The 57,671-nt window shown below is 37.6% G+C and carries 46 protein-coding genes and 1 pseudogene (1 of these 47 running past the window's edge); 37 read left to right on the top strand and 10 right to left on the bottom strand.

What is annotated here, in order from left to right; genetic code table 11:
- Positions 1 to 226: 226 nt before the first annotated feature.
- From H4J46_RS06355 to H4J46_RS06345, 3 genes are all read left to right on the top strand, one after another.
- Entirely contained in the window at positions 227 to 643 is a 417-nt protein-coding gene (locus H4J46_RS06355; RefSeq protein ID WP_182232693.1) for a BLUF domain-containing protein, read from the top strand.
- A 1,466-nt stretch (positions 644 to 2,109) separates the two neighbouring features.
- Complete coding sequence (locus tag H4J46_RS06350) at positions 2,110 to 2,955, top strand: hypothetical protein (RefSeq protein WP_182232692.1); 846 nt, start codon at positions 2,110 to 2,112, stop codon at positions 2,953 to 2,955.
- Positions 2,956 to 3,060: 105 nt separating this feature from the next.
- Positions 3,061 to 4,653 carry an oleate hydratase gene (locus H4J46_RS06345; RefSeq protein ID WP_182232691.1) on the top strand — a complete coding sequence of 531 codons (1,593 nt, stop codon included), beginning with the start codon at positions 3,061 to 3,063 and terminating at the stop codon, positions 4,651 to 4,653.
- 319 nt (positions 4,654 to 4,972) lie between these two features.
- Here H4J46_RS06345 and H4J46_RS06340 read toward each other — a convergent pair whose 3' ends face one another.
- From H4J46_RS06340 to msrA, 5 genes are all read right to left on the bottom strand, one after another.
- A complete protein-coding gene (locus H4J46_RS06340) occupies positions 4,973 to 5,200 on the bottom strand; it encodes a hypothetical protein (protein ID WP_182232690.1) in 228 nt (75 codons plus the stop codon).
- Between the two features lie 6 nt (positions 5,201 to 5,206).
- On the bottom strand, positions 5,207 to 7,435 hold the full coding sequence (locus tag H4J46_RS06335) for a tetratricopeptide repeat protein (RefSeq protein WP_182232689.1): 2,229 nt from the start codon (positions 7,433 to 7,435) through the stop codon (positions 5,207 to 5,209).
- A 32-nt stretch (positions 7,436 to 7,467) separates the two neighbouring features.
- Positions 7,468 to 8,361, bottom strand: a complete 894-nt coding sequence (locus H4J46_RS06330) for a DUF4097 family beta strand repeat-containing protein (RefSeq protein WP_182232688.1) — start codon at positions 8,359 to 8,361, stop codon at positions 7,468 to 7,470.
- A 452-nt stretch (positions 8,362 to 8,813) separates the two neighbouring features.
- Positions 8,814 to 10,772 carry a methyl-accepting chemotaxis protein gene (locus H4J46_RS06325; RefSeq protein ID WP_182232687.1) on the bottom strand — a complete coding sequence of 653 codons (1,959 nt, stop codon included), beginning with the start codon at positions 10,770 to 10,772 and terminating at the stop codon, positions 8,814 to 8,816.
- A gap of 586 nt (positions 10,773 to 11,358) precedes the next feature.
- A complete protein-coding gene (msrA, locus tag H4J46_RS06320) occupies positions 11,359 to 11,952 on the bottom strand; it encodes a peptide-methionine (S)-S-oxide reductase MsrA (RefSeq protein ID WP_182232686.1) in 594 nt (197 codons plus the stop codon).
- A gap of 445 nt (positions 11,953 to 12,397) precedes the next feature.
- Between msrA and H4J46_RS06315 the strand changes: the two genes are divergently transcribed.
- From H4J46_RS06315 to H4J46_RS06300, 4 genes are all read left to right on the top strand, one after another.
- Positions 12,398 to 12,688 carry a YkgJ family cysteine cluster protein gene (locus tag H4J46_RS06315; RefSeq protein WP_182232685.1) on the top strand — a complete coding sequence of 97 codons (291 nt, stop codon included), beginning with the start codon at positions 12,398 to 12,400 and terminating at the stop codon, positions 12,686 to 12,688.
- Between the two features lie 379 nt (positions 12,689 to 13,067).
- A complete protein-coding gene (locus H4J46_RS06310; RefSeq protein WP_182232684.1) occupies positions 13,068 to 13,607 on the top strand; it encodes an isochorismatase family protein in 540 nt (179 codons plus the stop codon).
- Positions 13,608 to 14,024: 417 nt separating this feature from the next.
- Positions 14,025 to 15,296, top strand: a complete 1,272-nt coding sequence (locus H4J46_RS06305; RefSeq protein ID WP_182232683.1) for an O-acetylhomoserine aminocarboxypropyltransferase/cysteine synthase family protein — start codon at positions 14,025 to 14,027, stop codon at positions 15,294 to 15,296.
- Positions 15,297 to 16,096: 800 nt separating this feature from the next.
- The gene (locus tag H4J46_RS06300) at positions 16,097 to 16,471 is read left to right on the top strand and encodes a hypothetical protein (RefSeq protein ID WP_182232682.1); all 375 of its coding nucleotides are present in this window, start codon (positions 16,097 to 16,099) and stop codon (positions 16,469 to 16,471) included.
- A gap of 179 nt (positions 16,472 to 16,650) precedes the next feature.
- Here H4J46_RS06300 and H4J46_RS17660 read toward each other — a convergent pair.
- Together H4J46_RS17660 and H4J46_RS06295 are read right to left on the bottom strand one after the other, a co-directional pair.
- Positions 16,651 to 16,842: pseudogene (locus tag H4J46_RS17660) on the bottom strand (IS3 family transposase); the annotation flags it as partial.
- A 74-nt stretch (positions 16,843 to 16,916) separates the two neighbouring features.
- Complete coding sequence (locus H4J46_RS06295) at positions 16,917 to 17,126, bottom strand: FGGY family carbohydrate kinase (protein ID WP_182232681.1); 210 nt, start codon at positions 17,124 to 17,126, stop codon at positions 16,917 to 16,919.
- Positions 17,127 to 17,379: 253 nt separating this feature from the next.
- Between H4J46_RS06295 and H4J46_RS06290 the strand changes: the two genes are divergently transcribed.
- The 3 genes from H4J46_RS06290 to H4J46_RS06280 all read left to right on the top strand — a co-directional run bounded on the left by H4J46_RS06290 (position 17,380) and on the right by H4J46_RS06280 (position 21,209).
- Positions 17,380 to 18,138, top strand: a complete 759-nt coding sequence (locus H4J46_RS06290) for a DeoR/GlpR family transcriptional regulator (protein WP_182232680.1) — start codon at positions 17,380 to 17,382, stop codon at positions 18,136 to 18,138.
- Between the two features lie 638 nt (positions 18,139 to 18,776).
- A complete protein-coding gene (gene glpD / locus H4J46_RS06285) occupies positions 18,777 to 20,315 on the top strand; it encodes a glycerol-3-phosphate dehydrogenase (protein WP_182232679.1) in 1,539 nt (512 codons plus the stop codon).
- A 423-nt stretch (positions 20,316 to 20,738) separates the two neighbouring features.
- Positions 20,739 to 21,209, top strand: a complete 471-nt coding sequence (locus H4J46_RS06280; protein WP_182232678.1) for a low molecular weight protein-tyrosine-phosphatase — start codon at positions 20,739 to 20,741, stop codon at positions 21,207 to 21,209.
- 513 nt (positions 21,210 to 21,722) lie between these two features.
- Here the strand turns inward: H4J46_RS06280 and rne are convergent.
- The gene (gene rne, locus H4J46_RS06275) at positions 21,723 to 24,995 is read right to left on the bottom strand and encodes a ribonuclease E (protein ID WP_182232677.1); all 3,273 of its coding nucleotides are present in this window, start codon (positions 24,993 to 24,995) and stop codon (positions 21,723 to 21,725) included.
- A 677-nt stretch (positions 24,996 to 25,672) separates the two neighbouring features.
- Here rne and rluC point away from each other — a divergent pair.
- Positions 25,673 to 26,632, top strand: a complete 960-nt coding sequence (rluC, locus tag H4J46_RS06270; protein WP_404851708.1) for a 23S rRNA pseudouridine(955/2504/2580) synthase RluC — start codon at positions 25,673 to 25,675, stop codon at positions 26,630 to 26,632.
- Positions 26,633 to 27,427: 795 nt separating this feature from the next.
- Here the strand turns inward: rluC and H4J46_RS06265 are convergent.
- Both H4J46_RS06265 and H4J46_RS06260 read right to left on the bottom strand, forming a co-directional pair.
- Positions 27,428 to 27,646 carry a hypothetical protein gene (locus H4J46_RS06265; RefSeq protein ID WP_182232675.1) on the bottom strand — a complete coding sequence of 73 codons (219 nt, stop codon included), beginning with the start codon at positions 27,644 to 27,646 and terminating at the stop codon, positions 27,428 to 27,430.
- Between the two features lie 1,399 nt (positions 27,647 to 29,045).
- Complete coding sequence (locus tag H4J46_RS06260; protein WP_182232674.1) at positions 29,046 to 29,642, bottom strand: nucleoside triphosphate pyrophosphatase; 597 nt, start codon at positions 29,640 to 29,642, stop codon at positions 29,046 to 29,048.
- Positions 29,643 to 29,761: 119 nt separating this feature from the next.
- On the opposite strand from H4J46_RS06260, the gene yceD reads away from it, so the two are divergent.
- The 26 genes from yceD to H4J46_RS06130 form a co-directional block, all read left to right on the top strand.
- Positions 29,762 to 30,274 carry a 23S rRNA accumulation protein YceD gene (gene yceD, locus H4J46_RS06255; RefSeq protein ID WP_182232673.1) on the top strand — a complete coding sequence of 171 codons (513 nt, stop codon included), beginning with the start codon at positions 29,762 to 29,764 and terminating at the stop codon, positions 30,272 to 30,274.
- A gap of 39 nt (positions 30,275 to 30,313) precedes the next feature.
- Positions 30,314 to 30,484, top strand: a complete 171-nt coding sequence (gene rpmF, locus H4J46_RS06250) for a 50S ribosomal protein L32 (protein WP_077286058.1) — start codon at positions 30,314 to 30,316, stop codon at positions 30,482 to 30,484.
- Positions 30,485 to 30,499: 15 nt separating this feature from the next.
- Positions 30,500 to 31,525, top strand: coding sequence for a phosphate acyltransferase PlsX (plsX, locus tag H4J46_RS06245; RefSeq protein WP_220462958.1), 1,026 nt, complete (start codon positions 30,500 to 30,502; stop codon positions 31,523 to 31,525).
- Positions 31,526 to 31,642: 117 nt separating this feature from the next.
- On the top strand, positions 31,643 to 32,578 hold the full coding sequence (gene fabD / locus H4J46_RS06240) for an ACP S-malonyltransferase (protein ID WP_182232672.1): 936 nt from the start codon (positions 31,643 to 31,645) through the stop codon (positions 32,576 to 32,578).
- Between the two features lie 6 nt (positions 32,579 to 32,584).
- The gene (gene fabG, locus H4J46_RS06235) at positions 32,585 to 33,319 is read left to right on the top strand and encodes a 3-oxoacyl-ACP reductase FabG (protein ID WP_182232671.1); all 735 of its coding nucleotides are present in this window, start codon (positions 32,585 to 32,587) and stop codon (positions 33,317 to 33,319) included.
- Between the two features lie 164 nt (positions 33,320 to 33,483).
- A complete protein-coding gene (acpP, locus tag H4J46_RS06230) occupies positions 33,484 to 33,717 on the top strand; it encodes an acyl carrier protein (protein WP_077286054.1) in 234 nt (77 codons plus the stop codon).
- A 165-nt stretch (positions 33,718 to 33,882) separates the two neighbouring features.
- Positions 33,883 to 35,115, top strand: coding sequence for a beta-ketoacyl-ACP synthase II (fabF, locus tag H4J46_RS06225; RefSeq protein WP_182232670.1), 1,233 nt, complete (start codon positions 33,883 to 33,885; stop codon positions 35,113 to 35,115).
- 109 nt (positions 35,116 to 35,224) lie between these two features.
- The gene (gene pabC / locus H4J46_RS06220; protein WP_182232669.1) at positions 35,225 to 36,037 is read left to right on the top strand and encodes an aminodeoxychorismate lyase; all 813 of its coding nucleotides are present in this window, start codon (positions 35,225 to 35,227) and stop codon (positions 36,035 to 36,037) included.
- Positions 36,038 to 36,046: 9 nt separating this feature from the next.
- The gene (mltG, locus tag H4J46_RS06215) at positions 36,047 to 37,084 is read left to right on the top strand and encodes an endolytic transglycosylase MltG (RefSeq protein ID WP_259365703.1); all 1,038 of its coding nucleotides are present in this window, start codon (positions 36,047 to 36,049) and stop codon (positions 37,082 to 37,084) included.
- Between the two features lie 39 nt (positions 37,085 to 37,123).
- Entirely contained in the window at positions 37,124 to 37,759 is a 636-nt protein-coding gene (tmk, locus tag H4J46_RS06210; protein WP_182232668.1) for a dTMP kinase, read from the top strand.
- Between the two features lie 3 nt (positions 37,760 to 37,762).
- Entirely contained in the window at positions 37,763 to 38,755 is a 993-nt protein-coding gene (locus H4J46_RS06205; protein ID WP_182232667.1) for a DNA polymerase III subunit delta', read from the top strand.
- A 27-nt stretch (positions 38,756 to 38,782) separates the two neighbouring features.
- A complete protein-coding gene (locus tag H4J46_RS06200; RefSeq protein WP_259365702.1) occupies positions 38,783 to 39,109 on the top strand; it encodes a PilZ domain-containing protein in 327 nt (108 codons plus the stop codon).
- Between the two features lie 143 nt (positions 39,110 to 39,252).
- Positions 39,253 to 40,035 (top strand): TatD family hydrolase, encoded by a 783-nt coding sequence (locus tag H4J46_RS06195; protein ID WP_182232665.1) that lies wholly within the window; start codon positions 39,253 to 39,255, stop codon positions 40,033 to 40,035.
- A 432-nt stretch (positions 40,036 to 40,467) separates the two neighbouring features.
- Entirely contained in the window at positions 40,468 to 41,697 is a 1,230-nt protein-coding gene (locus H4J46_RS06190; RefSeq protein ID WP_182232664.1) for a nucleoside recognition domain-containing protein, read from the top strand.
- A 276-nt stretch (positions 41,698 to 41,973) separates the two neighbouring features.
- On the top strand, positions 41,974 to 42,654 hold the full coding sequence (locus H4J46_RS06185; RefSeq protein WP_182232663.1) for a GntR family transcriptional regulator: 681 nt from the start codon (positions 41,974 to 41,976) through the stop codon (positions 42,652 to 42,654).
- 67 nt (positions 42,655 to 42,721) lie between these two features.
- Positions 42,722 to 43,612 (top strand): methylisocitrate lyase, encoded by an 891-nt coding sequence (prpB, locus tag H4J46_RS06180; protein ID WP_182232662.1) that lies wholly within the window; start codon positions 42,722 to 42,724, stop codon positions 43,610 to 43,612.
- Positions 43,613 to 43,738: 126 nt separating this feature from the next.
- The gene (gene prpC, locus H4J46_RS06175) at positions 43,739 to 44,863 is read left to right on the top strand and encodes a 2-methylcitrate synthase (protein ID WP_182232661.1); all 1,125 of its coding nucleotides are present in this window, start codon (positions 43,739 to 43,741) and stop codon (positions 44,861 to 44,863) included.
- Between the two features lie 151 nt (positions 44,864 to 45,014).
- A complete protein-coding gene (gene acnD / locus H4J46_RS06170; protein WP_182232660.1) occupies positions 45,015 to 47,657 on the top strand; it encodes a Fe/S-dependent 2-methylisocitrate dehydratase AcnD in 2,643 nt (880 codons plus the stop codon).
- A gap of 275 nt (positions 47,658 to 47,932) precedes the next feature.
- Positions 47,933 to 49,126, top strand: coding sequence for a 2-methylaconitate cis-trans isomerase PrpF (gene prpF, locus H4J46_RS06165; RefSeq protein ID WP_182232659.1), 1,194 nt, complete (start codon positions 47,933 to 47,935; stop codon positions 49,124 to 49,126).
- A gap of 399 nt (positions 49,127 to 49,525) precedes the next feature.
- A complete protein-coding gene (locus tag H4J46_RS06160; RefSeq protein WP_182232658.1) occupies positions 49,526 to 50,002 on the top strand; it encodes a GAF domain-containing protein in 477 nt (158 codons plus the stop codon).
- A complete protein-coding gene (locus H4J46_RS06155; RefSeq protein WP_182137793.1) occupies positions 50,002 to 50,289 on the top strand; it encodes a hypothetical protein in 288 nt (95 codons plus the stop codon). The genes H4J46_RS06160 and H4J46_RS06155 overlap by 1 nt, the downstream gene beginning before the upstream one ends.
- Positions 50,290 to 50,309: 20 nt before the next feature.
- On the top strand, positions 50,310 to 51,098 hold the full coding sequence (gene proQ, locus H4J46_RS06150; protein ID WP_182232657.1) for an RNA chaperone ProQ: 789 nt from the start codon (positions 50,310 to 50,312) through the stop codon (positions 51,096 to 51,098).
- Positions 51,099 to 51,113: 15 nt separating this feature from the next.
- Positions 51,114 to 53,150 (top strand): carboxy terminal-processing peptidase, encoded by a 2,037-nt coding sequence (gene prc, locus H4J46_RS06145; RefSeq protein WP_182232656.1) that lies wholly within the window; start codon positions 51,114 to 51,116, stop codon positions 53,148 to 53,150.
- Positions 53,151 to 53,387: 237 nt separating this feature from the next.
- A complete protein-coding gene (gene nhaC, locus H4J46_RS06140; protein WP_182232655.1) occupies positions 53,388 to 54,845 on the top strand; it encodes a Na+/H+ antiporter NhaC in 1,458 nt (485 codons plus the stop codon).
- Between the two features lie 107 nt (positions 54,846 to 54,952).
- Positions 54,953 to 57,514: an aminopeptidase N gene (pepN, locus tag H4J46_RS06135; protein WP_404851690.1), complete on the top strand. Its 2,562-nt coding sequence runs from the start codon at positions 54,953 to 54,955 to the stop codon at positions 57,512 to 57,514.
- A 9-nt stretch (positions 57,515 to 57,523) separates the two neighbouring features.
- On the top strand, positions 57,524 to 57,671 hold the 5' portion of the coding sequence (locus H4J46_RS06130; protein WP_182232653.1) for a DUF2835 family protein. Its footprint extends 68 nt past the window's final position; 148 of the gene's 216 nt are visible here — the first part of the coding sequence; its start codon is at positions 57,524 to 57,526; the stop codon falls past the right edge of the window.

The following is a 57,671-nucleotide window of genomic DNA, read 5'->3' as shown; positions in this document are numbered from 1 at the left end:
TTTTTGATCACCTTTTCGTATAACTACCTAATAGTTATGCTTTAAAACGTTTTATCAAAGGTGAATTTTTCTGAAAAAAACATTTTCGTTACTAGCTCTATTGCTAAATAGGGGCTAGTATCTATAAGTCAGTACAGTATTAATTGCAGAGAACACGATATAACAGCCATAAAAATAGTGTGAAAATCTTATTTTCACACTTAGCTATTAAAAGGTAGAATAAACCATGCTTTCACATATTGTTTATTTAAGTGACTCGACCAATTTTATCAACTGGAGTCTTATTAAGGATATTCTATTATGTTCAGATGAAAACAATAAAAATAAAAATGTTACAGGCATACTATTCGGCCATGGCATAAACTTCCTTCAAGTTTTGGAGGGAGATAAGATCATAATAAAAAATTTATATGAGCATATTGCTAAAGATGAAAGGCATGAAAATATAATCCTCCTTGATTTTTGCCCTATCACTGAACGTAAATTTAGTGGCTGGAGTATGAAAGGTTTTAACTTCAATAATTTACCCAAAGAACAACAACAGCATATTTTGAATAAGTACTGTCCAGCTAGTGAATATTTTTATTTACCTACTGAGAAGAAAAGCTGTTTAGCGTTTATAGATGAATTAACACAATTGTAATAAGGGGTGAAAAAACCCAATAAAAGCAAGTTGTTCTTGATTCAACCTTGCCGTAAACCCCAAGGGAAGATAGAGGATTATTTTTGAACAAACAAAAATATAAGCCCAATTAATCATATTTCATTCTGGTAAACTTTCTTATTACACGTTATTACATAAGGTGAGCCCCATGATATTTTTATAATTAAAATAATAGATTGACCACATATTTCTACTTTGATCTTATATAGATTTTGAATTTTTCATAATTTAGTCTGTCTATTGACGTTTCTGCACATTATTTTTCTTGTATCAACGATAATCACCAAAAAGCAAAAGTCAGCTATTTATTATTTGATATACCGTTCTAAAGCTTGCCTTAACCCCCTTATAACCCCCTTAATCGCAGAAAACCTGGCGTGCTGCCTTCACATTAGCTTGAATATACTCAAAACAGAAAAAAGACAGTATCCCGGTAAATAAAGGTTTGTGGTCATGCAAACTGTTTACATTGATATCAGATTACGCAGGGGCAGCGGTACCGTGGTCAAAAAACAAGCATTAACCCTCTTACCTTGCCATTGTCCCACTTGAAAGAGCAGAAGGATTGAAGCTGCTCATTAAATGATATGACTCAATATTAAAAAGATAGACCACTTTACGAGGGATCAATTCGACGGTGCGATGTTAGTGCCAGATCTTAGTTGAACGATGACGATTGTTACGTGTATACATTACATTATGGATGTTGGAATTACTTTCATTAGTGATGAGTGATCTGATAATGTTTTCTCGTACATAAGCATAGTCTTCTCAAAATTTTAGCTAATCGAGGTATCCCAACATGTTTATCTTTTTTCTTGTCAATGCAAGGTATACCTCGTCAGTTTGCTCCCATAGCTTAAAAGTCGATATTCGTCACGATGAAAACCAAAAATGGGGAACTTAAGCAAAGGATATGCAATGTTGCCGTTGATCAACTGGAACAAGATGTATCATATTAACCTGTGTTAGTAAGTGTTAATAAGTGATCCCAAATTCTCTTGTTGGGTATACATGGCAAGAATATCGAAAGCCACGTAAGCCATTTAAAAAGATTAAAGGTATAAAGGGTCCCTTGATAAATTATGGGATCCAGGTCTTGGTTAGGTTATTTGACTTCCCATATCTCACTAGACAGCCTTTTATGGCTTCCCGATGAAACAGGCTTTCTTACTCTCTGTTTGACCGTTTTATCGTCAATTGCTAATGTGTAGACTCGGTGGGGCTAACCGTTTGTTTCGTTTGATAGTTTTACAAAATTTGCATTTCTCATTTTTGTCTGTGTCATGAATACTCAAAAATAACTTGGCTAAATCGATTACAACGACTTTAATTAAGGACATCTAGACTCACCTTTATTGAATATTTTTAACACCTTTCAATATGGCACATATGTGCCGATTAATTGGGGGAGTCCATAGCATTCGTTAGTATTAGATCTAGCCATGAAAAGTGAATATCTCACTAAAACTATAGGACTTAAAATGAAAGTTGGAGATTTTATTAGCAAGGTGGGCATCCCACTTATTTCTGTGTTAACTGCATCCATGGTGGCTTGGCTAAACTACAGTGTTAATGAGAGAGACCAGAAGATTCAGGCGGAGTTGAATGCAATCAACGCGCAGGTGACCTTGAATAAGGAGGAACGTGATGAGCGCGAAAGTAATCAGGATTTTAACCTTAAGATCTACGAGATTGTTACCCAATCATTAGAAGAACAAAATGCTAAAAAACAGGAGGCAGCCCAGGCCTTTGTGGTGGTAATGGTGGACGAGCCTTTAAGGTCTTCGTTGTTGAATGTGCTCAAGCAGGGCGGGGCGCCCGAGGTTAAAAAAAATATTAGTGAAATTTTACAAGCTGAAGAAAAGTTTAAATACGAAACAACTTTGAAAAACAATTCCGTGACGACACCTGGCCTTGACAAGACAGTCAAGCCGTCTTTTCAGTGGAATGATTGGGATTTCGATATTTTTTGGTGCACAGAGTCTGGTAGTTCTGCGATGAAACAGGCAAATCTGGTAGGTGAGCAACTGTTGGCTGAAGGTTCGAAAGGGCGTATCCGGATTAGAGAATTACCCAAATCAATCAACGCCAAATCGGGTTATCAAATCAGCGGATATGGCATTCGTCGGAATAATAATAAGGCCGAAAGCGACGTAGCAAACGCACTTAAAAATCTGGCAGAAAGGGTACTTGACAGTAATGACATAAAAACAACTTTTAGTGTCAGTGTCTCTAACCAGAATACGCCATGGTATGTAAGTTCGTTTGTGTGTCCGGTTACAGGTTAACTGAGCTGTTAGGGTGTATTCGTAGTAGTACTAACAGGTCAGTCAAGCACCTGCTGTTAACGTTATGTGTAAACTTACATGTAGAAATGATTTAAGGATAATTTCATGAAAACAGAAAGAAAAAAAAACCTGAAAGATTCAAAAGTGTACCTTATTGGTAGCGGAATTGCTGGACTTGCAAGTGCTGTTTATTTAGTAAAAGATGCTGGTGTTTCTGGTGAAAATATTTATATTTTAGAAAAAGATTTAATTCCTGGTGGAGCCACAGACGGTGCTGGTGATAAAAAGAATGGATTTGTTATACGTGGTGGAAGAATGCACGAAATGCACTTCGAATGTTATTGGGAGCTGCTTTCTCACATTCCTTCACTGGAAGATCCAAATGTTTCGGTAAGAGACGAATCTTATGATTTTAATGAACGGTTTGTTTCAAACGGACAGGCCCGTTTGTTGAAAAACGGGAAAAAATTGGATGTTTCTTCTTATGGTTTATCGTTTAAACAAAAAACAGATTTTCTTAAATTAACCTATGCTTCAGAGAGTTCACTTGGTAATCAACGAATAGAAGATTGGTTTGATCAAGCTTTTTTTGACACAATTTTTTGGTATATATGGACATCCATGTTTGCATTCCAAAAATGGAGTAGTCTTGCTGAAATGAGAAGATATATGAAAAGATTTATCCATCTTATTGATGGTTTGCCTAGATTGGGAGGCGTAATGCGTACTAAATACAATCAATACGACTCTGTAGTAAGACCTATGAAAAAATACCTTGAAAAAAGGGGGGTGAAATTTCAAATGGGTAAAGAAGTTGTTGATATTGATTTCAATCTATCCGCTGACAAAAAGAGTGCTACAGTGCTCCACCTTAAAGACAAAACTGAAATAGTGCTTGGCAAAAATGATTTTGTGTTTATCACCAATGGATCCATAACAGAGAGCACTGATAATGGAACCTGGGATACTCCTGCAAAATTGAAAGGCCTAAAAGAATCAGGCTCTTGGAAGTTGTGGAAAAAAATAGCAAAAAAAGATAAGGCTTTTGGCAATCCGAATCCATTTTGTGACAATATTGATTTACAAAAGTGGTACTCATTTACGGCAACAATGAAAGACAGTACATTTCTCGATTATATGGAAAACTTCTCGGGCAATGTGAATGGAACAGGTGGACTTGTTACTTTGACTGATTCCAACTGGCTCATGTCATTTGTAATAGCACGACAACCTCACTTCCCAAACCAGCCTGATGACGTTAAGATTTTTTGGGGTTATGGACTCTATCCTGATAGAAAAGGAAACTACATCGGCAAAACAATGGCAGAGTGCACTGGTGCCGAAATACTAGAAGAGCTTTACTATCATTTGAAAATTCAAGATATAATGAAACCTATTACAGAAGCCGGGAAGGTTAATTGTATTCCTGTTGCTATGCCATTTATTGATAGTCTTTTTATGCCAAGAAAAATGGGTGACAGGCCAAATGTTATTCCACAAGGTGCAACGAATTTTGCCTTTTTAGGCCAATTTTCCGAAGCACCAAAAGATTGTGTATTTACGGTTGAATATTCTGTTAGGACAGCTCAAATGGCAGTTTATGGTTTATTTGATACGGGTAAGAAGGTACATCCAATGTACGATTCGGCACACAATCCAAAATACTTACTTGGTGCACTTAAAGCTATTAGTAGATAATAAAATATGAGTGAATCACGTCACAAAGCACTTCACCGGACAGTAATTTGGCTGCATTCTATTGTGCTAGTGAACTTGATGTTAGGTTACTAGGAGAATTCAGCGGGTGCATTAAAAGTCGCATTTTAAGTAATAAATCTATATCAAACGCAATATACTCAAGTTGATAAGCTTTGGGGATACTTTAGTGTAGTTACCTTCGCTATGATTGGCTTCGTTCTAGGTAGTGAAAGAGCGACGTAGTCTTTTTTGAACCAATAGCAATTGTAGTCGCTTATTTATTTTTTTGTGTTGGAAGTCATCAAGCACTTATTGCTGCTCAATAGCAATTGGAGCAGTTTGCTTCTATTACCAAGTCATACGCCAGTAAAGCTAAGTTAGATGTTATTTCAATAAATCTAGTACCAAACTTTTGGTTAATAAAGTTTATTTCGCCTTCAACAAGATCTCTAACTTCAGCTATATGTTGATATTCAAGCATGTTGGCTTTATTTTCGATATACACTGAAAAATTAAAATTACGGTCTCCAAAACCAATGTTAGTCATATTTTTTCAAAAATTTTCACTATCAGCAAGTAAGAAGGTATTATCACCATTAACACGTGATCTCATGGTAGCCAGTCGTGCTCTTATGCCTCCCATCATTTGCCCAAACTGTTGTTCTTTATTGATTTTTACTAAAATTGGTTCTAAATCTGCTTGCCATACTTTTATCCAACCAGCATCTATAGCCCCTTGAAAATATTGATAGGTTGCACTTGTATTATTTTGCAAAGCATGAATTAAGGCCATATTATAATAATAGGAGGGCTCGTTAGCTTTTTTGCTTTTGCCCTTGTTTAAAAACTGAGTAAAACCATCAATAATTGTTGTCGCCTGTTCAAGCTCTTCTATTTGTAAATAGGCATAAGCTAAATGGAGTGCAGACTGCCCTTCGGATAAGTAATAAAAAGAGTCATTATTTATCGACTTTTCGTGGCGAAGTTGTTCAAAAGAGCTAATTGCTTGAGTATATTTCCCTTGGTAAAAGGCAATCTCACCTTCAATATAATAGTTCATGCCTCTTTTTTCGTCGGTGAATTTGATGTTTTTTAACGAACTAAGAACTTTATTTATATCTCCTTGCGTTGCATAGAAACGTGCTTTCATAAAGCTTATATCTTTTAATGAAAATTGGGATTCTTTTCTACTCGCATAATCAAACCATTGTTGTGTTTTTTCAACTTCCCCCATGTCCATATTAGCAATCAATAAGCCTTTTATTGCCTGCTTATTTATCGGGTCAACATCAAGTGCTCTTTCATACATATTAATTGACTCATCAAGCCTGCCTCGTGTTGATAAGATATCTCCTACTAAGTTATAAGCTCCAGGATAATAAGGGTCATTACTTATAATTTGTGAAAATATGTCCATCGCTTTTTTTTCTGAACCCGCTTGGTAATAAGACCAGGCGACATTATATGCTGCAACAGGAGATTTTGGGTCTAACACATATGCTTGTTCAAATAGCTTATGTGCCCCACTGGCATCTCCACTGCTTTGTAGTAAAGAGCCGTACCACATATATGTCATTGCATAATTAGGGTTAAGGTCTATCGCATGTTTAAATGACTGCTCAGCTTTTTTAACATCACTTAGGGTTAACAATAGGCCTTGCGTTGCGTGTGCAGCAGCTAATTTGGGATTCAATTTAAAGGCGGTAGTTAGGGCATTTTTCGCTGCGACATTGGCTTGTTCTTTTGGCAAATCACCATAGAGGGCAAGTAAAATATTAGCATTAGCAACCCCCACAAATGCTCGGGCATAGCCTTCATCAAATTTAACAGCATCTTGAAAATTCTGTAACGCTTTATGAATTGATGGCGCAGTACGATGTGCTAGCTCTTGTTGACCTTTACCAAAGGCAACCATAGCATCAACATTATTGGTTTCGGCAAGGGTTTCGAATGGGGCGGCTTTACCCAGCAGAGTAACTTTCATTTTCTCAACTACAGCTCTGGCTATATCGTCTTGTATTTGAAAAATATCACGATATTCTCGATCATACGTTTCTGACCAAATATGTTCGCCGGTACTAACCTTTACCAACTGAGCCGTCACTCTTATTTTATTGGTCGTGTCATTCTTTCTAATACTACCTTCAAGAATTGTATCTACCCCTAATTCCTTAGCAATTTCTATAATGGTTTTATTTGAGACACCTTTATAAGAAAAAGAAGACGTTCTGGCGACAACTTGTAAGTCAGGTATTTTAGCCAGTAAATTTAGTAATTCTTCTACCATACCATCAGCAAAAAATTCGTCTTCAGGATCATTACTGAACGGAACAAAAGGTAAAATAGCGATGGATTCTTTTTTGCTAGTAGCTAATGATTTTTGAGCTGTATAAGGTTGTTCAACTGACGGCAAGGAGGCCTTGTGTGGACTTGGCTCTTCTAACCAGAGTTGACAGGCTAAAGTAACAATAACTACCAAAGCGAGCGAACCGGCAATGGACAAAGTTGTTTGGATATTAGCTTGTGGTGTACTATCTTTTGCCTCACCGCTTTTAACTCTTACGATGCCTTTAGCGGTGAAGTTAAACAACCAAGCAAAAATCAAAGAAACAGGGAAGCCAACTAGAAAAACTTGTAGTAATATTGTCATCACCGAGTCTGGCAGCCCTAAGGCAGGCACTGCTAAATCTGCTATCTGGATTAATGGCCAAGCAGATACCGCATATATAGTGGCAACCTTGAATACTTGTCGATGTCTTAATTGAGCTAAAAAACTATCCAATTATTTTCTCCCAGCTCTCATTAAGTATTAACTTATTCATTAATAATTTTTTCTATGGAGACTAAGCCATTAATAGTATTCATACTTAGTTTTCCAGAACCATCACCAGAAACAAAGCTAAGAGTTTTCTTATGTAAATTAACATCTAGGGGGAAATCATCAGTAAGTTGATTACTAATCTCACCACCAAATTGACTAACCACCTCACACTCTGCATTTAGCGCGCCCTTTACCTTATAAAAGATATCACCACTGACACTAAAGAGTTTTAGCTCTGCTTGGTTTTTAACAGGGCCGCTGATTTGAGTATCACCTGATATATTTTTGATCATTAATTTATCAGTGCCACTAACCTCTGCTGTGATGTCGCCTGACATAGATTTAAGAAATGCTTGTTTATAATTACCTGAAAAATTCACCATACCGCTTACAGACTCTAGTTTAGTAAAGCCTGAAGACCCAACGAGTGTCACATCACCGCTGACCGAAGACAGCTTGATTTTTCCGTGTGAACTTTTCACTATTAAGTCACCACTAATGGATTTTCCTTCAATATGGTTATTAAGTTTGGTAATACTAAAGAGAGTATCAATTCCTTTAAAGTGTAATTGTAATTGTTTTGGCATAAATATATTGAGTACACTAGAATCGCCCCAATACTGTTGCCCTTGTGTATCAATTTTGATCAAGGTTTTATCATTTTTAGTATTAAATACTAACTGCTTAGTTGTATCATCTAGTTCACCTTGAATCATAACCACCTGCTTCTCCCATCCTTGTATTTTGACAAGCCCTCTAGGTATTTCAACAAAAACTATACCTGTAGTGTCAACTAATAATGACTGATTAACTTTCTCTCCTGCTAAGCAAACACCCGAAAAGGTAATAATCAGAATTAAGCTAAATTTACTAAAAATTTGATTCAAAAAGTGAGACCTCGTGTAATGCCAGATAAGTTTATCAATTGTAGGCTATAAAATAGTATAGATAAGTTTTACAAAATGATGATTATTAAATCGTTAGACTATGTTTCAGGCTAAAATCATTGAGACAGAATAAATATGTCATAACGCAGGCTTTTATTAGGCTCACTTTGAGCAGTGATCCTTCCATTTAGGGTAGAGGTAACTAAGTTATAAATTAGATGAGTGCCGAATCGGCTAACACCGCTGCCTATTTTTGCCATTCAATATTCGTAGCCAACACAGGCTATTCCACTTAACAAATATAGTAAATTGATAGATTCATGGATTGGTCGGACTCTAAGCCTTACAAGCAGGGTAAATAACAGTAGGCTATACCCTGTAACAAAATCTGTTACAGGGTCGTATAAATAGTTAAGATGTACTGGTTCGTTATTTAATACCAATATTAGGTGTTAATGATTGACTTTAAAGCGGCCAACTAAGTTTGTTAAATCTTTGGATAAAACAAGTAAGTCATTCGACCCATCAGCCAATATATCAGCAGTATTAACAATACCTTTTGCCGATTGATTAATGCGACTAATATCGTCATTGATAAAGTCCGATGAACTGCACTGTTGATCTGCGGCTTGAGTAATACGTGAAATATTTTCCTTCATTTGTCCAACCAAAGAACTGATTTCGTTAAATGATTGATTTGCTTGTTCAATTTTTTCGATAGTCTGTTTCGATTGTTCGACATTTACGCCCATTTGTTGAGAAACAACACGTGTTTTATCTAGCAAGTTCATCAATACAGCATCAATTTCTTCGGTAGCGCCTCGTGAGCGTTGCGCTAATGTTCTCACTTCATCTGCGACCACAGCAAAACCTCGCCCCTGCTCACCAGCTCTTGCCGCTTCAATAGCCGCATTAAGTGCTAACAGATTAGTTTGTTCAGCAATGCTTCTGATAACATCCAATATTTTAGTAATATTCTCACTTTCCAGTTCAAGTGACTTCATCGATTGAGATGATTCACTTAACGATTTATTTAACGAACTCACTTCACTTACCGTGACAGAAATTAACGAAATTCCCTTTTTTGAGTACTCTTCAGTTTTCATAATAGTCGTTGAACTTTCTTGACAGTCTTGTGAGGTTTGATGTGCGATATCTGTCATTGTTGCGATAAGGTTATTCACATTATCTATTGATTGTTCTTGTTTATGGCTGACTGCTTTTACATCGGCGATTTGTATACCTGATTCATTAGCCGCCACATTTAATGTTGATGCACAGGTTTTAATATCAACAACAAGTTTATGAATCGAGTCTAAAAATTGATTAAACCATTGAGCCAATTCACTGACTTCGTCTTGACCAATAATCTCTAGTCGCTTAGTTAAATTGCCATCACCTTGTGCAATATCACGCAAGCCTTCAGCCACACGGTTAATGGGTTGAACAATACGATTGGCTAACCAAAATCCCATGGCAATAAATAATGTCACCATGATTAAGGCAATCACGGTAATGGTCTGACTCATACTATATGCAGGCGCTAAAATTTCATCGCTATGGATAACGCCAACAAAACGCCACTTTAATTCTTTTGAATAATAACTGGCAACATCAACATCTTCACCTAAATGCTCGGTAGAAAAATGATCTTGATTTGGACTATTTTGTAATATGGAAAATAACGATGATGAAAGATCTTTAATATTTTTGAAGTTATTCTCTGGTGTTTTGGCATCAGCTAATACGGTTCCTGACTCATCAATAAGAATGAGATAGCCGCTTTTACCTAATTTTGTATTACTCAATATATCCGTTAATGTTGAAAGGGTAACATCTAGACCTTGTACGCCTATGATGTCTCCTTGCTTATTTTTGACGACTAACGCAGAAGTGACGACAGCTTTTCCTATGACATCTTGATATGCCTCAGTAATAATTGGAGTATTGGGAGAGGTTAGTGCCTGTTTATACCAAGGACGTTGCCTTGGATCATAACCTCCAAGCACTTCTAATGGATATTGAACAAAACCACCTTCTTTGGTGCCTGTGTATACGTAAAGTAAATCAGGGTGTGATGAACCGAAATCTTCATATAGCTTATATAAATTTAACTCTTCCAGAGAATCATTTTTTGGCTCCATCATATGATCAGAGTCAATATAAGTATGAGTATTATCAGGAAGTTGGGCTGTCAACTCATTTTTAGCTAAAAATTTTACGTTAGCTTTGATTTGTTGAAAGAACAGTTGGAAGCCGTTGTCTACTTGTCTTAATTCATCCTGCGTGCGTTCCACAAAGCTGGTTGAAGATTTAGAAATCGTCATTGATATACTGACAATCGCAATAGCAATGATTGGCAAAATAACCGTAGCGGCAAAGCTCAACGTTAGTTTAGAGCGAATATTCATAAAAAATCATTAAATAATCGTAAATGTAACCGTAATATAACTGAGAGTGACGCTAAGGCCAAGACCCTTTTTTACAGGAGTTTATTTATATCGATTCAATAGCTTAAATTCATGGTTAGTAATTAAGTGGCGATCGGTTTTTTAAATTTCACTCATTCCAGCTCAGAGCCTTCAATGCAGTTGGCGAGCCAAGTTTTTCCATACAAGCTACTCAATAATGACAAATAATAGTTGGTGATTTTCGTGCTTCAACATATTAGTAAGCAACTTTGAGATCCTTAGTGGGGTATCAGTAAAATATCGATATTAAACAGAGGGTTATGAAAATAAAAAACTGTTTTCTGTTTGTATTTCACTCAATATTTTAGCCAACTATTTTATTGATATTTAACAAAGTGTTCTATATTCAGGCTGACTTGGAAATAGGACGCTACTATGAATGAATTAGATTGGAAAGTATTCACTGAGCTCAAGCATAAGGCAACTGAAAATAACTCGTAAATGTTATTCATGTCTGTCGAAGCTAAGCCTTTGCCGTGCTGTAAGTAATACATCTATTACTTTAAAATCAGCAAGACCATATTTATTAATCATGAGTAGCTCTATCACCCCAAATCTCTTTTAAACGTTGATCTCGGCCACAGCTCCAACGATAAGCGTTATATCGTATTGGGCTATTTTTATAAAAATCTTGATGGTAGCTTTCATTACCTTTAATAGGATAAAAAGTACTAGTGGTGAATATAGGCGTAACTACGGTTTTATTAGGAAACTCTGCTATTATTGCTTTTTTTGATTGTTCAGCTAATGTTTGTTCTTGCTCGTTAGTAACAAAAATGGCGCTTAGGTAGCTTGGCCCTTTATCACAAAACTGACCTATTGCATCAAAAGGGTCAATATTTACCCAATAATGATCTAATATATTTTGGTAACTCAGTTTTTCTGGGTCGTAAGTGATTTCTACTGCTTCATAATGGCCTCGATGATCACCTTGATAAGTTGGGTTTTTTATCTTACCGCCAGTAAAGCCTGAGACAACATCTGTAACGCCGGGTAATTTTTCAAAATCAGCTTCCATACACCAGAAACAACCACCCGCTAAAATTGCTTTATCTGCGTTGGCTAATGATGCATAAAAAAGCACCGATATTGATAAAACTAATCCTAATATTTTTTGCATAAAAACCTCGTATCGATGTGGTGAATGAATAAATAGTGATGTAGATACAACTGAAGACCGACTATTAATAAAAATTATTTCACTTATGGATAAATTCAACAGGTTTAATAGTGATGAACTTTGAAGTAAAGGTTGTCAACACCTTGAATATTTTTAGTATTTATCTTCCCCTAGAGCTTCATCGCTATCATGAGAGGTTTTCAGTACAGCAGTAGATAAATTAACTAGTAAGCACCAACAAGCCGGGATTCAATCTTGGCGTATGTTGTACAGGTTTTAGTGGTGAGTACTGTGTGTTTTAACCACTCAAACATAAAAATATAATGGGCTATTCTCACTAAACCCTATACTTTAGCTAACTATTATTTGAGCCTTGATATTATTAGCTCGAGAACCCTATCACTATAGCGTATCCTGTTGGCTGTTGAGTTTATTATTGTTGTTTATGAATATTAAAGTAAAGAATTTGCCGGTGTCTGAAATCTTATGTTCAAACTGTCAGGCATGTTGTTGTAGTTTAGAAGTTAGAATTATTTCAGATACTGGTGTGCCATATCAGCATATATATGTTGATGCGTATGGGAATGAATCAATGCGGCGCTTAGATGATGGTAAATGTTCAGCCCTTAATCGAGACACATTAATGTGTTCAATCTATGAAAACAGACCATGGGTTTGTCGTGAATTTGAGATGGGCTCATATGAATGTATTGATGAAAGAAATGAGAAGCTGTAGTATTTATTAATATCAGAAGAGTTAACCTTTCACGCCAAGTAGACTTTTTTAAAAGGACAAAATATCGCTTTTGGCCTTCTTTCCTTATTACCTTAGCGAGTTAAAAACATTATTATTAACCTTAACAAGATCTATGTTGAATGCTTTATCTAAAAAGTTGATTCTAAAAAAGTTGATTTTCAGCCTCCTTTTGTTAGTTTTAAATGGTGTTGTTTATAACTTTATGAATGGGTTAGCGGTTCACTCTACGCCTATTCTGTCTCGCTAACTGTTGATTTTAATTCGATATTAATAACACGAGTATTATGCTTAATAGTTGTTAATCATAATATTTTTTTAAATTATTAGTGCGATAAGGTTTCAGTTTGAGGTAGGGCGTATGTTAAAAAAAGAGAGTACAGGGCTTATTGTTACTGATGTTCAGGGTAAACTTGCCCATATGGTTTATGATAGTGAAGTGCTAATTTCTAATTGTGGCAAGCTGATTAAAGGTGCACAGGCACTTGGTTTACCCATTATTTGGCTCGAACAAAATCCAGCAAAACTTGGTGCTACAGTTACTGAACTTAGCGCTTTATTAGCCGAGCAAACGCCAACACTTAAGTTTACTTTTGATGCTTGTGAAACGCCTTTGTTTATCGAGCAAGTTAAAGTAGCTAATATTGAACACTGGCTTATTTGTGGCATTGAAGCCCATATTTGTGTCTATCAAACAGCGCTACACTTGCAACAGTTGGGCTACAAAGTGCAACTTGTCAGTGATTGTGTGTCTTCACGTGCACTAGCTAATAAACACTTAGCAATAAATAAACTCAATAATCGAGGTATAGATATTTCAGGCTTAGAAATGTGCTTATATGAACTTGTTAAAGATTGTCGTGCTGATGAATTTAAAGAGATTTTAGCTTTAATTAGATGAGTGAATTTAGACTAGTAATAACTTGTTGGTGCTATTAAAACACTTATAAAATCAAGATGAAAAGTAATGGTTAGTTCTACTAAATTACTTTTCATTATTACAGCAGGTTAATCCTGAGTATTAGCGCAAGATAATAGCATTTATAACTGGCTTATAACTTTACTGCTTTTAAGTAACACAGTAAGAAGAATCCTTAATGTGTTACTCCTGCTAGTCTGCGTTAGTAGATAACTTTATAAGATAAAAAACTACAATGTTGCTAACTTATTTTGTAGCTATACAGCAACGATTACTTTAAATTATTTAAGGTAATCAATAAAATATACTATTTAAATAGTTATTATCTAAGTTGATTCAGGCCATACTAAGTTATTAATTTAATTAGTATAAAATATTACTTCGTAGGAAATAATTAGCATGAAACTAGAATCTATTGCCTTACATGAAGGCTATAAATCAGAAGCAACAACTAAGTCTGCCGCGGTGCCTATTTATCAAACAACTTCTTATACTTTTGATAATACTCAGCATGGAGCCGATCTATTTGACTTAAAAGTGCCTGGCAATATTTATACCCGCATTATGAATCCAACCACCGATGTGCTGGAAAAACGTATTGCTGCAATGGAAGGAGGGATTGGCGCTTTATGTGTTGCTTCTGGCATGGCGGCTATTACTTACGCGATTCAATGCCTTTGTGAAGTGGGCGATAATATCGTTAGCACAAGTGAGTTGTATGGCGGTACATACAACTTTTTTGCTCATTCGTTGCCCAGACAAGGTGTTGAGGCTAGGATGATTTCACATGACGATTTTGCAGCCTTTGACAAAGCCATCGACGAAAAAACTAAAGCTGTATTTTGTGAATCTATCGGTAATCCGGCAGGCAATATAGTTGATATTATTCGTTTGGCAGAAATAGCACACAAACACGGTGTGCCATTGATTGTTGATAACACCGTTGCTACGCCCTATTTATGTAGACCTTTTGAGTTAGGTGCTGATATTGTTGTACATTCACTGACTAAATATATTGCTGGTCATGGTACTTCGATTGGTGGTGTGATTGTCGATTCAGGAAAATTTGATTGGGTGGCAAACAAAGCGCGTTTCCTGGTCATGAATGAACCTGATCCTTCGTATCATAACGTTGTTTACACCGAAGCTATGGGTGTTGCTGCGTATATTGGCCGTTGTCGCGTCGTGCCATTAAGAAATACTGGCGCGGCGTTATCACCAATGAATGCTTTTCAAATTTTACAAGGACTTGAAACTCTTGGTTTGCGTATGGACCGTCATTGCAAAAATGCTGAAAAACTTGCCACCTACCTGCAACAACATAAAAAAGTTAAATGGGTCAACTATGCGGCATTGTCTGATAGTCCTTACTTTAATAGCTGTAAAAAAATTACCAATGGTAAAGCCTCAGGTATTTTGAGTTTTGGGGTTGAAGGGGGGATTGAAGCCTGCGCACGTTTTATTGACGCACTTGAAATGATTTTACGACTAGTCAATATTGGTGATGCAAAATCATTGGCTTGTCATCCAGCGTCAACCACGCACCGACAGTTGAATGAGCAAGAATTAGCCTCAGCCGGTGTTAGTGCTGATTTGATCCGAATTTCTGTTGGTATTGAACATATCGACGATATTATTGCTGATGTTAGTCAAGCGTTAGAAAAGGCATAAAAAATCTTACTTGCCCTTAAAAGAGGGCATTATTGTGTTTTTGATGCACGTGTTTAACATATGATGGCTTTGAAAATGCTGATTGTTGCTTGATCAACGCTGTGATAAAAATCAATAAGTCATTTAGCTTTATAGTTAACCTATTAAAATAAAAAACCAGCTTTTAAAACTAGGACCTTATCGATTTCCCTTACCTTTACTTTAGCTAATATTTTGAATTATTATGCTTTTATAATAAGCTCAGATTTACATTTTTTAAAGCGAACTAGTTAAAAATATGGTCTACTTTGACAACATGCGGTGAGTTATTTTTACTCATCTATATTTTACTCAGTTATAAAGCCTCTTGAATAGGTCTTAGTAAAAGGAGAATTGTCTTGAATATCAATATAACATTTGTGGGTGAATTAATATTTTACTCAATGCTTATCGTAGGTGGTTTAAGTTATTACTTAGGTAAACGTAAAACCTCGAATCCTAAGATAGCGACATTCATAGGTGTAGCTTTGTGTATTACCCCGCCCCTGAACTTAGTGTACTTAATTGTTTTAATGCTAAAAAACGACATAGTCGTCAATATAAATCTTAAGAATAGTACATAATGTCAAAATTTTAGAGCAGGCTACTAATAACAGCCAGTTAACTTTTTAGTTCTTTAATGGGTAAGTTCAACGCACGTTATATTGTGTTTCTGCCGCTTTTATTTTGATGGAATTTAGGTTTTTTTTATCAATTAGGTGATTAATTTCAGTTATTAATAGCGCCATTAATAACGTTATTAAGTGTAATAGGGAAATAACATGAAACTGACTTTTATTGTTACTGTTTTAGCGATTGCGGGTTGCTCTTCAGTGCGACTAAATTCTAATGCTGATACTTACCTCGTCAATAAAATAGAAAATCATATTGGTAAAAATACGGTTAAAAGGTATACCTACAATCAAGTATGGAAATTAGGCGCACCGCAGGTCGGCTACGTTGAGTCTGACTATTGCCAACTAGACTTTAGGGATCACAAGATTGACCAAAATACATTAATTTCATCATTAGAGATTAAAACGCAAAAATTGGGTGGTAATGCTTTAGTGTTTGATTCGTGCTTAATCAATAGGAACATTGCTAGCTGTCATATTTATACAAAATGTAAGGGGATGGCGTACAGTATTTCTTATTAATTCATCACGATAAAAATCTATGGCAATAAAAGTTACCATGTTTGTTATTATACCTTTCATTATGCCGGTGCAGTTCGCACCCCCTGCTGGTAAGTTTAGTTTTGGCCCGTTAAGTTGGCGACATAAGTGCTAATCTTTCGTTAAGCCTTGATGTGGTCAATTAAATTCAGTTAACCTAGTTAAGCAACCATTTCTAATTTTCTATCCACTGATTCAAAATCGCTAGGACTTTGATAATTCAGATACGAATGAAGTTGGTGGCTGTTGCATCACATGGTTATGTAGTTTAGTACATAACCATGTGCCGCATAACGTGTTTCATAATTACGCTAATGAACTTGCTCTTGTTTTAAGTTTCTAGCAACGGCATTACCCCTTAACTAGGTAGTTGAATCCATTGACCACGCCAGTGGTAATGCCAATCCCTTCAATAGTATCAGTACTATTATCCAATGACAGCAATAACATTTTTACCGGTACACTCTACTGTGCGCCAAATATCATCAGGGTCATGTTCAACTTTCAACTCAGCCATCATTGGAAAATGTTGTGAAAACTCCTCTTGAGTAGAATGTTTATTTCGGTCATCAAGGTTAAATAATATAGCCCGAGAGCCGTTAGTGCCTTGATCAATTGATAGAATATAGTTAGTCATGCAAAATTCAGTGACATTATTATTCGATGTTAAAAACTGTTAATTAATGTTCATTAATGTTCATTATTATTCGCGACATATCTTTTATCCATTATTTATAACAGGATGAATAATATTATCAGCTAAATTTATTTGCTAATGTCATTTCTCCTGTCAGAATAGTGGCTAATTCTCACGTTAACTTAAGTTTTGATTGAAATTAATATAGCTGCTTTAATCCAAACGAATCAAATAATCCAAAAGTATAAATTAAATGAACCAACAACAACGCCAAGCGTTAATTATTGAAAAGATTCAAGAACATGGTTTTGTAACCATTGACGAGCTGGTTGAACATTTTAAAGTAACACCACAAACAGTGCGTCGTGATCTTAATCAACTTGCTAAAGCACAAAAAATTTCACGTCATCATGGGGGGGCAGGTACTGAATCGAGTACGGTGAATACTGATTATCAAACACGAAAAATTACCGATCTTCACTCAAAAGAAAAAATTGCTGCTCAGTTGGTGCAAATGATTCCTAATGGCGCATCACTTTTTATTAATATTGGTACCACAATTGAAACTATTGCCCGAGCGTTACTAAATCATAAAGGTTTGCAGGTTGTAACCAACAACTTAAATGTTGCCTCAATACTTGGCGCTAAAGAAGACTTTACAGTAGTTATTGCCGGTGGCGAAGTTAGACACAGAGATGGTGGTGTTATGGGGGAGGCCACAGAAGACTTCATTAAAAAATTCCGTATGGATTTTGGTATTATTGGTATTAGTGGTATTGATTTAGATGGTTCATTATTAGATTTTGATTATAGAGAAGTCAGGGTAGCTCAAGCCATTATCGAGAATTCACGTCAAGTACTGTTAGCGGCTGATCAATCAAAATTTGGTCGCAACGCTATGGTACGTTTAGGTAACATTAGCCAAGTAGATCATTTTTTTACTGATGCGACACCACCGGATGAAATAAAACAAATTCTTGTCGACCATCAAGTGACTTTGCACTTAGTATAGTTTTACATTTAATTTATGCTATCTGAGATCATTAATTATGGTATGAAATTTTCCATTAAGTGTTGCCAAAGTAAGAAGAATTTTAACAAGGGTCTTTGTCAGTTGACCTGATAAATATTCAACAATTATTTTAATGATTAACTACTGAGGATATTTTTGCTGCAATTTCTTGAGTAATATCATTATTTAAGAAATTGTATTATTCAGTTAAAAGTCAACAGTTTTAAATCCAATAACCGTTACTTCACCGGTATTTTAACCCCTCACTTTTATATAGTTCAACGCAGCATTAGTCTTTAATGAGTATAATTTTATAGACAGATAGTGGTGAAATATATTAGGCCAACAAGAAAAACTTCATGAAATAAGCCACTATCTAGATAACAGCCTGTCTCTATTATTAATCTTTTGTTTTATAAAGCATATCGAAAAAACAGATGACCGACATTAGTTTCACTTCTTTTATCCAACTTATCAATATGAGTAATAATATTTGTTCGGTAATGTTCACTTATTGTTGATATTTTTTCTTTTTAAAGGTATTGTCGTCAAAACAACATTGTATTATCAGTGAATTTAGCAATAAGAAAGTTAGAATCGACATCAGATTCTTCCTTGCGGCGATTAAAGAGGACAATATGAAAGATCAAAGTGTTATTTATGACTTACTCGTTATTGGTGGTGGAATCAACGGAACAGGCATTGCTGCTGATGCGAGTGGCAGAGGTCTAAATGTTTTACTTTGTGAAATGAATGATCTTGCCTCATCAACCTCATCAAACAGTAGTAAACTTATTCATGGAGGGTTACGTTACCTTGAGCATTACGAGTTTCGTTTAGTTCGTGAAGCGCTTGCTGAGCGTGAAACCTTATTAAAAAATGCGCCTCATATTATATGGCCTCTACGTTTTCGTTTACCTCATCGCCGTCATCTACGCCCTTCATGGATGATCAGAATTGGTTTGTTTATGTATGACAACTTAGCTAAACGCACTACCCTGAAAGGCTCACATGGTATCAAGTTTGGCAAAAACAGCCCAGTTGTTGACAGCATAACTAAAGGTTTTGAATATTCTGACGCTTGGGTTGATGATGCCCGTATGGTGGTGCTTAACGCGATAGCTGCTAGAGATAAAGGCGCAAATATTATGACACGTACTCGTTGCTCTAATGCTAAGCGAGTAGATAATATTTGGGAAGTAACCCTTCATGACAATTTAACGGGACAACAACAAACGGTTAAAGCTAAAGCTTTAGTTAATGCGGCAGGTCCATGGGTGACTAGCTTTTTTGATGACGCATTGAAAACACCTTCTCCGAAAAAAATTCGTTTGATCAAAGGTAGCCATATCATTGTGCCGCGTATTCATAATGAACCTCAGGCATATATTTTACAGAACGAAGATAAGCGCATCGTTTTTGTTATTCCTTATGAAGATGACTTTTCTTTAGTCGGTACGACAGATATAGAGCATATTGGCGATCCAGCAACAGCTTGTATCTCGAAAGAAGAGAGTGATTACTTAGTGTCGATAGTTAATGCTCATTTCAAGCATCAAATAACCACTGAAGATATCGTTGCCACCTATTCAGGCGTAAGGCCTTTACTTGATGATGAATCAGATTCAGCAGCCGAGGTAACACGTGACTATACTTTTGAAGTAGATGCCCCTGACGGTAAAGCACCATTATTATCAGTATTCGGTGGCAAGATCACAACTTATCGTAAATTATCTGAAGCGGCAGTTGATGGCATTATTAGTCATTTTCCTAAAGCGGGTAAAAGTTGGACAGCCGATGTTGCACTTCCTGGAGGTAATTTTGACACTCAACACAACTTACAAACTAGCCTACAACGTCAATATAATTGGCTACCGCAAAAAATAATTAATCGTTATGTTCGCTCATATGGCACCTTGAGTCATGAAATTTGTGCTGGTATTAGCTCAATCGATGAAATGGGCCAAAACTTTGGTGCAGGCCTTTATCAACGAGAGGTAGAGTATTTAATAGCACAAGAGTGGGCCGTTGACCTTGAAGATATTATCTGGCGACGCAGCAAATTAGGTCTGCACTTAACCCAAGTAGAAAAAGAGACATTAGCAAGTTTTCTTGTAGCTTCTACTGACAGCTTAAAAGCCTCGTCAAAGCAAAATTCCCTATTAGAAAAAGTATAGCCATTTTACCTCTTATCTAAAAAGATACCACTGACTTTGGCTGTTTCAGCAAGCCAAGGTCAGTAATAAAATTAAAATTCACAGCAGAGATTCATATTGATTATTTAGCTGTTTCATTTGTTTATAGCCCAGATGATTTATATCAGGCTCGTTAATTTTAGTGATAAGACAGCATCATTAGATGATGCCGATAAGAAACTGGAAAATGACCTTGAACCGATTTATGTCTGTACTTGAAGACGACTCAAAGCATATTAGTTAAAATAGGTAGTTACACAAAATCTGTTATAGGTTCTTTACCTTCATATAAAAATAGCTCAAGATAGTTCTATAAAACCCACTAAAACAAAAGCCATTGATTTTAATGCCATTAAAAACGCTATAAATCATATGTTAAATACATAAAAATTGGTAATTAAACTTATGAACTATAAAGAAATAAATAGTATTTTATTTGTCTGCATGGGCAACATTTGTCGTTCGCCAAGTGCAGAAGCGGTTTTTCGTCAGAAATCACAAGCGCTCTCATTAATAATAGATTCAGCTGGGATTGTTGGTTCTCATACTCGTGAAAAACCGGATCACCGAGCACAAAAAGCGGGTATTGCACGAGGATATTCATTTGATAAAATTAAGGCGCGTAAAGTTACTGAACAAGACTTTGACAATTTTGATTTGATATTAGCAATGGATAATAAAAACGTTCAAGATTTAATGAAAGTTGCGCCTGAAGGTCTACAGTATAAAGTACAGTTATTTTTAGATTATGCGGAAAAGTTTGAGGATCAAGAGGTACCAGATCCTTACTACGGTGGTGCTAAAGGCTTCCAGTTTGTTTTAGATTTAGTAGAAGATGCCAGTGACGGCCTAATTAAACGACTGATAAGTGCATAAACTCCTTTTAAGCTGAACTTGAATAATGTTTAAGTATTAATAGCTGTGTTATGTCCATGTCATTAAAGTATTGCCCACTTGTACTGGTTAAAATACACCACGGCAGCGGTGCTCTCAATTACAATAGCCAGCTATTTCTTTTGCCCTGATTTATTTTCACTTCGTACAACAAGATCTCAAATTTAATGATATTGGCATTAAGTAATTTGAAGACAAATAACTAGTGATAGCTAACTAGTACCAATCTTATTAATTATCTGATCATTTTTACTGGTTAAAATAACACTCTACTGCGTTATTTATTTAATAATTAGAACAACTAGTTATTAAAATAAATGTCTTATATTTGGCCATTTTTCATGCGTATAAAGTAGACCACCATAATTAATGGAATTGGTATAAATAGAGAAAAACCAAAAAGAAAAATACAGAAATTAAAAAGCCAATTGCGTAATGCAATTGGCTTTTGTTTTTTAGCCCTTCAGATATTTATCCTGAAGATTAGGGGGTGACTTAACTAAGTGTTGGTTTAGTTGGACCCGCTGAATTCCGGCTAGTAACATTAGAGAAAAGTGCAGATTTTCCTGACTTAATATGCAGTGTTCTCTGTTCATTCGCTACAAAGTCACTAGGAATAGTACCATCACTAACAACAGTTTCTGGCTTAGTCATTGGCGCCGATGCTTTACCTGATGTTTTACTTGCTGCCGCTTTAACTTTACGTTTAATGTTTTTTACTTTAGCACGTACTTTCTTAGGTTTTTCATCAAGGGTTACTGCCTTACCTTCAGTAGAGGCTGTAATAGTATCTTCAACAGTTGCTACAACAGTATTTACAATTGCTGGCGTTTCTAATTCAGTTGTCGCAACTTTAGGCTCTGGTGCTATTGTTGCCGGTTGTTTGATAGAAACTTGTTCTTCTATCTTAGCCTCTATTACAGGTGCTTCAGTTTTTTGGCTGTTAACTTCTTCAGCAGTACCAGTATTTTCTACTTGTACTTCAGCGGTTGGTGTTACTTCATCAACGGGTGATGTCGCTGCTTCGTCCACTATATTTGCTGTTTGCTTTTTAACAGTTACATCAGCTTTAATAACGACTGTTTCAGGTTCTTCAAAAGGTAAGTTTTGTTGAACTTCACTTTCTGGAGCATTAATTACTTGTGATAATGCCTCTGCTTGTACCTTTTGAACTTGCTCAACACTCGGTACTGTCTCAGATACTTCAGCCGTAGCATTCGCGTCATTAACGTTACTAGTAGAATTAACAGAGTTTTGTTCTGGATAACGAGTCGTGACTGGATCTTCAGTAATTTCACTCTTAACATCGCTTACCTCTGCATTTTGTCTACGACGTTGGCCGTGGGCACGCATATGGCGAGGAGAACGTCGGCTTCTAGGGCGTTGCTCTTCTTTTACATTGTTAGTTACTTGTTCTACAGTAGTGTTATCAGCATTATCAATCGCATCTACTACTGTTGAGTTATCAACTTTACTAGTATCAACTTTATTAGTATCAACTTTACTAGCATCAACTTTATTAGTATCGACTTTACTAGCATCAACTTTATTAGTATCGACTTTAATAGTCTCAACTTTATTAGTGTCAACAGTATTGTGTTCAGGTGTTGTTTTTTGAACTAGGCTAACATCAGCTGCTATATTCTCAACATGCGTATTGTTTTTAACATCACTATTAATGCGCACTTTTTTGCGAATATTACGACGTTGACGACGCTCAGTTAGCTTGTCTTCTTTAGGTTTTTGTATGCGTTCTTTTTGAGGCTTAGCTGTTGTTGCAGGTGCCACAGGCGATGTAGGTGTCACATTGCTTTGATTATTTACATTATTATCACTAGCATCGTGAGATTTACGTTTGTCATTGCGAGAATCGTTGCGACTTTCGTTACGTGAGTCATTATTGCTTTCGTTACGACTTTCGTTACGACTTTCGTTACGCGAATCGTTACGATTATTGCGACGTTGACCTTGACGAGCTCTTTGAGGGCGACGTTCACTACTTTTAGTGTTGCTCTCTTGAGGTTTTTTCGGTTCAGGTTTAACTTCTTCTTTTTCCTCTGCCGCAAAAAGAGACTTAGCCCAAGAGACAATACCAGCAAGTAAGCTTTTTGTTTCAGCTTTCACTACTATAACAGGCTCAGCAGGCTCTTGCTTTTTCGGTGCTTGTTTAGGTGAAGACATACCTTGAAGTAGCGGTTCATCACGCTTGTTGACTTCTTTATCAAATTTTGGCATTACAGCTTCTTCAGATGCTGCCTTTCTAATCACTACATCGTAGCTGGCTTCTTCGATACCTTCGTCATTTCTTACTCGAATAACTTCATATTGTGGCGTAACCATATTCGGATTAGGGATAATAAGAATATTGACGCTGTGTTGTTTTTCAATATGAAATACTGAACGACGTTTTTCATTTAATAAATAGGTTGCAACAGGTACAGGAACTTGTGCTTGCACTTGTTGTGTATTGTCTTTAATGGCTTCTTCTTCCATTAAACGTAATATTGATAATGCCAATGACTCAACGCCACGAACATGACCAGTACCACTACAACGAGGACATACACTTTGGCTAATTTCACCAATAGAAGGACGTAAACGCTGACGTGACATTTCAAGCAAGCCAAAGCGTGATATGCGACCTAACTGAATGCGAGCTCTATCTTGTTTCACCGCATCACGCATCCTATTTTCAACTTCACGTTGATGGCGAACTGGGGTCATATCGATAAAATCAATAACCACTAAACCACCTAAGTCACGTAAGCGTAATTGGCGAGCAATTTCTTCAGCGGCTTCTAAGTTCGTATTGAATGCTGTTTCTTCGATATCACTGCCTTTAGTTGCTCGGGCGGAGTTAATATCAATTGAGGTCATTGCTTCAGTTGGGTCAATAACGATTGAACCACCAGAGGGTAAACGCACTTCGCGTTGAAAAGCTGTTTCTATTTGCGTTTCAATTTGATAGTGGGTAAATAAAGGCACGTCATTGCTGTAAAGCTTAACTTTACTCAAAAAGTCTGGACGCACAATTTCAATGTGTTTTTTAACACTTTCAAATGTTTTAGGGCGATCAATCAATACTTCGCCAATATCACGACGTAAATAATCGCGAATAGCACGTAAGATAACGTTAGTTTCTTGATGGATTAAAAACGGTGCAGGGCGGCTTGCGCCGGCTTCTGAAATAGCGTTCCAATGGTGTAATAGAACGTTTAGATCCCATTCAAGTTCTTCATATTCTTTACCAACACCTGCAGTACGAACAATTAAGCCCATGCCTTTAGGTAGAGTAAGCTTACTTAATGAGGTTTTTAAGTCTGTGCGCTCATCACCTTCAATGCGACGTGAAATACCGCCAGCACGAGGGTTGTTTGGCATCAGAACTAAATAGCTACCAGCAAGACTAATAAAAGTAGTTAACGCAGCGCCTTTTTGGCCACGTTCTTCTTTATCAATTTGCACAATAACTTCTTGGCCTTCACGCAATACTTCTTTGATGTTAGGACGGCCTTGAAAGCTGTAACCTTTAGGGAAGTATTCACGCGCGATTTCTTTCATAGGTAAGAAACCGTGACGATCAGCGCCGTAGTCGACAAACGCCGCTTCTAATGACGGTTCAATACGGGTGATTTTGGCTTTATAGATATTTGATTTTTTTTGTTCGTGACCAGGACTTTCGATATCTAAATCATAAAGTTGTTGACCATCGACAAGCGCTACACGCAATTCTTCTGACTGTGTAGCATTAATTAACATACGTTTCATAGTTTGTGTGACTCATTTTAGTCACAACACACCCTTGCTTAGAACACAAAGTAATCTATCGCTATGGTAACAGCAACTTGTCAGCCTCTCGGGTGTCAATCTTACTACGCCATATTACGTAGCAAGCTGTTAAAAATTCTGATTGTCTAATATAACTGAGGTGTTTGACACCGCAGTAAAATTGATTCTTTATGTGCTCAGCCTGTGTGCTGTGCGCAACAGAAAATTAAGTGCTTCGTTAATTTTAGTTCGATATTATTATCGTGTTTTCTAATAATTTAACGGTTGAAAATGTGACTTATTTTTTCTGTTTAATTACATAATTGCTTTAATTGCGCTGGACAATATGTTCATGCGTTATTTTTGACAAGTTACACGCGTCAAATTCGCAATAGGCCTTACTTTTTAATATCTCAACAATGACGTTTAATAAAATTGTTTCATACTAACGTGGCCGCATACTTGCCTCTTACGTCTCGCTTAAAGCATCCTTTTTACTTGTTACGGCTAATTCGTAGCGATAACCATCTTATTATCACACTTTATTTATGGGTAAGGCAATTAAATCCTCGTTTTAATTGCCTGTACTTAGAAAAAAATATGTTAAACTGCAAACAATTATGGTTCCTAGTAAAACAGATATGACAGATAGCCCAAAAGCGCTTAGCAAAATAGATATAACAGATAGCCCAAAACCTCAAGTGAGATTTTTCACTGTAGACAGTGAAGATGCGGGTCAGCGTATCGACAATTTTTTAATGAAAACATTAAAAGGTGTGCCAAAAAGTATGTTTTATCGCCTGTTACGAAAAGGCGAAATACGTGTCAATAAAAAGCGTACCAAGCCTGAGTACAAGTTAGTTGATGAAGACATTATTCGCGTTGCACCTATTCGTGTGTCGGAAAATACTAATACAGTGTCTACACAATTAAATGTTGTTGCTAATTTAGAGAAGCAAATCCTCTTTGAAGACGAGCGTTTAATTGTTATCAATAAACCTTCTGGTATGGCGGTGCATGGTGGTAGTGGATTAAGTTTTGGTTTAATTGAAGCACTGCGAGCTTTGCGACCAGATGCGCGAATGTTAGAACTAGTGCATCGACTAGACCGAGATACTTCCGGTTGTTTAGTTGTAGCAAAAAAACGTTCAGCATTACGGCACTTGCATGAACAACTTAGAAATAAAACCGTACAAAAGTATTACCACGCTTTGGTTAAAGGTCGTTGGTCGAGTAAATTAACCCGTGTTGCAGAAGGGTTAAAGAAAAATGACTTAAAATCTGGTGAACGTGTGGTGGTGGTAGACAATATTAATGGTAAAGAGTCAGAAACTCGTTTTAAAGTGATTCAACATTATAAAAATGCCACGCTTGTTAGAGCCTTTCCAGTCACGGGGCGAACTCATCAAATTCGTGTGCATTGTCAAACCAAAGGCCACTCGATTGCCTGTGATGCAAAATATGGTCATGAAGATTTCGATCACGAAATGAAAAACTTAGGTTTGAAACGTTTATTTCTCCATGCGGCGAGTATCGAATTCATTCACCCATTAAGTAATGAACGAATAAAAATTGAAGCTCCGTTAGAACCATCGCTAGAAAAATTGTTAAAGAAATTAACTAAAGCGGATGTTTAATAAAAAATACCAAGCTGTTGCGTGAAAGCTTAGTATGAATGTGCCACTTATTGCATAAATAAAAATAGAGTTGTTTAAACTTAAAACGAGCAACTTTTTATTTTGAGGGTGTAATGAATAATAGGTTCTAGCTTTATTTATGGCGAGCACAATAAAACCTTATTGATCTAATCTACCAAACAAGCTAAATGCCATTGCCAAAACATTGTGGGTAACTTTAAGAGTATTTAGCGGCTCGACCATACTTAAAGTCATCCTCATATTGCAAGAATATTGCGTTGAATATCTGTACGATGTTGATTAACTACCAGCTTATATTTAATGGTTAAAATGACAAGCTATAGGGTTATAAAGTAGCATCACTACTGACTAAACTTTATGCCTTATATTTAGCGATTTTTCTTGATGAAAAAAGTAGGACACTTAATGAGTCAAATTGCTATTAGTGATAAAGTACCCAAGGCATGAGTACTTATTTTCTTTGATCTCAAATCAGTTGTTAGTCTAATCCCTGACCTTGCCCAATAATAGGCCTCTGGCATTGTTCTATTGGCTTACATCCCTGTAAGCCAATAAAGTAGATTTTTTACATAGAGCGTGCTTTTTGATGCACAACATTATAAATCGAGCCACATGATTGTTTGACATTTAGGTCCATATTTATATGGAGTTTTCTTGCTATATCACTAGATGATATAATCCCTGGTATGTAATGATTTTTTTATCCAGCACTAGACAGTGATGAAGTTGATGATTTTCTAAAGTTGACACTAGATCTTTAACTGATGCATCTAATCATTCACGATAATCAAAAGCATGAAAATCTGACTTTGGAATCATTAAATCTTTAATTAACACATCTTCTCGACAAACCCCTTTAGATAGCTTTGCCACAATGTGCTGCTCAGACAATTCATTGGTGCTGATTAGGCCAATAAAGTTATTTTTTTCTGAGACCACAATGTTTATTCTAATGTGGGTTTTTAACATTAATTCTAATGCGGTCACAGCCATAGTATCGCCGCCAATCATGATAGCTTTATGAACTTTAAAATTAGTGAATATTTTTGCCGTAGGTGATTGTCAGTTAATTTCTTCAAACTGGTCTGTGAGAAGATATTATCGGTATCTTCTAAGTTAACTAAATATAATTTTTTCATACTTATCTCTGAATTTTTCTGCATTTGTTGCCAGTAATGTCGACCGGTCAATTCATATCTAAACAAATGTTTTTAACTATTGATTTAACCTCACATTAGAATAATAGATGGCAGTATAAATATTATTCTAATGATCAATAACTGGATTCTATTGGTTGTTATTGAATACTTTTTATTTTTCAACGTTAATAACCCGGTGCTTATCGAAACCAACTCGTTTGATTAAATAGAGACTGCTGAGCTAAAATTCACAGTTGTAAATTTTGAATGAAAAACCACGGCAAACACAATGCAGGAAAAATACATAGCTACAAAATTAGCTTTTAGGTATTTCATTTATCTCAAATTCAGGTTTTGGTATTAGCGAGATATTGCTCTGTTTAACTTATAGAAACTAGAGCACGACTCATCAATAAAATAAAACCTTAATGTTATGTTATAAGCGTATGGTGAGAAATAAAAGATGGAGGAGCTCTAGAGTGAAAGTTATGAAAATAATACTGTAGAATGAAGGGACTAAAATAACTTAAATTAATATAGTTATAATTTTGAAACTGAATAATGGATTGATATAACAATGAAGGGTCATCAAAATCTAGATTGCCAGCCTGTTCAATTTCAGCAATATTCGATTTTGTTTAAATCACCTAAAGCGGTTAAGTCTATTTCATTTGCTTAAACAGCAGGTAACAACATGCTTATAATGAAAAGAAATTTAAACATCGCTTAAACAGAGTCTAGATAAATTATAGTTATGCTTAAGTGATGATAGCGATAATTCAAATATAAAAAATATAAAAATAGCTCATTAGTTATTATAAGTTAATCGATCAACTAGCAAAATTTAAGCCTAGGTGTGATTCATACTGTTATAAATAACGCACGGTAATACCCAGTTAATCGATTATCTGCTAATTTTTCATTGTTAAAAATGAAAAATTATAGGGTTACAAAGTAGCATAACTAATGACTAAACTTTTTGCCCTATATTTAGTCATTTGCTTGATGAAAGAAGTAGAACACTTAATGAGTTAAACGGGTATAAAACAATTCGTAAATGAAAACTAAAGTCGTAGATGGAAACTAAAAGAGATACACGCCATGTTGATCAATCAATATATCACTTCTTTTGGTTAGTTAAGCTATTTATGCTAGAACTTAAACGGTTACTAGAACAGATAATATTTTCCCGTGCTATTTAATCCGATTCAACGTCAAATTAAGCGCTAATTTAAGCAGCACAGTGAGTTTATTTAAACACTGACTTGTTCAGCTAATACATTAACATCATGTTGCTTTAATAACTCAACCAATTTAATAAGCGGTAAACCGATTAAAGTGTTGGGATCATCACCTTCCAGCTTTTTGAACAAACAAATACCTAATCCTTCACTTTTAAAACTGCCGGCACAGTTATAGGGTTGCTCTGCGTGCAGATAATTTTCAATGTCGCTTAGCGAAAGCTGATTAAAATGCACTAAAAAAGGCTCTATGACAGCGGTTGTGTAATCTAAACCGCTGTCATAGACACATAAGCCGGTATAAAAAACGACAGTTTTATTACTAAATTTTTCTAGTTGCTTAACGGCATTTTCAAAGTTATGTGGTTTGCCAAGTATTTCACCGTCACACATTGCTACCTGATCTGAGCCTATAATTAAAGCGTCAGGAAATTCGCCGGCAACTGCTTTAGCTTTTTCAATGGCTAAACGTTCAACTAACTCAACGGGTGACTCGTCGTCAAATGCGCTTTCATCGATATTAGGTTTAGCACAGACAAATGGAATATTAAGTTTTGCTAAAATTTCTTTGCGAAAAGGGGAGGTGGAACCTAAAACAAGTTTTTTCATTAATATCACTCAAAATATAAACAGATTGCTGTTAATATATGGCCTATCTTGAGTTTTTAAACACATTTAGCTATTTTTCTTTTGACACTAGGTGATTGGCACCTTATTATGCGCGCCTTATGAAAAATCTTAAACTCCCGATAACGATAGACCCATCCAGAAGCGCACAGCGAAAGTTAGTGTGTGACGGATACTTTGAAGTATCTGGGATGAATAGATTGCTAGCTGTGTGTCAAACACAGTCTGAGCAGGTCCAAGTAAATGCCACTTTTGATGTGGATGAAGTTGGCTTGATAGTAATATCAGGTTCCTCATCGGCAACAGTTGCATTAACTTGTCAGCGATGTACTGAAGAGTTCGAATTGGAACTAGAAGTAAGTTTTACTTTTAGCCCAGTGAAAGACGTTGAAGCTGAAGCTGAGTTGCCGTCATATTATGACGCAATTGAATTAGATGAAAATGGTGAAGTTAACTTGCTTGAGTTAGTGGAAGATGAGTTTTTACTCGCGATTCCATTAATTCCAAGGCATTCGATCAAAGATTGTCAGTCTCCGGCTGATAGTGTTTGGGGTAAATTGCCTGAAGAGCTTGAAAAACCGAGTCCATTTGATGTATTGAAAAAACTTAAATAGTTAATTTTTAGCTAATAACCAAATTTTTAGGAGTAGGCAATGGCAGTTCAAAAGAGCAAAAAGTCTCGTTCAAGACGTGGCATGCGCCGTTCACATGACGCAGTAACGGCAACGCATTTATCAACAGATCCAGTATCTGGTGAAACTCACCGTCGTCACCATGTAACAGCTGATGGCTTTTACAAAGGTGTTAAAGTAATCAATAAGTAATCTGTAACGATTACCTTGATTAATCTAACCATAGCGTTAGATGTTATGGGGGGCGATCAAGGCCCCCACGTAACACTTCCTGCAGCAATGCTCGCAATAGAAAATTTCCCCAATCTTCACTTATTATTGTGTGGTGACGAAACCGTCATTATTGAAACACTTTCAAAAAAACAATTTTACCCTCATCCAAGAATAATCTTATACCCAACAACCCAAGTTGTTGAGATGAATGATAAACCTATTTTTGCTCTGCGTAATAAAAAGCAGTCATCCATGCGCAAGGCCTTAGATTTGGTTCACGAGGGCCAAGCACAAGCTTGCGTGAGCGCGGGTAATACGGGGGCACTTTTTTCAATGGCACACTTTGTCTTAAAAACCTTACCTGGAGTAGAGCGCCCAGCACTAATTTCTGCATTACCTAGCAACAAGTCTGAGCAACATGTTTTTATGTTGGATTTAGGGGCGAATGTTTTTTGTGACTCAAACGTATTATATCAATTTGCTATTATGGGCTCAGTCATGGCAAAAGAGGTTGACGGTATTGAAAATCCAAAAGTCGCGTTATTAAACATGGGTGAAGAAGAAAATAAAGGTAGTGATCATATCAAGCAAACCGCCAGCTATTTACAGGCCAATGATGATATTAATTATATTGGTTTTATAGAAGGTAATGATATTTTTACTAATAAAGCTGATGTTATTGTTTGTGACGGTTTTGTTGGCAATGTTGCATTGAAAACTTGTGAAGGTGTGGCCAAAATGGTCTATACACAACTACAAGAAATTATCAAAAAACACTTTTTAGCGCGAATCATGGGCAAATTATTGTCTAAAACCTTAAAAAAGCTCTTTAAACCCATGAACCCCGACCAGTACAACGGTGCAAGTTTGATAGGATTGCGCGGTATTGTGGTGAAAAGCCATGGTAACGCCAATGTAACAGCATTTTATACGGCGATTACTGAAGCTATTACCGAGGTTGATCGGCAAGTACCGACAAAAATCAAAGATAAGCTTGAACATAGTTTATGCCACAAATAATATTTTTGGTTATATACCGTGTAACAGGTAAATATAAGCTTGAGCAATTACAGCAGCGTAGATCGGGCAATGATTTACGTTGATACAGTGAAAAATTAAATTTAATTAGGTCTAATAATGCAAAATAATTTAGCGTTTGTCTTTCCCGGTCAAGGTTCACAATCTCTAGCTATGTTGGCGGACTTTGCTGAAAATGAAGTAGTACAAAGTACTTTTTCTGAAGCATCTGCAGCACTAGGTTACAATTTATGGCACTTGGTTCAACAAGGGCCAGTTGAAAAGTTAAACCAAACAAATTTTACCCAACCTGCGTTATTAACTGCTAGTGTTGCCATTTGGCGTGTATGGCATGCTAATTCATCTACAACACCTAAACTGTTAGCAGGTCATAGTTTAGGTGAATACTCAGCGCTAGTGTGCGCAGGGGTGTTATCGTTGGCGGATGCTGTTAAGCTCGTAGAGAAGCGTGGTGAGTTCATGCAAGCATCGGTGCCTGAAGGCGTTGGTGCTATGGCTGCCATTATTGGTTTAGATGATAAAATTATTATTGATGCCTGTGCAAAAGCGGCAAATGATGACGTTGTTTCAGCGGTGAATTTTAATTCTCCTGGGCAAGTGGTTATTGCTGGTCATAAGGCGGCCGTTGAACGAGCAGGTCTATTATGTAAAGCAGCCGGTGCAAAGCGCGTGTTACCTCTACCGGTAAGCGTACCATCGCATTGTGCATTAATGAAAGATGCGGCAGAAAAGTTAGCAGAAGAATTTAACTATGTTAGCTTTAATGAACCGACTATACCAGTGGTTAACAATGTTGATGTTGCCGCTGAAAACTCGGTTGAAGCTATTAAAATAGCACTTATTAAGCAATTATATAGCCCAGTTCGTTGGACAGAAACTATTCAGTATTTAGCGCAACAGGGTATTGAAATTGCGATCGAAGCAGGACCGGGTAAAGTATTACAGGGCTTGTTAAAACGCATAGATAAAACCATCAGTTGTCAATCTGTTAATGACAGTACGTCGTTAACCAAAGCATTAGAATCAGTAGAGTAAAATTATATGTTTTCATTAGACGGTAAAGTCATTTTAGTGACGGGCGCAAGTCGTGGTATAGGTAAAGCTATTGCAACACAACTTAAAGCTTTAGGTGGTAATGTTATTGGTACGGCAACCTCTGAACACGGTGCGGCTAATATCAGTGAGTATTTAGGTGAAGGCCAAGGTTTGGTCTTAAATGTCACTGACGATGCTTCAATCAGCGCTATGTTTGATTTAATCAAAGAAAAACATGGGTCAGTTGATGTTTTAGTCAACAATGCCGGTATTACGCGTGACAATTTACTAATGCGAATGAAAGATGATGAATGGAATGATATTATAGATACCAATCTAACATCGGTTTTTAAAATCAGCAAAGCGGTATTACGCGCGATGATGAAAAAGCGCCATGGCCGCATCATTAATATTGGCTCGGTTGTGGGTACAATGGGCAACGCGGGTCAGGTTAACTATGCGACTGCGAAAGCTGGATTAATCGGCTTTACGAAATCTTTAGCACGTGAAGTTGCTTCTCGTGGCATAACCGTTAATACAGTTTCACCTGGTTTTATTGATACAGATATGACCCAAACATTAACGGATGAGCAAAAAGAAGGCATTTTTGCTCAAGTACCGGCCAACCGCTTAGGTAAGCCGGAAGAAATTGCTAACGCTGTTGCTTTCTTAGCATCTGATGGCGCGGCGTATATTACGGGTGAAACATTACACGTAAATGGTGGCATGTACATGGTTTAACACAAGTTTGCTTTTTGGCGATTTTATGTTAGATTCGAACAAATTATATACTGTCAACAGATTAGACCAGCAAAAAAGTAAAATTAGAAGCTTGCATGGTCGGCTTTTGACGAATAAACTACATACAATTCTGAAAAATTGTATTTTCTAGTAAAGGAAGAAAAATGAGCACTATTGAAGAACGCGTAAAAAAAATTACTATTGAGCAACTTGGTGTAAGCGAAGACGAAGTTAAAGTTGAAGCTTCTTTTGTTGACGACTTAGGTGCAGATTCTCTAGACACTGTTGAATTAGTAATGGCATTAGAAGAAGAATTCGATACTGAAATTCCAGATGAAGAAGCTGAAAAAATTACAACTGTTCAAGCCGCAATCGATTACGTTACTGCTAACCAGTAATAATAAACGAATGTGATTAATTTCAGGCGGTTTAATTACCGCCTGATTTGTTTTTATAGTTTGAAAATATTTGCAGCAAATACTTAACTTAAGTGAAATTAAGCGCTAAGTGAGCTGAAATTAAACTCCCGCTTTTATTCAATTCTATCGGAGGCAGCACATCTCATGAGACGCGTTGTAGTAACCGGTCTTGGCATGCTTAGCCCTCTAGGCAACAGCCCTGAATCAACCTGGACAAATCTACTACTTGGTAAAAGTGGTATTGCTGACATTACGCATTTTGATACTACTGAGTATCCAACACGTTTTGCCGGTTTAGTTAAAGGGTTCGATGCAGAAGACTATATGGCTCGTAAAGATGCCAGAAAAATGGATTTATTTATTCAATATGGGGTTGCTGCTGGTGTGCAAGCCGTTAAAGATTCTGGTATAGAAATTAACGAAGAAAATGCCCCACGTATAGGTGTAGCTATTGGCTCAGGCATTGGTGGCTTAGGTCTTATTGAAGAAAATCATGCTAAATTATTAAATAATGGTCCACGTAAATTGTCACCATTTTTTGTACCTTCTACCATTATCAACATGATTGCTGGTCATTTATCCATTATGTTTGGCTTGAAAGGCCCCAATATTTCGATTGTTACCGCCTGTACTAGTGGTGTACATAATATTGGCCATGCAGCCCGTATGATAGCCTACGGTGATGCTGATGCTATGGTTGCTGGTGGTGCAGAAAAAGCATCAACCACATTAGGTCTAGGGGGATTTGGTGCTGCACGTGCTATGTCAACGCGAAATGATGCACCGCAACAAGCTTCACGCCCATGGGATAAAGACCGCGACGGTTTTGTTTTGGGCGATGGTGCGGGTGTACTTGTACTTGAAGAGTATGAGCATGCGAAAGCCCGTGGCGCAAAAATTTATGCTGAATTAGCAGGTTTTGGCATGAGTGGTGATGCATATCATATGACCTCACCGCCGGCTGATGGTGCAGGTGCGGCTTTAGCAATGAAAAATGCCATCAATGATGCGAAAGTTGATATTGCTAAAATTGGTTATATTAATGCTCATGGCACTTCAACACCGACCGGCGACATTGCCGAAACCAATGCGATTAAATCTGTATTTGGTACGTCAGCTTTTGATGTCATGGTCGGGTCAACTAAGTCCATGACAGGGCATTTACTTGGTGCTGCCGGTGCTGTTGAAGCAATTTTCAGCATTCAAGCATTAGTTAATAATGCGGTGCCACCAACCATTAATTTAGATAACCCTGATGAGGGCTGTGATCTTGATTATGTTGCGCATACTGCACGAGATGCTAATTTAGACTACGTGTTGTGTAACTCATTTGGTTTTGGTGGTACAAATGGCTCGTTGATCTTTAAAAGAATTTAGTTAACTGTAGAGATTGAAAGTCAGGTTATTACATCAAATGTACTTTTAATTTTAATAGCGCTTGAATTTAAAAGCTTAAGCCTGAATACTGGTGTATTCAGGCTTTTTTATGGCAATTATGATATTAAGTTTTGTAGACGGAAAAATAGCTAATTCGATATCAATTGATGATCGTGGCTTAGCTTATGGTGATGGTTGTTTTACCACCGCTTTGATTACTGATGGTAAAGTGGCTATGTTGCCAGAGCACCTCAATCGTTTGGCACAACAAAGTCAGCAACTAGGCTTACCTAAATTAGCATTACCTGCGCTAGAAGAAAGTATAATAAAAATCAGCGTAGGAATTAAGCTCGGCATTGTCAAAGTTATTATTACCTGTGGCAGCGGCGGCCGTGGCTATTCGCGCCTTGGTGCAGAGCAAGCTAGGGTAATTATTTCCGTTAGTGATTATCCTAAATTTTATCCTCAGTGGCAAAAGCAAGGGATTTGCGTAGGGATCAGTGAGCAAAAGCTAGGTATTAATCCTATGTTGGCTGGTTTAAAACACTTAAACCGTTTAGAGCAAGTTATGTTAAGAGCCGAACTAGATAGACGCACAGAGGATGATATAGTTGCTAGTGATATTAATGGCAGTGTTATTGAATGTTGTAGTGCTAATGTCTTTTGGTTAAAAGCGGGGCAATGGCAAACACCGATATTAACCACTGCCGGTGTCGCTGGCTTAATGCGGGCGAAAATATTGTTAAATAATTCAAATATTCAACAAGATAATTATCCACTGGCTCAATTAGATAATATCGATGCGATGTTTATTAGTAACGCCATTTTAGGTATAGTGCCGGTTAAGATTTTTAATGGTCAACAATTGGATATTTCACACGTTAAAAGCATACAAAGCCAATGCCTTAACGTTGAAAGCTAAGATACAAAAATGAAAAAATTTTTTTTAAGCCTATCGTTGTTGGTTAAAAGAACATTAATGACTTTAGCGGTTTGTGTACTGTTAAGTATTTTGGCTGTTGTTGGCATTATAATAACGTCAGAAATGAAAATTAAGCAGCCGCTAGCGATTAAAAAAACTGAGTTTTTAACGATTAAGCACGGTACTTCATTTAATGCTTTTTCCAAGCAGTTGGTTGAGAAAGGCTGGTTGCAAGAGCGTTTTTGGCTACGCAGTTATGTGAAATTTAATCCTCAAGATAGCAAAATAAAATCAGGAACCTATCAAGTACAGGCAAACATAAGTACGATAGAACTGCTTAATTTGGTGGTGTCAGGTAAAGAACATCAATTTTCTATTACCCTTATCGAAGGAAGTACCTTCAAGCAAGTCTTAGCTCAGTTAGCACAACATCAACATATTACCCATCAACTTGCTAATTTAACACGAGTGGCCATCGCGAAAAAATTATCCATAGAGCAAGATAATCCTGAAGGATGGCTGTTTCCTGATACTTATGCGTTTACCCAAGATACAACGGATTTGAGCATCATCAAACGTGCATATGAAAAAATGCAAAGCGCGTTAGAAGTGCAGTGGCATAATAGAGCTGAAAATTTACCCTACAAAACGCCATATCAAGCACTGATCATGGCGTCAATTATTGAAAAAGAAAGTGGCCGACACACGGAACACCCTCGTATATCGTCGGTATTTGTTAACCGTTTAAATAGAAAAATGCGTTTACAAACTGACCCAACGGTAATTTACGGTTTAGGTGAGCGTTACCAAGGCGATATCACTTACGCTCACTTGCGAGAAAAAACTGCTTACAATACCTATAAAATAAAAGGTTTACCGCCAACACCCATTGCGTTACCTGGTGCTCAAGCACTGCAAGCCGCATTAAATCCAGAGTTGAGTGAATATTTGTATTTTGTCAGCAATGGCGCAGGCGAACATATATTTTCCAAAAATCTAGCCGATCATAACCGTGCGGTAACCCAGTATCAGCGTAAGAAAAACTAACGTTAACATTTTAATTAAAGTATTTTGGATGATTTCAGTATGAACAAAGGTAAGTTTATTGTCGTCGAAGGCATAGAAGGCGCTGGTAAGTCATCAGCCATTAGCGTTATTGAAGCTGTGTTAAATAAGTATAATATCCCTTTTATAAAAACTCGAGAGCCTGGTGGTACGCCATTAGCTGAAGCTCTGCGAGATATTGTAAAATCAGTCAGTCACGATGAAGAGCTAACGCAAGAAACTGAACTGTTGTTGATGTATGCCAGTCGTAGTCAATTGCTAGTTAATAGAATTTTACCCGCCCTAGCAAAAGGTACGTGGGTGATTGGTGACCGACATGACTTATCATCACGGGCTTATCAAGGTGGTGGACGACAATTTGACGATGCGATAATGAATGCTATAGCTGATGTTACCTTAAAGGGCTTTACACCCGACTTAACCGTTTATTTAGATATTGCGCCAGAATTAGGCTTAGCTCGAGCACAAGCGCGAGGCGAATTAGATCGGATTGAACAAGAGAAAATTGATTTTTTTCAGCGCGTACGCAACAAATATCTAGCCTTAGCACAAGCGTCAGACAGCACAGATATTATAGATGCGAGCCAAGAGATGGATCTGGTGCACGAAGCTGTAGTCAAAGCAGTCGAAGCTTTTATCAATAGTAAACAAGGCTAACAGATGAAAACTTGGTTATTGGCGCTTCAGCAGCAATTGTCTCGACAAATTCGCGACAATAAACTTCCTCATGCCTTATTATTTTCTGGTGTTGATGGCGCGGGTCAAGAAGCAATAGCGCACTGGCTGATTAACGTGCTGCTGTGCCAAGACCTAACACAAAATAGACAACAAGAAACAGAAGAAAACTTAAGCCAAGTAAGCGAAGAAACGACAAGTGTGCCGCCGTTTATTTTTCAGCCTTGTGGTTATTGTAAAACTTGCAAGTTGTTTGCAAATGACAGTTATCCGGATCATCTGACTATTGTTAATGAAAAAAATACTATTGGCGTAGATGCAATACGGAAACTGAGCCAATTTTTTGAGAAAACCGCTCATATCGGCATCGCAAAAACAGCCTTAGTCAATCATGCTGACACCATGACAGTATCAGCAGCTAATGCGTTATTAAAAACTTTAGAAGAGCCAACATCTCAAAGTTTTATTATGTTAACAACGCATAGCAGTGATGTGTTGTTACCCACTATTATCAGTCGTTGTCAAAAATTTGAAATACGCCCACCGGTGGGCAAAAAACTTTTGGCTGAATATAAAAAACAGGGTAATGATGCTTTTGTAAACCTTAGCCATCTTAGCGAATTAACAGACGAAGCAACTGCTGTTGCGTTTACTGCGTTTCGTGATAAGGTCAAAGATTATTTAAGCGCTCATCAATACCGTACAGAGATATTAACCTTATTGGTTGAACGTCATGATGGCTTTCGTTGGTTGGAAAAAGTTTTAGTTAATTTGATGCGTAATCAATGGGGCTGGCCAACAGCAGGGTATGAAAACCAACAAAAAAGTGTCATCAATAAACAACAGTTATGGCAGGTGTACAACTTAGTCCAAGCCGCTAATATCAAGTTAAAGACATTAGTACAAGTTAACCGGCAGTTTTTAAGTGAAAAATTACTCGCCGATATCAGCGTTGTCGTTGAACAAAAAAATCAATAAAAAAACGAAAAAAATAGAGGGATGATTTTGAAAAATATTACACTTGATTTTATGTCAGATCGTGATGTATATCAGTCATACATGCCGTTTATGAAAAATGGGGGTTTATTTGTTCGCACCACAGAGCATTATGAATTAGCCACTGATGTGAACTTGCTTGTTACATTACCTGACTCCTTAGAGCCTTCAAAAATTAAAGGCAAAGTTTCTTGGATCACCCCTATTGGTGCGCAAAACGGTACACCTGCAGGCATAGGTGTTAGTTTTATTGAAGATCCTGATAATATGCGTAGCCAAATTTATAAATCGATAGGGCATTTGTTGAGCTCATCTGAGCCAACCTTATCAATGTAAAATGCTTATTTTTATCTAACTAAAATAGTACTATTGAAAATTATGCCCATTGAGAATATTTTTTTGATGTCAGCAACTCATTAATTCAATGGCCATGATAAATACCCAAACTAACCTTTAGCACCTTTGTGCGGAGTAACCCTGTGTTCATAGACTCTCATTGTCATTTAGACCGTTTAAAACTCGAAGATTTTGGCAACAACTTAGATAATGTTGTTAATGCAGCCTTGGCAGAAAAGGTTAATACCTTATTGTGTGTTAGCGTTACTTTACAAGACTTTCCAGCGATGGCAGAAGCAACGGCTAAATATGACAATGTTTGGCTAACCTGTGGTGCGCATCCGCTGAATCAAGCGGATGAAATTGACCCGGCACTATTAACTAATTTAGCGACCCAGCCACGTGTGGTCGCTATTGGTGAAACGGGGCTTGATTATTTTTATGCGCCAGAAACAAAACAAGTGCAATTAGACTCCTTTCGAAAACATATACGCGTTGCTAATCAGCTAAAAAAACCCCTGATTATCCACACTAGAGGCGCTCAAGAAGATACCTTAGCTATGTTAAGAGCAGAGCAGGCTGAAAATGTTGGTGGAATTCTACATTGTTTTACTGAAAGTTGGCAGATGGCTGAACAAGCAATAGCGATGGGTTTCTATATCTCCTTTTCCGGCATTGTCACTTTTAAAAATGCGACTGACTTAAGAGAAGTGGCGAAAAAAGTACCCTCAGACCGTTTTTTAATTGAAACTGATGCGCCTTATTTAGCACCAGTGCCCCATCGTGGTAAACAAAATCAGCCCGCTTACGTCGTTGAAGTCGCTAAACATTTAGCTAGTATTCGTGGTACTTCTGTTGCAGAAATTGCCCGACAATCGAGTGAGAACTTTCATCGTTTGTTTCCTGAAACTATTCCTGTCAAATAGTGTAGCTTCAGAGAATTATTTAATACTATGAGTCAAAGAAGACCATAAAATCATGGTTAGTTTTGGACTCAAAGGCTTGTCTAGTGAAGATGAACCTGCCTAGTCAAGGGTCAAATTTTCGTATCAATTAAGGTAGAATGAAAAAATCTAATGATGATCTCTTTGCCTAAGAGGGTGGGGTTCTACCGAGCAATTATTTACTTATAGTTAGCTGTACAAATGAAAAATCAATTTTAATAAAATTTATAGTATTAAAATCTTGACCAGATGATGATTTTTTAATTTTTGTCGAATTTATCAGCAATATAGCCTGCGCAGTGTTTGTTGGTTTTTCAATGTACTCCATGGCTTGTTACTTACTACCCAACTAGGTAATTGTAGTCTTGTGTGTCATGATATTTATACTAAGAATAAAAATAAAAGAGATCAGGTTTGTTAAATCGTATTTGGAGCGGATTTTTCTTTGTTGCCTTTATTTCTGCCATGGTGCAATGGCTGGTTTTTGATCAGGTTTTAATTTTTGCAGAAATTGTTAATGCCATTTTTGATATGTCGAGGGTAACGGTTGAGATTGCGATTGGCCTGATTGGCATTTTAAGCTTTTGGTTAGGCATGATGAAGATAGCTGAACATGCCGGTATTATCGACAAAATAGCACAGTTTATTTCACCACTATTTGTCCGTCTGATGCCAGAGGTACCCAAAGGGCATCCGGCCATAGGTTCAATGACCATGAACTTGTCGGCAAATTTCTTAGGGTTAGATAATGCGGCTACGCCTTTAGGCTTAAAAGCGATGCAAGACCTGCAATTGCTGAATCCAAACAAAGAAGTGGCAAGTGATGCGCAAATACTCTTTTTGGTGTTGAATACTTCCGCGGTAACCTTATTCCCTGTTACTGTTTTTGTTTATCGTGCCCAACAGGGAGCGCTAAACCCGACTGATGTTTTCGTCCCTATTTTATTGGCAACATTTGCCTCAACCCTCGCAGGATTGTTTGCGGTTGCATTTGTGCAAAAAATAAAACTTTATCAGCAAGTTATTTTACTTTATTTAGCCGCAGGCATCGCACTTGTCGGTGGCATTGTGGTTTATTTCTCTACCTTGAGTGCAGAGTTGTTAGCGCAACAATCATCCTTGATGGGCAATTTTCTCATATTTTCCACACTAATTATTTTTTTATTCGTCGCCTTAAAACGTAAAGTGAATGTATATGACAGCTTTATTGAGGGGGCTAAACAAGGTTTTGAAACCAGTATAAAAATCATTCCTTATCTGTTGGCCATGTTGTGTGCGATTGGGGTATTTAGAGCCAGTGGCGCTTTAGATATTTTGGTTGATGGCATACGACAGTTAGTGTTGCTTTTTAATGGAGATACTCGTTTTGTGGATGCCTTACCTACAGCATTTATGAAGCCCTTAAGTGGCTCTGGCGCTCGTGCTATGATGATAGAAACCATGAATACTCATGGCGCTGATTCATTCGCTGGTCGTTTAGCTTCTATTGTGCAAGGCTCTACTGAAACTACCTTTTATGTTTTAGCAGTTTATTTTGGCTCTGTGGGTATTCGTTATAGTCGCCATGCCTTGGCTTGTGGACTTATCGCTGATCTTGCCGGCATTACTGCTGCTATTGGTGTTTGTTATTGGTTTTTTGGTTAAATTACTATATTGTCGACACTTACTGAGAAGTGTTAAAAATGATAACAAAATGAATTAACTGATAAGTAAGCGCGAATTAATTTTAAAATTATTGTTTATTAACAATGATTTATTTATTTTTACTGTTGGATTAATGTAATGTCACTTCACACTTTTCCATAGTGTCTACGACTAATGCCTAATAGGTATTGTCGACAATGCCCAGAGTTTCAGATTGACTAATGCTAAGGAGTTGTTATTATAAACGCCTTGATTTTATATCTGTCGACAATATTAATGGCGTTAAACAACCCTACAACTCAAGCCGCGGTTACTACGGCAGATAAAGTATTTGAACAAATGCTACATGCCATTGTTGATGGCACCATCAAATCTGGTAGTAAAATTAGTGAGCCAGAACTAGCTAAAAGCTATCAAATCAGTCGTTCAACCTTGCGTGAAGCGCTAAATCGTTTGGAAAAATGTCATTTAATTGAACGTAAAGCCAATGTTGGCTCTCGTGTGGTTGAATGTTCAATTGCTGGGCTGTTAGAGATTTATGTCGTTCGCGAAGCACTCGAAGGGATGGCATGTCGCCAAGCAGCGATAAATATGACTGAAGATGAAATTATTGAAATGAAGGTCATGCTTAAGCAACATGCAAGTGCTAAGGCATTGCGTGACGGTATTGCCTACTACCAAGAAGAAGGTGATTTAGACTTTCACTATAAAGTGATACTCGGTAGTCATAATCAACAACTCATTAATATCTTGTGTGGCCAACTCTATCACCTTGTTCGTATGTATCGTTGCCAATTTGGTATGAATAGCCCACGAGCAACTAAAGCGTTTGACGAACATTCTCGCATTATTGAAGCGATAGCTGATCGTGATGGAGAATTAGCCGAAATGCTAATGAGGCGTCATATTGCGGCCTCACGTAAAAACATTGAAAACAAAATTGCCCAGCAACAATAGCAATAATAGCGACAAGCGGTAACGTTAATTTAACACAAAATATACATGACTAAAAAAGGATAAAGCAATGTCTAAACAATTATCTCCTGGTGCTAAATTTCGCCAGGCTTTAGCAAATAATAAACCCCTGCAGGTTGTAGGCACCGTTAACGCTTATTGTGCAATGATGGCTGAACAATTAGGTCACCAAGCTATTTACTTATCTGGTGGTGGTGTTGCGAATGCCTCTTATGGCTTACCCGACTTAGGCATGACATCATTAAATGATGTTATTGCAGATGTATCACGTATTACTTCAGCTTGTAGCTTACCGATTTTAGTTGATATTGATACCGGCTGGGGCGGTGCATTTAATATTGCTAAAACTATTCGTGATATGGAAAAAGCCGGTGCTGCTGCAGTTCACATTGAGGATCAAGTGGCGCAAAAGCGTTGTGGCCATCGTCCGAATAAAGAAATTGTTTCTACAGAAGAAATGGCTGATCGAATTAAAGCCGCTGTTGACGCGCGTATTGATAGCGACTTTTTCATTATGGCTCGCACTGACGCTTTTGCTCAGGAAGGTTTAGAAGCCGCGCTTGAACGTGCTAAAGCCTATGTTGCTGCTGGTGCAGATGGTATTTTTGCTGAAGCTATTCAAACTGAAGCGCATTACCGAGCTTTTACCGAAGCGCTTGATGTGCCGGTATTAGCCAATATTACTGAATTTGGTCAAACAGAGCTGTGGAATAAAGCCCAGTTAGGTGAGTGGGGCTGTGCCATGGTGCTTTACCCATTATCAGCATTTAGAGCGATGAATAAAGCTGCAGAGTCTGTTTATAAAACCTTGCTTGCAGATGGTGACCAAAAAACAGAAATCGACAACATGCAAACACGTATGGATTTATATGATTACCTGGGTTACCACGATTATGAGCAAAAGCTTGATGCCTTGTTTTCTGAAGGTAAAAACAAGTAGTTATATCTGTTCTACTTCAACAGCTTAAAGTGGAACGGGTATAAGCATTAAAATACATCAATAAGAAACTAAATTTTAACCCTTAACAGTAAATTAATCACTGTTAAGTACTAGGGGGAAAGAATAATGAAAGATAAAAAATTATCAGGTGCTGGCTTACGTGGACAAAGTGCCGGCGACACAGCTTTATGTACGGTAGGAAAATCAGGTTCGGGCTTAACTTATTGTGGGTATGATATTGCTGATTTAGCTGAGAATTCAACTTTTGAAGAAGTGGCTTACTTACTCTTCAACGGTGAACTTCCTAATGAAAAAGAGCTAGCTAGCTATAAAAGTGATTTATTGGCGATGCGTGATTTACCGCAAGCTTTAAAAGCTGTACTTAAGCTGATCCCAAAAGAAGCGCATCCAATGGATGTTATGCGTACGGGTTGTTCATTTTTAGGTAATCTAGAACCAGAAAATGATTTTAGTGAACAAAATAAAGCCGCAAATCGCTTATTATCAGCTTTTCCTGCCATTATGTGTTATTGGTATAAATTTTCACATGAGGGTATAGAAATTGACTGTACTTCAGATGAAGCCTCGCTAGGTGGACATTTTTTACGGCTATTAAATGGTAAGAGTCCGTCTAAACAGCATGAGCGCGTGATGGATGTATCCTTAATTCTATATGCTGAGCATGAATTTAATGCCTCTACGTTTACGGCACGTGTTTGTGCTTCAACGCTATCAGATATGTTTTCATGTGTAACTGGTGCTATTGGTACGCTACGTGGGCCACTTCACGGCGGTGCTAACGAAGCCGCAATGGACATGATTGAAAAGTTTAACTCTCCTGCTGACGCTAAGGTACAAATGGCCGGTATGCTTGAGCGTAAAGAAAAAATCATGGGTTTTGGACATGCGATTTACAGCACATCTGACCCACGTAATGTCATCATCAAAGCATGGTCTGAAAAACTGGCCGCTGAAAATGGTGATACTTCGTTATACGACATTTCAGTAGCCTGTGAAGAGTTTATGTGGGACAGCAAAAAATTATTTTGTAATGCTGATTTTTTTCATGCCTCAACCTATAACTATATGGGGATTCCAACGAAATTATTTACCCCTATTTTTGTTTGTTCTCGTTTAACGGGTTGGGCGGCTCATGTTATGGAGCAACGCGAAAATAACCGTATTATTCGCCCGTCTGCTGACTACATTGGTGCAGAGCCTCGTAAAGTGCAACCTATCGCTAATAGGTAAGCTGACAAGTATTTATTATTTAGCATCAGTATAAATAAAGCCTTATTTATGCCGATAGGGCTGTTGCAAGCTGCTAGTGATAATGCCATGTCATTAATTAAATTACTTAAAAAGAGTCTGTTGTACTCTTTTTTACTATGTGGAGTAAGTTATGAATTACGATTACCGCAAACCTTTGCCAGGTTACAAACACAATGGTGTAACAATAGATTTTTTCGATACACGAGAAGCGATTGAAACAATCAGCCCCGGTGCTTATAAAACACTACCCTACACTTCACGTGTGCTTGCTGAACAATTAGTTCGCCGGTGTGACCCTGCAACCTTAACTGATTCGCTAAAGCAAATTATTGAAAGCAAGCAAGATTTAGACTTTCCTTGGTATCCTGCACGTGTTGTTTGTCATGACATTCTTGGTCAAACGGCTTTAGTTGATTTAGCCGGCCTTCGAGATGCCATTGCTGATCAAGGTGGCGATCCAGCTAAAGTTAACCCTGTTGTACCAACACAATTAATTGTCGACCATTCACTCGCAGTAGAAGCTGCTGGGTTTGATAGTGAAGCCTTTGAGAAAAATCGGGCAATCGAAGACCGTCGTAACGAACACCGCTTTCATTTTATCGAATGGACCAAAACTGCTTTTAAAAATGTTGATGTTATCCCCGCGGGTAACGGCATTATGCACCAAATTAATTTAGAGAAAATGTCGCCAGTTATTCAAGCACGTGACGGTGTAGCTTTTCCTGATACTTGTGTTGGTACTGACTCTCACACACCACACATTGATGCCTTAGGTGTTATTGCTATTGGTGTCGGTGGATTAGAAGCTGAAACCGTTATGCTTGGTCGTCCATCGATGATGCGCTTACCCGATATTATCGGTGTAAAGTTGACCGGTAAACGTCAACCGGGTATCACAGCAACGGATATAGTATTAGCGATCACTGAATTTTTACGTAATGAAAAAGTGGTGTCTGCTTACTTAGAATTCTTTGGTGAAGGCACTAAAAGCTTAACTATTGGTGATCGAGCTACTATTTCAAACATGACCCCAGAGTATGGTGCATCAGCCGCTATGTTCTACATTGATGAACAAACTATTGATTATTTGAAAATTACCGGACGTGAACCGGAGCAAATAGCACTGGTTGAAACTTATGCCAAGCACACTGGCCTTTGGGCTGATGATTTAGTAGAGGCGCAATATCCACGGGTTATCGAATTTAATTTATCAAGCGTAGGTCGTAACTTAGCCGGTCCTTCTAATCCACATCGTCGTTTAGCGACAGCTGATTTAGCCTCAAAAAATATCGCTAAAGATCTTGCTGCTTGTAAAGTACAAGAAGCTAATGGCCAAATGCCTGATGGCGCGGTCATTATTGCCGCTATTACCTCGTGTACAAATACCTCTAATCCGCGCAATGTTGTCGCTGCAGGCCTGATTGCTAAACGTGCAAATGAGCTAGGCTTAGTGCGTAAACCTTGGGTTAAATCTTCATTTGCGCCAGGTTCAAAAGTAGCCAAGCTTTATTTAGAAGAAGCGGGCTTATTAGTTGAAATGGAAAAACTAGGTTTTGGTATTGTAGGTTACGCCTGTACAACGTGTAACGGCATGAGTGGCGCGTTAGATCCAAAGATTCAACAAGAAGTGATTGACCGTGATTTATATGCAACCGCAGTCTTATCAGGTAATCGTAACTTTGATGGCCGCATTCATCCGTATGCAAAACAAGCCTTTTTAGCGTCACCCCCCTTAGTGGTTGCTTACGCTATTGCCGGTACTATTCGTTTTGATATTGAAAAAGACATTTTAGGTCAAGATCAAAATGGTAACGACATTACGCTTCAAGACATCTGGCCAAGTGATGAAGAAATTGATGCGATTGTTGCCTCATGTGTCAAACCTGAGCAATTCAAAAAAATCTACACACCAATGTTTGATTTGGGCGCTTTTGAGCCAGCTGAAAGTCCGTTATACGCTTGGGATAAAACCAGTACTTATATTCGTCGTCCTCCTTACTGGGATACAGAAGGACAAGGCGCACTAGCCGGTGAACGTACCATGAAAGGTATGCGGCCCTTAGCGGTATTGGGTGACAACATTACTACCGATCATTTATCACCTTCAAATGCTATTCAATTGGACAGTGCTGCAGGTGCATACTTACATAAGATGGGCTTGCCAGAAGAAGATTTCAACTCGTATGCAACTCATCGTGGTGACCATTTAACCGCGCAACGTGCAACATTTGCTAACCCTAAATTATTTAACGAAATGTGTCGTGATGATAACGGTGAAGTGAAGCAAGGGTCGCTCACGCGTATTGAGCCGGAAGGCACTGAATCTCGGATGTGGGAAGCCATTGAAACTTACATGGAACGTAAGCAGCCGCTTATTATTATTGCCGGTGCTGATTATGGTCAAGGTTCATCACGCGATTGGGCGGCCAAAGGTGTTCGTTTAGCAGGTGTTGAAGTGATTATTGCTGAAGGTTTTGAGCGTATTCACCGTACTAACTTAGTGGGTATGGGCGTGTTACCGTTAGAGTTTATTAACGGTGAAACTCGTCATACTTACCATATTGATGGTTCAGAAACTTACGATGTAGTGGGTACGCCAACGTCAGGTGGAGCGATGACGGTAGTCATGACTCGAGGATCAGATAATGGTCAGGGCGAAGTCGTTGAGATTCCAGTAAAATGTCGTTTAGATACTGCTGAAGAAGTGTCTGTTTATGCAGCGGGTGGTGTTTTACAAAAGTTTGCTAACGATTTTTTAGAGTCTAATGGCTAAAGGCTTATTTTTGATGATAGTGGCATTACCTTTACTGAGCTATAAATATAGCCTGTGTACAGCTGTCTTGCGGTCAATAAAAATAATGGCTTTAGATAGTAAATTTGAATGAAAAATATTAGCAGCAATTTAATTGCTGCTTTTTTATGTTCAGGACGAAGGGTATGACGTGATCACATGGATGTGAAGGAATGTTGATGCTATCAACGAATACTAAATTGTGTACATGGAAGGTGAGTAAAGTGGCTTATATTGATAAAATTCAGAGGTGTTAAATGTCTTCAGTTGCTCAAGTAAAAATCCCCGCAACCTATATGCGAGGTGGTACGTCAAAAGGTGTATTTTTTAATCTAACTGACTTACCAGAGCGTTGCCAAATAGCGGGGCAAGCTCGTGATAATATGCTACTTCGAGTCATTGGTAGTCCAGATCCCTACGGTAAACAAACCGATGGTATGGGTGGGGCTACATCAAGTACCAGTAAAACCGTGATTTTGGCTAAAAGTGCTGAGGTAGATCACGACGTTGACTATTTATTTGGTCAAGTGGCGATAGATAAAGCGTTTGTTGATTGGAGTGGTAATTGTGGGAATTTGACTGCAGCCGTGGGCTCATTTGCCATTATGTCGGGTTTAGTTGCTGCTAGCCGGATTCCTGAAAATGGTATTTGTACGGTACGTATTTGGCAAAAAAACATTAGCAAAACGATTATCGCTTGCGTGCCTATTACGCATGGGCAAGTACAAGAAACGGGTGACTTTGAACTCGATGGCGTAACCTTTCCTGCTGCAGAAGTACCGGTAGAATTTATCGCACCCGTTGACCCTAGTGAAGCTATGTTCCCGACAGGTAATGTGATTGATGAGCTAGCAGTTCCCGCGATAGGCAGTTTCGAAGCAGCTACAGTTAAAGTTACTATGATCAGTGCTGGCATTCCCACTATTTTCTTAAATGCTGAAGATATAGGCTACACAGGTACAGAATTACAAGAGGCTATTAATAATGATGAAGCAGCATTAGCACGTTTTGAAACTATTCGTGCTGCTGGCGCACTTAAAATGGGTTTGATTAATAATGTATCTGAAGCCGTTGCACGACAACATACCCCAAAAGTTGCTTTTGTTAGCGCCGCTAAAGACTATGTAACATCAAGTGGTAAAGCGGTTTGTGCAGCGGATATAGACCTACATGTTCGTGCTTTATCTATGGGTAAGTTACATCATGCTATGATGGGCACGGCAGCCGTGGCGATTGGCACTGCAGCTGCAATTCCAGGTACTTTAGTGAATTTAGCTGCTGGCGGTGGTGAACGTGACGCTGTTGTTTTTGGTCACCCATCGGGCACTCTTAAAGTGGGTGCTCAAGCATCAAAGCTTAATGGTATGTGGACGGTAAATAAAGCTATTATGAGCCGCAGTGCTCGGGTATTAATGGAAGGTTGGGTATGTATTCCTGCTGATTCATTTTAAGCTCAGTACTGGTTCCGGACAGCGATAAAGGCTTTAGTCAAGCACTATCAGTAATACTTATAATAGTGCTTTTTGTACATGCACAAAATTTTTTAAGGTATTTATGTAATACGCAATAAACTAATTAATTGTTCGACTATATGCTGCTATATTGTGCCATTGACAGAGATTTATGTAAGCATGCATGATTTATCTATTGGCTATGGCAAAATAAAAGCTTGAAGAAAGATTTCAAAAAGCAAGTGGTAGATAATTTAACCATGAAAAAATGATAAATGCGCCACTAAAGTAAATATTTATCATAAAATTGCTAGATAATTGCTAATTGCTGCTGATAGCGCTTTAGTTTTCTGCGCTATCAGGGTATGTTATGCGTTTTTATTGTAGGCATCTTCATTAATGACAAAAAACACCTTTTATCGTGACTTATATAAGCAAGTTGAAGCCTTGATCAGTGATGAAACTGATGTGATTGCTAATATGGCCAACGTCAGTGCTTTGTTATTTGAGCAATTAGCTGATGTTAATTGGGTTGGTTTTTACCGTTTGATCGATGACGAACTTGTCCTTGGCCCATTTCAAGGTAAAGTGGCTTGTATCCGTATCCCTTTAGGTCGTGGGGTTTGTGGCACAGCGGCAAGTAAAAATGAAGTACAACGTGTTGCTGATGTGCATGCATTTGACGGTCATATTGCTTGTGACGCTAGCAGTAATGCTGAAATAGTATTACCTTTAAGGTTGAACGAGAAGGTGATAGCTGTGCTTGATATTGACAGCATCGCATTCAATCGTTTTGATAGTGATGATCAAGCAGGATTAGAAAAAATAATTAGTTTGTTTGAAAATGTTATGATTAACCATGGCGTGGTAAACTAATGAAAGAATTTATTGTTATTCATGACTACCTAGTTTCAGAAGCTGTTGTTGGCGATTGGGAAGGTGATGAAGAGATAGTTGCTGAGCGTATTAACGAAATTTATCATACCGTTTATGACTTAGCAGAAGAAGATATTGCACCAGAGGTTTTAGAGCAGTTGCTTTCTTTGGTGTGGGACACGTGGATAGGGCAAGAAGCCTTAGCTGAAATCGAAAGTGAAGATATTTATGATTGGTGCCGACATTTGTTGGAAAATCGTGAACAATATCTAGCAGAGCAGAATTAAAATTTTGAAAAGTTGTATTTATGGAAACTAAAATTGAAAGTGAAGTGAAAGTGGTAGCAGAAGTGGCAGTTGAAACAACACCAGTAGTAGACGCGGTGGTTGAAACAACACCAGTAGTAGATGCGGTGGTTGAAATAACGCCAAATGTTGATGCTGAAGTTAAGCGTATTAGCACAAAAGAGATTATTGGCTATTTGGCGGAAAAATTTCCAGCATGTTTTTCTATCGAAGGTGCTGCTAAACCATTAAAAATTGGCATTTTTCAAGATTTAGCAGAAAAGCTGATTGGTGATGAAACGGTAAGTAAAACTCGCCTACGTCAAGCACTTAGACATTACACAAGTAGCTGGCGTTATTTGAAAGCGATTAAACTAGGCTGTTTTCGAATTGATATTGACGGTAATGACTCTGCAGAGATTGATCAAGAACAAGCAGATTATGCCAGCAAAACATTAAAAGAAAGCCAAGAAAAGTTTGGTACCAAAAAGCCTAAAGACAAAGCGGCTAAAAAACCTTATAAAGGTAATGCCGTTAAGGGAACTAAGTCTGTTGCTAAAGACTCTACGGATGGTAGCCGCAAAGAAAAATTCAATACGGTGAAATCAACCAAGCGTGTAGTTGCAAAACCAACCGTTACACTTAAACCGGTTGAAACAAGTAATGTTGTTGTTGGCAAAAATATCAAAGTGCAATTGGGACAATCTTCAATGGACGCTGTTATCACAGAAGTTTCTGGCAAAGATGTTAGCGTACAATTAAACTCGGGTATGGTTGTTAAAACACAAGTTAAAAATATTTTTACAGAATAAATTTGGAGTATGTGAATGCATAAATTTTGTTGTATAGCTATAGCGGTATCATTGTCACTTGCCAGTATCTCAGTTTTTGCTGAGACTAACGATGACAATGAAAGCTTATTGATATTGGCGCCAGAAAGTCAACATGCAGCCTCTACAAAGCGAATTACGGCACAGTTTACGCGTGCACACTACAAAAAAATAAAAATTGATGACTTGCTTTCAGAGCAAATTTTCGATCGTTATATTAAGCAATTAGATTACGCTCGTAACGTATTTCTTGCTGCTGACGTTAAAGGCTTTGAGCAGTACCGTGATGAATTTGACACGGTTATTGCTCGCGGTAAACTTGATGTTGCTTATGAAATTTACAATCTTAATTTACAACGTCGATTAGAACGTTATCAATATGCACTAAGCCTTTTAGCAAGCGAGAAAACTTTTAATTTTGACCTTGATGAATCCTATGACTTTGATCGTGAAGATGCCCAATGGCCTAATTCTGTTGATGAATTAGACGAGTTATGGCGTAAAAAAGTTAAATATGATGCACTAAATTTAACGTTAGCCGGTAAAGAGTGGGAAAAAATTCAAGAAGTACTGGGCAAACGTTATCGTTACGCGATTAAACGCTTAAAGCAAAGTGAAAGTGAAGATGTGTTTCAAGTCGTCATGAACAGCTTTGCCCGCGTAGTCGAACCACACACTTCATATTTATCTCCCCGTAATGCGGAACGTTTCCAAATGGAAATGAATTTATCATTGGAAGGTATTGGCGCAGTCTTACGTGCAGAAGAAGACTATACCGTTATTCAAAGTGTAGTTTCGGGTGGCCCGGCTGATAAATCTAATGAATTAAACCCTAAAGATCGTATTGTCGGTGTTGCACAAAATGATAAAGAGTTTGTCGACGTTATTGGTTGGCGTTTAGATGATGTTGTTGAACTAATCAAAGGTCCTAAAGGCAGCAAGGTTAGGTTACAAGTTTTAGGTGCAGAATCAGAAGATGACAGCAGTATTAAAGTAGTTTCTATTGTTAGAGATACCATAAAGCTTGAAGATCGCGCGGCAAAATCAGAAGTCTATTTTGAAAAAGAAGGTGATGAAAACACTAAAAAACTTGGTGTGATCACGATCCCAAGCTTTTACAACCATCTTTCTCGCGACGTTAAGCTTGAAATAGCTAAACTTAAAGAGGAGAACGTGGCTGGTATTATTGTTGACCTTCGTGGCAATGGTGGTGGCTCGTTAACAGAGGCGACTTTACTTACCGGTCTATTTATTGATAAAGGCCCTGTAGTACAAGTGCGTGATGGTGCTAACCGCGTACAAGTAAACAGTGATAAAGACGGTATTAGTTTTTATGATGGGCCATTGACTGTTATGGTCGATCGCTATAGCGCTTCAGCGTCAGAGATATTCTCAGCAGCCATTCAGGATTATGGACGAGGCATTATTGTTGGTGAACACACTTTTGGCAAAGGCACTGTCCAGCAACATAGAGGCCTAGGTCGTGTCTACGATTTGTACGAAAAACCGTTTGGCAGCATTCAATTTACGATTGCCAAGTTTTATCGCATTAATGGTGGTAGCACCCAACACCGGGGTGTATTACCTGATATTGAATTTCCATCGGCAATAGATCCAGCTGATTGGGGCGAAAGTAAAGAAGAAAACGCCTTGCCTTGGGACCAAATCCCAAAAGCGCAATATAATAAGCTTAATGATATTAGCAAAGATGTATCATATTTGACTTCATTGTACAGTTCACGTGTTGAAAAAAATCAAGAGTTTAATTATTTACGCTCTGATATAGCAGAATATAAAGCTGAAAAAGATGATAAAAATATTTCATTAAACTTAGCTAAGCGCAAAGAAAAAAGAGAGAGCCGTAAGGCTAAGCAATTAAAGCGAGCGAATGAACGACTTACCGTTATGGGTAAAGAAAATGTAGCTGACTTAGATGACTTACCAGAAGATTTAGAAGCACTAGACCCATTTTTAGACGAAACAGCAAGAATTACCTTTGACTTAGTGTCACTGGGTAAAGTTGCCAAAAAATAGCTGTTTTACTGAAGCAATAATGAAAGCCACCTTAGGGTGGCTTTTTAGTGCTAGGTTTCTTAGACTGATTTTTACCTGAAATAACTGCATAATTATTCTTTAAATCCTTATAAACAAAGGGCTAGTTAGCAGATTGTTGTCAAAAATAGCTTGCACTATCTGCGAACAGTCGGCATCTTACTAGCACAAATAATTTAACCACTATAATAATTAAGATAATAAGGTGTAAATTTATCTATGTCTGACCCTCAATCTTCGCGACAACCTTCTATGTTGGACTCTCTTATTCCAATTGTTGTCCTTATTTTTTTATTAATTGCCGCAGTAACTTTTTTTGGTGATAGTTCATCATCAGGACCTAACCAAATAGCCTTATTTTTAGCAACGGGCGTGGCTGCGGTGATTGGGCTAAAAAATGGTCATAAATGGCATGAGATGGAAAAATCGATTATCCATGGCATCTCAATTTCTTTAGGCGCGGTGCTAATTTTATTAGCAGTAGGGTCATTAATTGGTACATGGTTGTTATCAGGTACTGTGCCTACGATGGTATATTATGGCTTGAAAATTATAGACCCCAGTTGGTTTTATGCCGCAACTTGCCTAGTGTGTGGTGTTGTAGCTATGAGCATAGGCAGCTCTTGGACCACTGCCGCGACAGTAGGTGTTGCATTTATTGGTATTGCTGGCGGATTTGAATTATCGCCATCGGTTACTGCTGGTGCCGTCATATCAGGCGCTTATTTTGGTGATAAATTATCACCATTATCCGAAACGACTAATTTAGCCCCTGCGGTAGCAGGTAGTGAATTATTTGCTCATATTCGCTACATGCTATGGACAACTATTCCTTCAATTTCCATTGCACTAATTTTATTTCTTATTATTGGCTTTAATCATTCTACTTCAGGGGTGGGTAACACAGATAGTATTGAGTCATTAACGAGTACCTTAGAGAATACCTATAACATATCCGCCTTGAATTTAATCCCCTTACTGCTATTATTAATAATGGCTTATAAAAAAATGCCCGCATTTCCGGCGGTTGCTATCGGTGCGGTATTAGGCGCTATTTGGGCGGTAATTTTTCAACAAGATTTGATTTCTGGCATGGCTCAAGCAGGTGTAGATTCAACTCAAGCGGCTATTATGGTAGTATGGACGGCATTTTTTGACGGCGTAGTTGTCGACACAGGTAACGCTGAAATTGATCAACTATTAAGCCGTGGTGGCATGTCAGGTATGTTAAATACTATCTGGCTAGTGGTTACCGCATTAAGTTTTGGTGCAATTTTAGAGCATTTAGGTATGTTGAAAAAATTTGTTGAATCAATCTTAGCGAAGGCAAAGTCAACAGGTAGCTTAATTGCCAGTACCGTAGCGACTTGTATTGGCACTAACTTGATCACAGCCGACCAATATATGTCTATTGTGATGCCGGGAAGAATGTACAAAGAAGAATACGAAAAAAGGGGCTTAGACCCAGTCGTATTAAGTCGAACATTAGAAGATTCTGGCACTATTACTTCACCATTAATACCTTGGAATACCTGTGGTGCATTTATGTTTGGCGCTATGGCATTAACATCTTATGATTATATCTTTTATTGTTTCTTTAACTTAATTAACCCTATTTTAGCCGTGACATATGGTTATATGGGCTTTAAGATAAAAAGACTAGTGACAAAGAACTAAAAAATTTGCAAAATTAATAAATATTCACAAAGCCTGTTTAATACAGGCTTTTTAATGTCTATTACAGGCGTTAACTTCTAACCAAGATACAATGTACTCTATTAAGGATGCGCATGAGTGATTTTACCCCACGCTATTTAGCTGACTATAGCGAAGCCAACTTTTCTATTTCTACCGTTGAGTTAACTTTTAAACTTGATGAATATAAAACTCAGGTTACCAATCGCATGCAGATGACTCGAAAGGTGACAGATAATCAACCCTTGATACTCGATGGTGAACACTTAACTTTATTATCAGTTTTGATTGATGATGAGCCACTCTCAAGTGATGATTATCTCGTCAGTGATACCAGTTTAACCATTGCTATCGATCGCAACGAATTTACGTTAGAAATCGTTACTGAAATTAATCCTATTGAAAATACCGCACTTGAAGGCTTGTTTAAGTCAGGCGAGGCTTATTGCACTCAGTGTGAAGCGGAAGGTTTTAGGCGCATTAGCTATTACCTCGACCGTCCCGATATCATGGCAACGTTTACCACCAAAGTTATTGCCAACAAAGCGCAGTTTCCTTATTTGTTGTCCAATGGTAATAAGATCGCTGCAGGTGACTTAGCCAGTGGCCAGCATTTTGTGCAATGGCATGACCCCTTTCCTAAACCCTGTTATCTATTTGCCTTAGTTGCCGGTGATTTTGATGTTTTAAAAGATACTTATAACACGATCTCTAGTCGTGATGTTGCTTTGGAAATATTTGTTGATAAGGGTAATATTCATAAAGCGCATCATGCTATGGCGTCGTTAAAACATGCGATGAAATGGGATGAAGAAACCTTTGGCCTTGAATATGATCTTGATATTTACATGATAGTAGCTGTAGATTTTTTCAATATGGGCGCGATGGAAAATAAAGGTCTGAATGTATTTAACAGTAAATTCGTTTTAGCTGATGAAGCTAGCGCGACCGATGTTGATTATTTTAATGTTGAAGCGGTTATTGGCCATGAATATTTTCATAACTGGACTGGCAACCGTGTTACTTGCCGAGATTGGTTTCAACTGAGTTTAAAAGAAGGGTTGACAGTATTTAGAGATCAGCAATTTAGTGCTGATATGCATTCAGCTTCCGTTAACCGTATTCAAAATGTACGGGTGCTACGTTCGCTGCAATTTGCTGAAGATGCTGGCCCAATGGCCCATCCGATTCGACCAGAAAAAGTTATCGAAATGAATAACTTTTACACCTTAACGGTTTACGAAAAAGGTGCTGAAGTTATTCGTATGATTCATACCTTGCTTGGCGTGGATAAATTCAGAAAAGGTTTAGATCTATACTTTCAACGCTTTGATGGCATGGCGGTAACATGTGATGACTTTATTACTGCCATGGCAGATGCATCGGGTGTTGATCTTAGACAATTTAAGCGCTGGTATACCCAAGCAGGAACGCCTGTATTACAGATTAGCGAAAACTTTGATGAAGGCTTGTCTGAATATCGGTTAACCATAGCACAAGCTAATGGCGAAAATCCTGCCTTGCATATTCCTGTTGGTATTGAATTAATTGCTAATGATGGTCAGCCAAATCAGTCGCAGTTACTACAATTAACCGAGCAAAAGCAAACATGGACTTTTAAAGCGTTTAACCAGAAACCTGTGTTGGCCATATTAACGGGGTTTTCTGCACCGGTTAAAACCCAATTTTCACAATCTGATCAAGAATTACAATGTATTATGACCCGTGCTAACGATGATTTTTGTCGCTGGGATGCAGGGCAAAAACTCTTAACAACATATATCACTCAGCTAATGCTGCAACCGACTCTGAGTTTACCTAAACATTTATACCAAGCCTTTAAAACCATATTAACTGCCGATATATCAGCCGCTTTAAAAGCTGAGCAATTAACATTACCGAGCTTTAGTGAATTAGTTGACAATATTGAAGAAGTTGACCCTATCGCTCTGCTTGACGCCATTGATAGTGTTAAGCATGTTTTAGCAAAAGAACTAGCACCGTTTTTTTTACAGCAGTATCAGCAAAATATACAAGCTGATTATGCAAGTGACGGTATTGCCATCGGTAAACGGGCATTAAAAAATATTTGCCTATCTTACTTAAGTACGCTTAGCAGCCAAGAAGCTCTATTAACCAAGCAGTTTCAGCAGTCAAACAATATGACCGACACTTTAGCTGTGCTTAACTGTGCGGCGAAAAATCGTCATGAAAATTTTGCTAATATGATGTTAGATTTTGAGCATAAATGGTCTGACACAGCATTAGTCATGGATAAATGGTTTGCAATACAAGCAGGCGTTAATGAGGAGGCTATTTATGAAAATTTAGCGGTACTTGTTGCACATCCATTATTTAGCTTAAAGAATCCAAATAGAGTTCGTGCTCTTATTGGTGCTTTTACGGCTAACAATCCTCGTTATTTTCATTGCGCGAGTGGCCGAGGTTATCAGTTTTTAATTGAACAATTAATTTTGCTTAACGATATTAATCCACAAGTGGCGTCGCGATTAATTACGCCGCTTATTCAATTTAAGTCGTTTGATCAGTGCAGACAAACCATGATAAAAACCAAGCTCGAACAATTTGCTAAGCAAGTAAATCTTTCAAAAGATTTAAAGGAAAAACTTGATGCTGCGTTGGCGCATTAGGAATAAAGCATGAAGTACTATTTTAGCTTGAATATAACGAGCCAAGAATACTTACCTTATTATCAAGGGCGAATTAAATCAATTATTGTCATGACAGATCAGAGAGTAAAGATTGAATTTCCAGCTATGCATTTACGGCTTTATTTAACTAGAAATG

Origin of the sequence: Colwellia sp. MB02u-6, from assembly GCF_014077095.1 — a bacterium.
In the GTDB taxonomy this organism is placed as follows: domain Bacteria; phylum Pseudomonadota; class Gammaproteobacteria; order Enterobacterales; family Alteromonadaceae; genus Cognaticolwellia.
This window is presented reverse-complemented; position numbering and strand designations above follow the sequence as displayed.

Excerpts from the sequence above, each read along its gene's own strand:
- H4J46_RS06355 (WP_182232693.1), top strand. The coding sequence starts at position 227 with ATGCTTTCACATATTGTTTATTTAAGTGACTCGACCAATTTTATCAAC.
- H4J46_RS06350 (WP_182232692.1), top strand. The coding sequence starts at position 2,110 with ATGAAAAGTGAATATCTCACTAAAACTATAGGACTTAAAATGAAAGTT.
- H4J46_RS06345 (WP_182232691.1), top strand. The coding sequence starts at position 3,061 with ATGAAAACAGAAAGAAAAAAAAACCTGAAAGATTCAAAAGTGTACCTT.
- H4J46_RS06340 (WP_182232690.1), bottom strand. The coding sequence starts at position 5,200 with ATGACTAACATTGGTTTTGGAGACCGTAATTTTAATTTTTCAGTGTAT.
- H4J46_RS06325 (WP_182232687.1), bottom strand. The coding sequence starts at position 10,772 with ATGAATATTCGCTCTAAACTAACGTTGAGCTTTGCCGCTACGGTTATT.
- msrA (WP_182232686.1), bottom strand. The coding sequence starts at position 11,952 with ATGCAAAAAATATTAGGATTAGTTTTATCAATATCGGTGCTTTTTTAT.
- H4J46_RS06315 (WP_182232685.1), top strand. The coding sequence starts at position 12,398 with ATGAATATTAAAGTAAAGAATTTGCCGGTGTCTGAAATCTTATGTTCA.
- H4J46_RS06310 (WP_182232684.1), top strand. The coding sequence starts at position 13,068 with ATGTTAAAAAAAGAGAGTACAGGGCTTATTGTTACTGATGTTCAGGGT.
- H4J46_RS06305 (WP_182232683.1), top strand. The coding sequence starts at position 14,025 with ATGAAACTAGAATCTATTGCCTTACATGAAGGCTATAAATCAGAAGCA.
- H4J46_RS06300 (WP_182232682.1), top strand. The coding sequence starts at position 16,097 with ATGAAACTGACTTTTATTGTTACTGTTTTAGCGATTGCGGGTTGCTCT.
- H4J46_RS06295 (WP_182232681.1), bottom strand. The coding sequence starts at position 17,126 with ATGACTAACTATATTCTATCAATTGATCAAGGCACTAACGGCTCTCGG.
- H4J46_RS06290 (WP_182232680.1), top strand. The coding sequence starts at position 17,380 with ATGAACCAACAACAACGCCAAGCGTTAATTATTGAAAAGATTCAAGAA.
- glpD (WP_182232679.1), top strand. The coding sequence starts at position 18,777 with ATGAAAGATCAAAGTGTTATTTATGACTTACTCGTTATTGGTGGTGGA.
- H4J46_RS06280 (WP_182232678.1), top strand. The coding sequence starts at position 20,739 with ATGAACTATAAAGAAATAAATAGTATTTTATTTGTCTGCATGGGCAAC.
- rne (WP_182232677.1), bottom strand. The coding sequence starts at position 24,995 with ATGAAACGTATGTTAATTAATGCTACACAGTCAGAAGAATTGCGTGTA.
- H4J46_RS06265 (WP_182232675.1), bottom strand. The coding sequence starts at position 27,646 with ATGGCTGTGACCGCATTAGAATTAATGTTAAAAACCCACATTAGAATA.
- H4J46_RS06260 (WP_182232674.1), bottom strand. The coding sequence starts at position 29,642 with ATGAAAAAACTTGTTTTAGGTTCCACCTCCCCTTTTCGCAAAGAAATT.
- yceD (WP_182232673.1), top strand. The coding sequence starts at position 29,762 with ATGAAAAATCTTAAACTCCCGATAACGATAGACCCATCCAGAAGCGCA.
- rpmF (WP_077286058.1), top strand. The coding sequence starts at position 30,314 with ATGGCAGTTCAAAAGAGCAAAAAGTCTCGTTCAAGACGTGGCATGCGC.
- fabD (WP_182232672.1), top strand. The coding sequence starts at position 31,643 with ATGCAAAATAATTTAGCGTTTGTCTTTCCCGGTCAAGGTTCACAATCT.
- fabG (WP_182232671.1), top strand. The coding sequence starts at position 32,585 with ATGTTTTCATTAGACGGTAAAGTCATTTTAGTGACGGGCGCAAGTCGT.
- acpP (WP_077286054.1), top strand. The coding sequence starts at position 33,484 with ATGAGCACTATTGAAGAACGCGTAAAAAAAATTACTATTGAGCAACTT.
- fabF (WP_182232670.1), top strand. The coding sequence starts at position 33,883 with ATGAGACGCGTTGTAGTAACCGGTCTTGGCATGCTTAGCCCTCTAGGC.
- pabC (WP_182232669.1), top strand. The coding sequence starts at position 35,225 with ATGGCAATTATGATATTAAGTTTTGTAGACGGAAAAATAGCTAATTCG.
- mltG (WP_259365703.1), top strand. The coding sequence starts at position 36,047 with ATGAAAAAATTTTTTTTAAGCCTATCGTTGTTGGTTAAAAGAACATTA.
- tmk (WP_182232668.1), top strand. The coding sequence starts at position 37,124 with ATGAACAAAGGTAAGTTTATTGTCGTCGAAGGCATAGAAGGCGCTGGT.
- H4J46_RS06205 (WP_182232667.1), top strand. The coding sequence starts at position 37,763 with ATGAAAACTTGGTTATTGGCGCTTCAGCAGCAATTGTCTCGACAAATT.
- H4J46_RS06185 (WP_182232663.1), top strand. The coding sequence starts at position 41,974 with ATGGCGTTAAACAACCCTACAACTCAAGCCGCGGTTACTACGGCAGAT.
- prpB (WP_182232662.1), top strand. The coding sequence starts at position 42,722 with ATGTCTAAACAATTATCTCCTGGTGCTAAATTTCGCCAGGCTTTAGCA.
- prpC (WP_182232661.1), top strand. The coding sequence starts at position 43,739 with ATGAAAGATAAAAAATTATCAGGTGCTGGCTTACGTGGACAAAGTGCC.
- acnD (WP_182232660.1), top strand. The coding sequence starts at position 45,015 with ATGAATTACGATTACCGCAAACCTTTGCCAGGTTACAAACACAATGGT.
- prpF (WP_182232659.1), top strand. The coding sequence starts at position 47,933 with ATGTCTTCAGTTGCTCAAGTAAAAATCCCCGCAACCTATATGCGAGGT.
- H4J46_RS06160 (WP_182232658.1), top strand. The coding sequence starts at position 49,526 with ATGACAAAAAACACCTTTTATCGTGACTTATATAAGCAAGTTGAAGCC.
- H4J46_RS06155 (WP_182137793.1), top strand. The coding sequence starts at position 50,002 with ATGAAAGAATTTATTGTTATTCATGACTACCTAGTTTCAGAAGCTGTT.
- proQ (WP_182232657.1), top strand. The coding sequence starts at position 50,310 with ATGGAAACTAAAATTGAAAGTGAAGTGAAAGTGGTAGCAGAAGTGGCA.
- prc (WP_182232656.1), top strand. The coding sequence starts at position 51,114 with ATGCATAAATTTTGTTGTATAGCTATAGCGGTATCATTGTCACTTGCC.
- nhaC (WP_182232655.1), top strand. The coding sequence starts at position 53,388 with ATGTCTGACCCTCAATCTTCGCGACAACCTTCTATGTTGGACTCTCTT.
- pepN (WP_404851690.1), top strand. The coding sequence starts at position 54,953 with ATGCGCATGAGTGATTTTACCCCACGCTATTTAGCTGACTATAGCGAA.